At 75.1% G+C, this 55217-nt stretch carries 56 protein-coding genes, 1 tRNA gene and 1 pseudogene (1 of these 58 cut by a window edge); 38 read left to right on the top strand and 20 right to left on the bottom strand.

What is annotated here, in order from left to right; all coding sequences use genetic code 11:
* Positions 1–1082, top strand: partial view of an FAD-dependent oxidoreductase gene (locus tag ACFPBZ_RS17335; protein ID WP_378037330.1) — the 3' portion only. 427 nt of this gene lie to the left of the window's left edge; 1082 of the gene's 1509 nt are visible here — the last part of the coding sequence; the start codon falls outside the window, past its left edge; the stop codon is at positions 1080–1082.
* A gap of 54 nt (positions 1083–1136) precedes the next feature.
* Positions 1137–1448 carry a hypothetical protein gene (locus tag ACFPBZ_RS17330; RefSeq protein ID WP_378037329.1) on the top strand — a complete coding sequence of 104 codons (312 nt, stop codon included), beginning with the start codon at positions 1137–1139 and terminating at the stop codon, positions 1446–1448.
* Between the two features lie 11 nt (positions 1449–1459).
* Here the strand turns inward: ACFPBZ_RS17330 and ACFPBZ_RS17325 are convergent, their stop codons facing one another.
* Positions 1460–2119, bottom strand: a complete 660-nt coding sequence (locus tag ACFPBZ_RS17325; protein ID WP_378037328.1) for a TVP38/TMEM64 family protein — start codon at positions 2117–2119, stop codon at positions 1460–1462.
* 49 nt (positions 2120–2168) lie between these two features.
* Complete coding sequence (locus tag ACFPBZ_RS17320) at positions 2169–2780, bottom strand: putative glycolipid-binding domain-containing protein (protein WP_378037327.1); 612 nt, start codon at positions 2778–2780, stop codon at positions 2169–2171.
* 57 nt (positions 2781–2837) lie between these two features.
* On the opposite strand from ACFPBZ_RS17320, the gene ACFPBZ_RS17315 reads away from it, so the two are divergent.
* The 5 genes from ACFPBZ_RS17315 to ACFPBZ_RS17295 are packed head-to-tail and all read left to right on the top strand — an operon-like array spanning position 2838 to position 7995.
* Positions 2838–3977, top strand: a complete 1140-nt coding sequence (locus ACFPBZ_RS17315; RefSeq protein WP_378037326.1) for a hypothetical protein — start codon at positions 2838–2840, stop codon at positions 3975–3977.
* On the top strand, positions 3977–4612 hold the full coding sequence (locus ACFPBZ_RS17310) for a DUF4129 domain-containing protein (RefSeq protein WP_378037325.1): 636 nt from the start codon (positions 3977–3979) through the stop codon (positions 4610–4612). The genes ACFPBZ_RS17315 and ACFPBZ_RS17310 overlap by 1 nt, the downstream gene beginning before the upstream one ends.
* A complete protein-coding gene (locus ACFPBZ_RS17305; RefSeq protein WP_378037324.1) occupies positions 4609–5712 on the top strand; it encodes a DUF4350 domain-containing protein in 1104 nt (367 codons plus the stop codon). Before ACFPBZ_RS17310 ends, ACFPBZ_RS17305 begins: the two co-directional genes overlap by 4 nt.
* Positions 5709–6695: an AAA family ATPase gene (locus tag ACFPBZ_RS17300; protein WP_378037323.1), complete on the top strand. Its 987-nt coding sequence runs from the start codon at positions 5709–5711 to the stop codon at positions 6693–6695. The genes ACFPBZ_RS17305 and ACFPBZ_RS17300 overlap by 4 nt, the downstream gene beginning before the upstream one ends.
* A 7-nt stretch (positions 6696–6702) precedes the next feature.
* Positions 6703–7995: a DUF58 domain-containing protein gene (locus ACFPBZ_RS17295; RefSeq protein ID WP_378037322.1), complete on the top strand. Its 1293-nt coding sequence runs from the start codon at positions 6703–6705 to the stop codon at positions 7993–7995.
* A 543-nt stretch (positions 7996–8538) separates the two neighbouring features.
* Here the strand turns inward: ACFPBZ_RS17295 and ACFPBZ_RS17290 are convergent.
* A complete protein-coding gene (locus ACFPBZ_RS17290) occupies positions 8539–9510 on the bottom strand; it encodes a stage II sporulation protein M (RefSeq protein WP_378037321.1) in 972 nt (323 codons plus the stop codon).
* Between the two features lie 35 nt (positions 9511–9545).
* Here ACFPBZ_RS17290 and ACFPBZ_RS17285 point away from each other — a divergent pair, with 35 nt between their 5' ends.
* On the top strand, positions 9546–10298 hold the full coding sequence (locus ACFPBZ_RS17285) for an RDD family protein (RefSeq protein ID WP_378037320.1): 753 nt from the start codon (positions 9546–9548) through the stop codon (positions 10296–10298).
* 4 nt (positions 10299–10302) lie between these two features.
* Here ACFPBZ_RS17285 and ACFPBZ_RS17280 read toward each other — a convergent pair whose 3' ends face one another.
* Positions 10303–12516, bottom strand: a complete 2214-nt coding sequence (locus tag ACFPBZ_RS17280) for a heavy metal translocating P-type ATPase (RefSeq protein ID WP_378037319.1) — start codon at positions 12514–12516, stop codon at positions 10303–10305.
* A gap of 58 nt (positions 12517–12574) precedes the next feature.
* On the opposite strand from ACFPBZ_RS17280, the gene ACFPBZ_RS17275 reads away from it, so the two are divergent.
* Genes ACFPBZ_RS17275 through ACFPBZ_RS17260 form a run of 4 tightly spaced genes read left to right on the top strand, consistent with a single transcriptional unit; the run spans position 12575 to position 17114 of the window.
* Positions 12575–13018, top strand: a complete 444-nt coding sequence (locus ACFPBZ_RS17275; RefSeq protein ID WP_378037318.1) for a hypothetical protein — start codon at positions 12575–12577, stop codon at positions 13016–13018.
* Positions 13015–14865, top strand: a complete 1851-nt coding sequence (locus ACFPBZ_RS17270) for a cytochrome c oxidase assembly protein (protein WP_378037317.1) — start codon at positions 13015–13017, stop codon at positions 14863–14865. Before ACFPBZ_RS17275 ends, ACFPBZ_RS17270 begins: the two co-directional genes overlap by 4 nt.
* Positions 14866–14913: 48 nt before the next feature.
* Entirely contained in the window at positions 14914–16146 is a 1233-nt protein-coding gene (locus ACFPBZ_RS17265) for an MFS transporter (protein WP_378037316.1), read from the top strand.
* Between the two features lie 44 nt (positions 16147–16190).
* Positions 16191–17114: a hypothetical protein gene (locus ACFPBZ_RS17260; protein WP_378037315.1), complete on the top strand. Its 924-nt coding sequence runs from the start codon at positions 16191–16193 to the stop codon at positions 17112–17114.
* 4 nt (positions 17115–17118) lie between these two features.
* Here the strand turns inward: ACFPBZ_RS17260 and ilvA are convergent, their stop codons facing one another.
* On the bottom strand, positions 17119–18387 hold the full coding sequence (gene ilvA, locus ACFPBZ_RS17255) for a threonine ammonia-lyase IlvA (protein ID WP_378037314.1): 1269 nt from the start codon (positions 18385–18387) through the stop codon (positions 17119–17121).
* A 113-nt stretch (positions 18388–18500) separates the two neighbouring features.
* Here ilvA and ACFPBZ_RS17250 point away from each other — a divergent pair, with 113 nt between their 5' ends.
* The 9 genes from ACFPBZ_RS17250 to ACFPBZ_RS17210 all read left to right on the top strand — a co-directional run bounded on the left by ACFPBZ_RS17250 (position 18501) and on the right by ACFPBZ_RS17210 (position 27310).
* The gene (locus ACFPBZ_RS17250) at positions 18501–18899 is read left to right on the top strand and encodes a DUF7715 family protein (protein WP_378037313.1); all 399 of its coding nucleotides are present in this window, start codon (positions 18501–18503) and stop codon (positions 18897–18899) included.
* Between the two features lie 81 nt (positions 18900–18980).
* Entirely contained in the window at positions 18981–20123 is a 1143-nt protein-coding gene (locus ACFPBZ_RS17245) for a sensor histidine kinase (RefSeq protein ID WP_378037312.1), read from the top strand.
* Positions 20120–20782, top strand: a complete 663-nt coding sequence (locus ACFPBZ_RS17240) for a response regulator (protein WP_378037311.1) — start codon at positions 20120–20122, stop codon at positions 20780–20782. The genes ACFPBZ_RS17245 and ACFPBZ_RS17240 overlap by 4 nt, the downstream gene beginning before the upstream one ends.
* Before the next feature lie 90 nt (positions 20783–20872).
* A complete protein-coding gene (locus ACFPBZ_RS17235) occupies positions 20873–22372 on the top strand; it encodes a multicopper oxidase family protein (RefSeq protein ID WP_378037310.1) in 1500 nt (499 codons plus the stop codon).
* Positions 22359–22751, top strand: a complete 393-nt coding sequence (locus ACFPBZ_RS17230; protein ID WP_378037309.1) for a hypothetical protein — start codon at positions 22359–22361, stop codon at positions 22749–22751. Before ACFPBZ_RS17235 ends, ACFPBZ_RS17230 begins: the two co-directional genes overlap by 14 nt.
* Before the next feature lie 78 nt (positions 22752–22829).
* Entirely contained in the window at positions 22830–24752 is a 1923-nt protein-coding gene (gene htpG, locus ACFPBZ_RS17225; RefSeq protein WP_378037308.1) for a molecular chaperone HtpG, read from the top strand.
* Positions 24753–24815: 63 nt separating this feature from the next.
* Positions 24816–25841, top strand: a complete 1026-nt coding sequence (locus ACFPBZ_RS17220) for an LLM class flavin-dependent oxidoreductase (RefSeq protein ID WP_378037307.1) — start codon at positions 24816–24818, stop codon at positions 25839–25841.
* A gap of 40 nt (positions 25842–25881) precedes the next feature.
* Positions 25882–26430 (top strand): Uma2 family endonuclease, encoded by a 549-nt coding sequence (locus tag ACFPBZ_RS17215; RefSeq protein WP_378037306.1) that lies wholly within the window; start codon positions 25882–25884, stop codon positions 26428–26430.
* Positions 26431–26458: 28 nt separating this feature from the next.
* Positions 26459–27310 (top strand): NUDIX hydrolase, encoded by an 852-nt coding sequence (locus ACFPBZ_RS17210; protein ID WP_378037305.1) that lies wholly within the window; start codon positions 26459–26461, stop codon positions 27308–27310.
* Between the two features lie 9 nt (positions 27311–27319).
* Here the strand turns inward: ACFPBZ_RS17210 and ACFPBZ_RS17205 are convergent, their stop codons facing one another.
* Entirely contained in the window at positions 27320–28534 is a 1215-nt protein-coding gene (locus ACFPBZ_RS17205; protein ID WP_378037304.1) for a cytochrome P450, read from the bottom strand.
* A 51-nt stretch (positions 28535–28585) separates the two neighbouring features.
* Positions 28586–29659 (bottom strand): M20 family metallopeptidase, encoded by a 1074-nt coding sequence (locus ACFPBZ_RS17200; RefSeq protein WP_378037303.1) that lies wholly within the window; start codon positions 29657–29659, stop codon positions 28586–28588.
* Positions 29660–29728: 69 nt separating this feature from the next.
* On the opposite strand from ACFPBZ_RS17200, the gene ACFPBZ_RS17195 reads away from it, so the two are divergent.
* Entirely contained in the window at positions 29729–29929 is a 201-nt protein-coding gene (locus tag ACFPBZ_RS17195) for a hypothetical protein (RefSeq protein WP_378037302.1), read from the top strand.
* Between the two features lie 4 nt (positions 29930–29933).
* Here ACFPBZ_RS17195 and ACFPBZ_RS17190 read toward each other — a convergent pair whose 3' ends face one another.
* Genes ACFPBZ_RS17190 through ACFPBZ_RS17175 form a run of 4 tightly spaced genes read right to left on the bottom strand, consistent with a single transcriptional unit; the run spans position 29934 to position 33239 of the window.
* Entirely contained in the window at positions 29934–30713 is a 780-nt protein-coding gene (locus ACFPBZ_RS17190) for an enoyl-CoA hydratase/isomerase family protein (RefSeq protein ID WP_378037301.1), read from the bottom strand.
* Positions 30710–31804, bottom strand: coding sequence for a cation diffusion facilitator family transporter (locus ACFPBZ_RS17185; RefSeq protein WP_378037300.1), 1095 nt, complete (start codon positions 31802–31804; stop codon positions 30710–30712). Before ACFPBZ_RS17185 ends, ACFPBZ_RS17190 begins: the two co-directional genes overlap by 4 nt.
* A gap of 38 nt (positions 31805–31842) precedes the next feature.
* Entirely contained in the window at positions 31843–32538 is a 696-nt protein-coding gene (locus ACFPBZ_RS17180; RefSeq protein WP_378037299.1) for a YwaF family protein, read from the bottom strand.
* Positions 32535–33239: a LysR substrate-binding domain-containing protein gene (locus ACFPBZ_RS17175; RefSeq protein ID WP_378037298.1), complete on the bottom strand. Its 705-nt coding sequence runs from the start codon at positions 33237–33239 to the stop codon at positions 32535–32537. The genes ACFPBZ_RS17180 and ACFPBZ_RS17175 overlap by 4 nt, the downstream gene beginning before the upstream one ends.
* Positions 33240–33309: 70 nt before the next feature.
* Between ACFPBZ_RS17175 and ACFPBZ_RS17170 the strand changes: the two genes are divergently transcribed.
* Positions 33310–33669 carry a DUF5997 family protein gene (locus ACFPBZ_RS17170; RefSeq protein ID WP_378037354.1) on the top strand — a complete coding sequence of 120 codons (360 nt, stop codon included), beginning with the start codon at positions 33310–33312 and terminating at the stop codon, positions 33667–33669.
* Here the strand turns inward: ACFPBZ_RS17170 and ACFPBZ_RS17165 are convergent.
* Positions 33560–34789, bottom strand: coding sequence for a hypothetical protein (locus tag ACFPBZ_RS17165; protein WP_378037297.1), 1230 nt, complete (start codon positions 34787–34789; stop codon positions 33560–33562). The two genes, ACFPBZ_RS17170 and ACFPBZ_RS17165, sit on opposite strands and share 110 nt — an antisense overlap.
* Here ACFPBZ_RS17165 and wsfD point away from each other — a divergent pair.
* Positions 34783–36153: pseudogene (gene wsfD, locus ACFPBZ_RS29620) on the top strand (glycan biosynthesis hexose transferase WsfD); the annotation flags it as partial. The gene ACFPBZ_RS17165 and the pseudogene wsfD sit on opposite strands and share 7 nt — an antisense overlap.
* 37 nt (positions 36154–36190) lie before the next feature.
* Here wsfD and ACFPBZ_RS17160 read toward each other — a convergent pair.
* Together ACFPBZ_RS17160 and ACFPBZ_RS17155 are read right to left on the bottom strand one after the other, a co-directional pair.
* Positions 36191–37150 (bottom strand): cold-shock protein, encoded by a 960-nt coding sequence (locus ACFPBZ_RS17160; RefSeq protein WP_378037296.1) that lies wholly within the window; start codon positions 37148–37150, stop codon positions 36191–36193.
* Between the two features lie 58 nt (positions 37151–37208).
* A tRNA-Leu gene (locus tag ACFPBZ_RS17155) sits at positions 37209–37292 on the bottom strand.
* 99 nt (positions 37293–37391) lie between these two features.
* Here ACFPBZ_RS17155 and ACFPBZ_RS17150 point away from each other — a divergent pair.
* The 3 genes from ACFPBZ_RS17150 to ACFPBZ_RS17140 are packed head-to-tail and all read left to right on the top strand — an operon-like array spanning position 37392 to position 40432.
* Positions 37392–38708 (top strand): M20/M25/M40 family metallo-hydrolase, encoded by a 1317-nt coding sequence (locus ACFPBZ_RS17150; RefSeq protein WP_378037295.1) that lies wholly within the window; start codon positions 37392–37394, stop codon positions 38706–38708.
* Entirely contained in the window at positions 38708–39481 is a 774-nt protein-coding gene (locus ACFPBZ_RS17145) for an SDR family oxidoreductase (RefSeq protein WP_378037294.1), read from the top strand. Before ACFPBZ_RS17150 ends, ACFPBZ_RS17145 begins: the two co-directional genes overlap by 1 nt.
* A complete protein-coding gene (locus ACFPBZ_RS17140; protein WP_378037293.1) occupies positions 39482–40432 on the top strand; it encodes an NADPH:quinone oxidoreductase family protein in 951 nt (316 codons plus the stop codon).
* A 23-nt stretch (positions 40433–40455) separates the two neighbouring features.
* Here the strand turns inward: ACFPBZ_RS17140 and ACFPBZ_RS17135 are convergent, their stop codons facing one another.
* From ACFPBZ_RS17135 to ACFPBZ_RS17125, 3 genes are all read right to left on the bottom strand, one after another.
* Complete coding sequence (locus tag ACFPBZ_RS17135) at positions 40456–40689, bottom strand: zinc ribbon domain-containing protein (protein WP_378037292.1); 234 nt, start codon at positions 40687–40689, stop codon at positions 40456–40458.
* Positions 40689–40904, bottom strand: coding sequence for a DUF5703 family protein (locus ACFPBZ_RS17130; RefSeq protein ID WP_378037353.1), 216 nt, complete (start codon positions 40902–40904; stop codon positions 40689–40691). Before ACFPBZ_RS17130 ends, ACFPBZ_RS17135 begins: the two co-directional genes overlap by 1 nt.
* Before the next feature lie 74 nt (positions 40905–40978).
* Complete coding sequence (locus tag ACFPBZ_RS17125) at positions 40979–41986, bottom strand: aldo/keto reductase (RefSeq protein WP_378037291.1); 1008 nt, start codon at positions 41984–41986, stop codon at positions 40979–40981.
* A gap of 106 nt (positions 41987–42092) precedes the next feature.
* On the opposite strand from ACFPBZ_RS17125, the gene ACFPBZ_RS17120 reads away from it, so the two are divergent.
* From ACFPBZ_RS17120 to ACFPBZ_RS17095, 6 genes are all read left to right on the top strand, one after another.
* Positions 42093–42926 carry an undecaprenyl-diphosphate phosphatase gene (locus ACFPBZ_RS17120; RefSeq protein WP_378037290.1) on the top strand — a complete coding sequence of 278 codons (834 nt, stop codon included), beginning with the start codon at positions 42093–42095 and terminating at the stop codon, positions 42924–42926.
* 25 nt (positions 42927–42951) lie between these two features.
* Positions 42952–43662 carry a histidine phosphatase family protein gene (locus ACFPBZ_RS17115; protein ID WP_378037289.1) on the top strand — a complete coding sequence of 237 codons (711 nt, stop codon included), beginning with the start codon at positions 42952–42954 and terminating at the stop codon, positions 43660–43662.
* Positions 43663–43744: 82 nt separating this feature from the next.
* Entirely contained in the window at positions 43745–44314 is a 570-nt protein-coding gene (locus ACFPBZ_RS17110) for a DUF3090 domain-containing protein (protein ID WP_378037288.1), read from the top strand.
* 85 nt (positions 44315–44399) lie between these two features.
* Positions 44400–45158 (top strand): SCO1664 family protein, encoded by a 759-nt coding sequence (locus ACFPBZ_RS17105; protein ID WP_378037352.1) that lies wholly within the window; start codon positions 44400–44402, stop codon positions 45156–45158.
* The gene (locus ACFPBZ_RS17100; protein ID WP_378037287.1) at positions 45143–46102 is read left to right on the top strand and encodes an MBL fold metallo-hydrolase; all 960 of its coding nucleotides are present in this window, start codon (positions 45143–45145) and stop codon (positions 46100–46102) included. Before ACFPBZ_RS17105 ends, ACFPBZ_RS17100 begins: the two co-directional genes overlap by 16 nt.
* Before the next feature lie 24 nt (positions 46103–46126).
* The gene (locus tag ACFPBZ_RS17095; RefSeq protein WP_378037286.1) at positions 46127–47386 is read left to right on the top strand and encodes an MFS transporter; all 1260 of its coding nucleotides are present in this window, start codon (positions 46127–46129) and stop codon (positions 47384–47386) included.
* A gap of 57 nt (positions 47387–47443) precedes the next feature.
* On the opposite strand, the gene ACFPBZ_RS17090 is transcribed toward ACFPBZ_RS17095, so the two are convergent.
* From ACFPBZ_RS17090 to ACFPBZ_RS17080, 3 genes are all read right to left on the bottom strand, one after another.
* A complete protein-coding gene (locus ACFPBZ_RS17090; protein WP_378037285.1) occupies positions 47444–47962 on the bottom strand; it encodes an excalibur calcium-binding domain-containing protein in 519 nt (172 codons plus the stop codon).
* 25 nt (positions 47963–47987) lie between these two features.
* A complete protein-coding gene (locus ACFPBZ_RS17085; protein WP_378037284.1) occupies positions 47988–48647 on the bottom strand; it encodes a class F sortase in 660 nt (219 codons plus the stop codon).
* A 65-nt stretch (positions 48648–48712) separates the two neighbouring features.
* On the bottom strand, positions 48713–49348 hold the full coding sequence (locus ACFPBZ_RS17080; RefSeq protein ID WP_378037283.1) for a hypothetical protein: 636 nt from the start codon (positions 49346–49348) through the stop codon (positions 48713–48715).
* A gap of 271 nt (positions 49349–49619) precedes the next feature.
* Between ACFPBZ_RS17080 and ACFPBZ_RS17075 the strand changes: the two genes are divergently transcribed.
* The 5 genes from ACFPBZ_RS17075 to ACFPBZ_RS17055 all read left to right on the top strand — a co-directional run.
* Positions 49620–51086 carry an ATP-binding protein gene (locus ACFPBZ_RS17075; RefSeq protein ID WP_378037282.1) on the top strand — a complete coding sequence of 489 codons (1467 nt, stop codon included), beginning with the start codon at positions 49620–49622 and terminating at the stop codon, positions 51084–51086.
* Positions 51076–53061, top strand: a complete 1986-nt coding sequence (locus ACFPBZ_RS17070) for a VWA domain-containing protein (protein ID WP_378037281.1) — start codon at positions 51076–51078, stop codon at positions 53059–53061. Before ACFPBZ_RS17075 ends, ACFPBZ_RS17070 begins: the two co-directional genes overlap by 11 nt.
* A gap of 291 nt (positions 53062–53352) precedes the next feature.
* Positions 53353–54600, top strand: coding sequence for a cysteine--1-D-myo-inosityl 2-amino-2-deoxy-alpha-D-glucopyranoside ligase (gene mshC, locus ACFPBZ_RS17065; protein WP_378037280.1), 1248 nt, complete (start codon positions 53353–53355; stop codon positions 54598–54600).
* A gap of 46 nt (positions 54601–54646) precedes the next feature.
* A complete protein-coding gene (locus ACFPBZ_RS17060) occupies positions 54647–55003 on the top strand; it encodes a DUF2237 family protein (protein WP_378037279.1) in 357 nt (118 codons plus the stop codon).
* Between the two features lie 12 nt (positions 55004–55015).
* A partial coding sequence (locus ACFPBZ_RS17055) for a type VII secretion protein EccB (RefSeq protein WP_378037278.1) occupies positions 55016–55217 on the top strand: 202 nt, incomplete at its 3' end.

The following is a 55217-nucleotide window of genomic DNA, read 5'->3' as shown; positions in this document are numbered from 1 at the left end:
GCTTCCGGCTGCGCGACCTGCGCAAGGTCGACGGCCGCGAGGCCCTCGCGATGCTGCGCTACGACCCGGTGCGCACCTTCGCCGAGCACGATCACCGCACCACCGCCGAGCTGCTCGACGCCTTCGGGTTCTCCGAGCGCGGCCGGGCGATGCTCTTCGAGGTGTTCGCGCACTCGTTCTTCAACACCGAGCAGCGCTACTCCGCCGCCGAGTTCCTGGCGATGTGCCACTTCTACTTCACCGGCAACCCCGAGGGCCTCGGGATGGACGTGCCGATCGACCAGTACGCGGCGACGATCTGGGAGCCCTTCACGCGGCTGCTGGAGAAGCACGGCGCCACCGTCACCACCGGCGCGAGAGCGAACGTGGTGGTCAGCGGGCAGGGCGGCTGGGCGGTGGGCGTCGAGGGCGGCCCCACCCGCACCGCCCGCCACCTCGTCGTCGCGACCGACGTCCCCGCGACGCGCGCGCTCTTCGCCCGCTCGCCCGGCTTCCCGACGATCGCCCCGCGGCTCGCCTCCGCGGTGGCGGACATGCCCGGCGGCGAGCCGTACGTGGTCGCGCGCCTGTGGTGCCGCGGCGACGTCGACCCGGCCCACGCGCCGTTCACCGGCGTCACCCGCGAGCGCATCCTCGACTCGGTCACCCTCTTCCACCGCATCGAGGCGGAGTCGGCGGCCTGGGCCCGGTCCGCCGGCGGCTCCGTGATCGAGCTGCACTCCTATGCCTGCCCGCACGACGCCTCGCGCGACGAGCTGGTGGCCGAGATGCGCCGCGAGCTCGAGGGCCTCTGGCCGGAGTTCGCCGACCTCGAGGTGCTCGACGTCGACGCCCACCTCTACGACAACGCGCCCGGCTTCGACCCGGGCAGCCACGCCCGGCGCCCCGGCGTGGTCACCGACGCCCGCGGGCTGCGCCTGGCGGGGGACTGGGTGGCCAGCGACATCCCCTCGGCGCTGATGGAGCGGGCCGCCGTGACCGGCGTGCTCGCCGCCAACGACGTCCTGCGCGAGGTGGGCGCCGCCCCCGAGCCGATCCGGTCGATCGCGCCGCGCGGCATCCTGGCCCGGTCGACGCGATGATCTTCGCGTAGTCTGCGCGCCGAGAAGTCCGAGCTCGCAGAGGAGAGGTACAGCGTGCGCCGACCGGTGACGTCCCTGCTGGTCCTGACGGCGGCCGCGGCCGTCCTGTCGGGCTGCGTCTACTCCTCCGAGCCCGCCCCCGGGTCGCCGACCGACCCGAACGTCTACACCACCGAGGGCTTCCCGCCGCCCGGGCCCGCGCCCGTGCCCGGGCAGATCACGCCCGGCCCGGTCGCGCCCCCGGCCCCGCCGGACGAGCCCCGCCCGGTCACCGGCCCGGAGGGCAACCGGCCCACGCCGTCGCCCGAGACCTCGGAGCCCGAGCCCCGCCCGACGGGCGCGCCGGCGCCCCCGCCCGGGTCCTAGGCCGGACCCTCTCAGGCCGCCGCGGCCTCGTCGTCGGGACCGTTCCGACGACGACGGCCGCGGGACGAGACCAGGATCCCGATCAGGCCGAGGGTGCCCGAGAGGGCGAACATCAGCAGCATCGACGTCGACGACCCGCCGGTGACCACGTCGCCGAGGAACACCACGGCCGCCGTCCCGGGCACGAGCCCGATGAGCGTGCCCACCAGGTAGGCCGGCCAGCGGACGCTGGTCACGCCGAGGGTGTAGTTGAGCGGCGCGAACGGGATCCCGACGAGCCGCGACGACGTCACCGTGAGCAGCTCGCGTTCACAGAGCCGTTCCTCGAGGGCCCGCACGCGCGCAGGGCCGAGCCGGGCGATCGCCCGGCCCCCGAGCCGGCGCGCGATGTAGAAGCCGAGCAGCGCCGACACCATCGAGGCCCCGACCGCGAGCGCGATACCCCACGCCGGGCCGAACATCAGCCCCGCGGCGAGCGTGAACGCGGTGCGGGGGATCGGCGTCGTCGTGACGATTGCGTGGGCGAGGAAGAAGACGAGCGGGGCGGTGGGGCCGACGGCGAGGGCCCACTCCCGCAGTTCGAGCGGCGTCGGGAGCGGGACGGCGATCGTGACGACCACCGCTGCGACGAGGACCAGCGCTACCAGCAGGCCCCGTGTCCGGTTGCGCACGCGCAGTGGACTCCTCGCACTCGAGAACTCTCGGCCCGCCCCAGCGTACTCAGCCCACGCGGGCGAACAGCCCCTGGTATTCGCGGACGACGCCGAGTGGATCGACGGTGAACGCGAAGGATCCGTAGGTCGGGTCCTCGTAGACCCACCGGTCCTCCGCCTCCCGGCGGTAGGTCTGGGCCACCCGGCGCACCGCGAGCGAGGGCACGTCGACCCAGGCGACGTCGAGGGTCCTCGCCTCGCCGACCGCCAGGCCGAGGCGCCGCACGACGAGCGTGTTCGTCAGCGGCGAGGCCGAGATGTCGACGTCGTGGCAGCCGGTGAGCTCGGGCCAGTCGCGGCCGTCGAGGGTCCAGTGGCCGAGCGCGTCGGCGTGCAGGGTGACCCGGTCGAGGCCGTCGCCGCCCAGCGCCTCGAGGAAGCACGAGCGCGTCTGCCACCGCGCGTCGACGACCACCGAGAACCGCGCCGACCACGGCCGCGGCGCCTTCTGGTCGCCGATCGGGCCCGTGTCGTCGGGGGAGTCCGCCCCGATGGCCGCGCCGTCGAGCAGGAACGCGCCGTCGGGGTGGTCGGGGTCGGGCTCGAGCTCCGAGATCGCGCCGTGGACCAGTCCGTGGGGCTCGTCGAGGCGGCGCCAGAGCGCGGAGGTCAGGACCACGGCGTCATCGTGGCACGATCGGAGGAGGACCAAGACGATCAGGTGGGGGAGGACAGGGTGGCCGAGCCGCACGACCGGAGGCCCGACGCGGACCCGGTGCTGCCCTGGGAGCCGGGCGGTCCCGACGACGGCCGCGCCCCGGCCCCGTCGTCGGGTGGGTGGCAGGCCCCGTCGTCGCCGTCCTCGTCCGGACCCTCGCAGGGGCCGGCGCCGACCCCGCCCCCGCACGACCCCTGGGGCTTCGGCGGGCGGCTCGCCGTGCCGCGGCCCGGTGTCGTGCCGCTGCGCCCGCTCGGGCTCGGGGAGCTCCTCGACGGGGCCTTCCAGTACATCCGGGCGCACCCGCGGGTGGTCCTCGGGGTGTCGGCGGTCGTCGCCGTGGTCAGCGTGCTGCTGCAGGCCCCGTTCCAGGCGTCGTTCGGGGCGTCGCTGCAGGCCTTCGTCGGCCCCACCGGAGCACCGCCCGACCTGGCGGCCCTCGGCGCCTTCGTCGGGGGAGCGGCCGGGCTGCTCGGGGTCGGCCTCGTGGTCGGGCTGCTCGCGAACACCGTGCTGACCGGGCTGCTCGTCGTGGTCCTGTCCCGGTCCGTGCTCGGCGCCCCCGTCGACGCCCGCGAGTGCTGGAACGCCGCCCGCCCCCGCCTGCCCGGGCTGCTCGGCGTCGTCGTGCTGGTCACCCTCGCCTCGATCGCCGCCTACGCCGTCTTCCTGCTGCCGGGCGCCCTGATCTACCTCGCGGGCGGCGGGACGGAGGCCGCGATCGGGGTCGGCGCACTCGGCTCGATCGTCGGCGCCGTCGCCGCCCTCGCCGTCTGGGTCCTGCTCGCCCTCGCCGCGCCCGCCTACGTGCTCGAGGGCATCGGGGTCGGCACCGCCCTGGGCCGGTCCCGGCGCCTCGTCACCGGGCGCTTCTGGCCGGTGCTCGGGATCCTCCTGCTCACCACGATCGTCGCCGGCATCGTCGCCGGGCTGATCGGGGTGCCGTTCAGCCTCGTCGCGACGGCCGTCGCGTCCGGGACCGGCGACCCGCTGAACGTGTACTCGCCGCTGCCGCTGCTGATCACCTCGATCGGGACGGTCCTCGCCACCACCCTCACCGCGCCCTTCCAGGCCGGGGTGACCGGGCTGCTCTACATCGACCAGCGGATGCGCCGCGAGGGCTTCGACATCGAGCTCCAGCGGGCCGCGCGGGGCTGATGCAGACCCCGCCCCCGCCGCCGGTCACCCCGCGACCGTTCCTCCCCACCGCCGACCAGGCGCGCGAGCTCGCCGCCCGCGAGCTCGCGAAGGCCGCCTACCGCGACCGGGAGCCCGGAGTGCTCGCGCAGGTCGGGCAGTGGCTGCTCGACCGGCTCGACGACCTCATCGCCCTCCTCACCGCGAACCGCGCCGGTGGGGCGGGCGGGGTGCTGGTGCTGCTGGCGCTCGTCGTGGTCGCGGTCGTCGTGGTGCGGTGGCGCCTGGGCCGGACCGCCCGCTCGGCCCGGATCGCGTCCGCCTCCCTCGACGACGCCGGGCTCACCGCCGCCGACCACCGCCGACGCGCCGACGGGCACGCCGACGCCGGCCGGTACGACGAGGCCGTGCGCGAGTGGATGCGCGCGCTCGTCCGGGGCCTCGAGGAGCGCGACCTGCTCGCCGCGCGGCCCGGGCGCACCGCGGGGGAGGTGGCCCGCGAGACCGCCGCCGCCCTGCCCGGGGCCGCCGACGCCGTGGCGGAGGCGGCCCGCCGCTTCGACGAGACGGTGTACGGCGGGCGCGAGGCCGACGCGGGGACCGTCGCCCGGATGCGCACCGCCGACGAGGCCGTGCGGGCGGTGCCGGTCGCGTGAGCACCGTCGTGGGTCCTTCCTGGAGCCGGCGTGTCCGGCGGGCCCGGGGCCCGCTGGTGATCGCGGGGCTCCTCCTCCTCGCCGCGGTCGTCCTGACGGTGCTCGGGGCCCGCGCCGACGCGGGGCTGCTGCAGCCCGACGCCCCCGACCCCCAGGGCAGCGGCGCCCTCGTCGCGGTGCTGCGCGAGCAGGGCGTGCGGGTCGACGTGGTCACCCGGCCCGAGGACGTGCTGGCCGCCGGGCGCGACACGACCGTGCTCGTCGCGTTCCCCGCCCGGCTCGGGACGGCCGGGCGGATCGCCGTGGCGCACGCCGGGTCCGACGTCGTGCTCGTCGCCCCCGACGGCCCGACCCTCGAGGGACTCGTCCCCGGCGTCCGGGCCACCGAGGCGCCGCCCGACCTGCTCACCACCGGCGTCGTCCCGGGGCCCGGGTGCGCGCTGCCGGCCGCGCTCGCCGCCGGCCCGGTCGACCTCGACGGCACGGTCTACGAGGTCACCCCGCCCGCGCTCGGCTGCTACGGGACGCCCGCGCCGCTCGCGGTGTCGGGGCGCACCGTCGTCGTCGGCGACCCCGGCCCGTTCACCAACGCCGCCCTCGACCGCGGCGGCAACGCGGCCCTGAGCATGGGTCTGCTCGGCGCCCACCCGCGGGTGCTCTGGTACCTCCCGGCCCCGTCGGCCGACGGCGAGGAGTCCGTGGCCGACCTCGTCCCGCCGGGCTGGCGGTGGGGCACGGTGCAGCTGCTCGTCGCGGGCCTGCTGGTGGTGCTGTGGCGGGGCCGCCGCCTCGGCGCCCCGGTCGCCGAGCGGCTGCCGGTGCGGGTGCCCGCCGCCGAGACCACCCGGGGGCGCGCGGCGCTCTACCGGCGCCTCGGGGCCCGGGGCCGCGCCGCCGAGGTGCTGCGCGCCGATGCCCGGCGCCGGCTCGCGGCCCGGCTCGGCGTGGCCGTCGACGAGACCGTCCTGACGACGGCCGTGGCCCGCGCGAGCTCGCGCGCCGACGCGGCGGATCTCCTCTACGGTCCCGACCCGACCGACGACGCGTCGCTGGTCGCGCTGGCCCGCGACCTGGACGACCTCACGACAGGAGTCCTGTGACCCCCGACCCTGGGACCCCCGCCCCCGGGACCCCCGACGAGGCCCGCGAGGCCCTGACCGCGCTGCGGGGCGAGGTGGCGAAGGCGGTCGTCGGGCACGACGTCGCCGTGACCGGCCTCGTCATCGCCCTGCTCACCCGCCGTCACGTGCTGCTCGAGGGCGTGCCGGGCGTGGCGAAGACCCTGCTCGTCCGCGCCGTGGCCGCCGCCTGCTCGCTGGAGAACCGGCGGGTGCAGTTCACGCCCGACCTCATGCCCGGCGACGTGACCGGCTCGCTCGTCTACGACGCCCGCTCGTCGGCCTTCGACTTCCGCGCCGGGCCGGTGTTCACCAACCTGCTGCTCGCCGACGAGATCAACCGGACGCCGCCCAAGACCCAGGCGTCGCTGCTCGAGGCGATGGAGGAGTTCCAGGTCACCGTCGACGGGCTGCCCCGCCCGCTGCCCGACCCGTTCGTCGTCGCCGCCACCCAGAACCCCGTCGAGTACGAGGGCACCTACCCGCTGCCCGAGGCCCAGCTCGACCGGTTCCTGTTCAAGCTCGTCCTGCCGCTGCCCGAGCGCGACGACGAGATCGCGGTCATCACCCGGCACGCGTCCGGCTTCGACCCGCGCGACCTCGGCGCGGCCGGGGTCAGCGCGGTGGCAGGCGCCGAGCACCTCGCCGCCGGGCGCGCGGCCGTCGCCCGGGTGGCGGCCCGCCCCGAGGTGATCGCCTACGTCGTCGACGTCTGCCGCGCGACGCGGACCTCCCCGTCGGTCGCCCTCGGCGCCTCGCCCCGCGGCGCGACCGCCCTGCTCCTCGCGGCCCGGGCCTGGGCGTGGCTCGCCGGGCGCGACTACGTGACCCCCGACGACGTCAAGGCCTGGGCCCTCCCCGTCCTGCGCCACCGGCTGGCCCTGCGCCCCGAGGCCGAGCTGGAGGGCGTGACCGCCGACGGCGTCGTCACGGGGGTCCTGGACTCGGTGCCGGTGCCCCGGTGAGGTCCTGATGGCCGTGTCGGGCCGGCTCGCGGCGGCCGCCGCCGTCGGGGCCCTGCTGGTCGGGCTGCTCGTCCCGTCGGTGGCCGGGGTGGTGGGGATCGTGGCCGCGCTCGCGGTGGCGGTGGTGCTCGACCTCGTCCGGGCCGGCTCGCCACGCGGCCTGCGCCTCGAGCGGGCCGACGAGCTGGTGTCGGTCCGGCGGGGGGAGTCGGTCCCGACGAGCGTCGTGGCGACCAACCCCTCGCGGCGTCGCGTGGCCGGGGTGGTGCGGGACGCGTGGCCGCCGTCGTGCCACGCGGCGCCGGCCTCGCAGTCGGTCGACGTCCCGCCCGGGGAGCGCCGACGGGTCACCACCACGCTGACGCCGGACCGGCGCGGCGAGCACGCGGCGGCCCGGCTGACGGTGCGCTCGTGGGGGCCGCTGGGCCTCGCCGCGCGACAGGCCTCCCACGCCGTCGGCGGGCGGGTGCGGGTGCTGCCGGAGTTCGCGTCGCGGCGCCACCTGCCCTCGCGGCTCGCCCGGCTGCGGGAGCTCGACGGTCGCCGCGCCATCCAGGTGCGCGGCGCCGGTACCGAGTTCGACTCGTTGCGCGAGTACGTCGGCGGCGACGACGTCCGCTCGATCGACTGGCGGGCCTCCGCGCGGTCCAGCGAGACGATGGTGCGGACCTGGCGGCCCGAACGCGACCGGCACGTCCTCGTCGTGCTCGACACCGGCCGGACGGCGGCGGCGCTGGTCGGTACCGCGCCCCGGCTCGACGCCGCCCTCGACGCGGCCCTGCTGCTCGCCGCCCTCGCGGGCCGCGGCGGCGACCGGGTCGACCTGCTGGCGGTCGACCGCACCGTGCGGGCCTCCGTGATCGGGGCCCGCGACCCGCTGCCCGCCATGACGACCGCGCTCTCCGGCGTCGAGCCCGCCCTGGTGGAGACCGACATGCGGCTGCTCGCGGCCACGGTGCTGCGCCGGGCATCGCGGCGGTCGCTGGTGGTGCTGTTCACCGGGCTCGACGACGCCGCGCTCGCCGAGGGGCTCGAGCCCGTCCTCGGCCCGCTGCTGCACCGGCACACGCTGCTGGTGGCGGGGGTGTCCGACCCCGACGTCACCGCCATGGCCGCCGCGCGTGGCGACGCGGAGGCCGTGTACGGGGCCGCGGCAGCGTCGGTGGCGCTGGCGGAGCGGCGGGACGTCGCGGCGAGGCTCACCCGTCGCGGGGTCGAGGTGGTCGACGCGGGCCCCGACGAGCTCGCCCCCGCCGTCGCCGACCGCTACCTGGCGCTCAAGGCCCGCGGGCGCCTCTGAGCCCTTCCCGCTCCCGGGTCAGCAATGGCACGGTGCTGATATTTGACGTGCGGACGGCGCCACTCGCGCATCGGTCCCACCTCGGTCGGCGCAGTACCTGCATTGCGGCTCGCACACAGCCGGGCCGGCTCGGTCGCCGGACGATCGGCGTTGCGTCCCGCACATGGGGCCGACCGACCATGACCACGACTTGGTGAGCGACACGCGCAAGATCTGATGCGACACGCTCACCAAGACGTGATCATGGTCGAGTGCGCGCCCCCGGCCCGACCGTTGTGGGCCCGCACCTCGATTCGCGGCCGTCCCGAGGGCCGTTGACCGTGTGCGTCCCGCTACGTCCGCGCGGACCTGCTCGACCACGGCCGACCGTGTGCGTCCCGCAACGTCCGCATCGACCTGCCCGACCACGGCCGACCGTGTGCGTCCCGCAACGTCCGCATCGGCCTGCTCGACCACGGCCGACCGTGTGCATCCCGCAACGTCTACACAGACCTGCCCGACCTCGACCGGCCGTGTGCGTCCCGCAACGTCCGCCACGAGAGGTCAGGAGCCGAGGGCATCGTCGGGAACACCGCCGCGGGCCCGGAGAACACGCGCCCCGCGCCACACGTAGGCGAGGAACGCGAGCTCGGCGAGGACGCCGATGCCGATGCGGGCCCAGGTGGGGAGGCCCGAGGGGGTCACGAACGCCTCGATCAGCCCCGAGACGAACAGGACCCCGACGAGCCCGAGGGCGATGCCCACCGTGATCCGGCCCTGCCGGGCCAGCGACCGGGTGCGGGTCTCGGCGCCGGGGTCGATCCACGACCAGCCCAGCTTCATCCCGGCGCCCGCCGCGACGAACACCGCGGTGAGTTCGAGGAGGCCGTGCGGGGTGATGAGGCCGAGGAAGAGGTCGAGCCGGCCGTTCGCGGCGAGGATGCCGCCGGAGATCCCGACGTTGACGACGTTCTGGAACAGGACCCAGAGCACGGGCACGATCGCGACCCCGGTGATCAGGCACGTCGCCGCGACCAGGGCGTTGTTCGTCCAGACCCGGGCCGCGAAGGAGGCCGCCGGGTTCGACGAGTAGTAGGACGCGAACTCCTCCTCGACGAGCCGGCGGGTCTCCTCGGGGGAGGCGACCGCGGCAGCGACGTCGGGGTTCGTCGCGACCCAGGAGCCGACGACGACCATGACGACCAGCGAGACGAGGGCGGTCGTCACCCACCAGCGCGCGGAGGCGGCGAGGGCGGCCGGGAACTCGTCGGTGACGAAGCGCAGGGCAGGTCGCCAGCTCAGCGGGGTGGTCCCGAGCACGGCGGCGCGGGCCCGGCCGACGAGGGAGGAGAGGCGGGAGACCAGGGCGGGGTCGGGCGAGGAGGACCGGACGACCGAGAGGTGCGTGGTGGTGCGGCGGTACAGCTCGAGCGCCTCGTCGGCCTGGTCGGCGTCCCAGCGGCGGCGGGTGCGCAGGAGGGCCTCGAGGCGGTCCCAGTCGGCGCGGTGGGCGTCGGTGTAGGCGTCGACGTCCATGCTCGGCGGTCCACCTCCTGGCAGCATGTCGTGGTGTGGAGCCACACCGCGGGACCGACTCCGTCGTCGTCACCGGTGAGGCCGTCGAGCTCGACCTCGTCCCCGCCAAGCTACCGACCCGGGCGCTCGCCCTCGCGCTCGATCTGGCGATCGTCGGGGCGCTGCTGGTCGCCGCGCTGATCGGGGTGGTGGTGGCCGGGGTGGAGGTCGACGACGCCCTGGCGATCACGATCGGGGTGTCGCTGTCGGTCCTCGCGTTCGTCGTGTGGCCGACGGCGTGGGAGACGCTCACCCGCGGGCGCTCGCCGGGCAAGGTCGCGTTCGGCCTGCGGGTGGTCTCCGACGACGGCGGGCCGATCCGCTTCCGCCAGGCGCTCGTCCGGGCCCTCGCCGGGCTGTTCCTCGACTTCGGGCTGGTCAGCGGCGTCGTCGCGATCGTCGTGTCGGCCTGCTCGCGCCGCGCGCAGCGGGTGGGGGACCTGCTGGCCGGGACGATCGTGCTGCGCGAGCGGGTGCCGCGGTCGACCCGCCACCCGGTGCTGCCGACGCCCGACCCCGCGCTCGCCGGCTGGGCCTCGACCCTGCAGCTCTCGGGCCTTCCCGACGACCTCGCGCTCGCGGCCCGGCAGTTCCTCGCGCGGGCACCCCAGCTCGAGCCGGGGGTGCGTCGGACGCTGGGGGAGCAGCTGGCCACCGACGTCGCGGCCCGGGTGGCGCCCGCCCCGCCGTCGGGGACCGGCGCGGAGCCCTACCTCACCGCGGTGCTGGCGGAGCGCCGGTCGCGCTGACCCGTCAGTTCCGCAGACGGACGCTCGACGACACGACCAGCACGCTCGAGAGCGCCATCGCGAGGCCGGCGATCAGGGGGCTGAGCAGCCCGAACGCGGCCAGGGGGATCGCGGCGACGTTGTAGCCGAAGGCCCAGACGAGGTTGCGGCGGATCGTCGTGGCGGTGCGCCGCGCCAGCTCGAGGGCGTCGGGGACGACGTTGAGGTCCTCGCGCACGAGGATCACGTCGGCCGCCTCGAGGGCGACGTCGGTGCCGGCGCCGACGGCGAGCCCGAGGTCGGCGGCCGCGAGGGCCGGGCCGTCGTTGACCCCGTCGCCGACCATCGCGACCCGGGCCCCGTCGCGCTGCAGCATCGCGAGGGCCTCGACCTTCTGGGCGGGCAGCACGTCGGCGATGACGTCGTCGACGCCCACCGCGGCGCCGACGGCCTGCGCGGCGCCCTCGCGGTCGCCGGAGAGCAGCACGGTGCGCAGCCCGGCGGACCGGAGCCGGGCGATCGCGGGGGCGGCGGAGGGCTTGATCTCGTCGGCCAGCTCCAGCACCGCGACCGGCTCGCCGGGGGAGCCGAGGGTCACGAGGACGAGGGTCGAGTCGGGTTCGGGGGCGGGCGCCCAGGTGGGGAGCGCCTTGGTCGGCTTGCCCAGCCGCACCTCGAGCCCGTGCACGACCCCGCGCGCCCCGAGCCCCGGCAGCGCCTCGAAGTCGGTGACGGGCGGCAGCTCGTCGACCTCGAGCCGGGCGCAGGCGACGACCGCGCGCGCCACGGCGTGCTCGGAGGCGTCCTCGACCGCGCCGGCCACCGCCAGCACGTCCCGCCGGGAGCGCGTGCCGTCGAGGTGGACCGCGCGCACCGACATGGCCCCGGTGGTGACGGTGCCGGTCTTGTCGAACACGACGGTGTCGACGACCCGGCTCGTCTCGAGGGCCTGGTGGCTCTTGAGGAAGATGCCCTCGCGGGCCCCGCGGCCCGACGCGACGAGCATCGCGGTGGGGGTCGCGAGCCCGAGGGCGCAGGGGCAGGCGATGACGAGCACGGCGAGCGCCGCCGCGAAGATCTGGCCCGCGGTACCACCGACGGCCCACCAGCCGAGGCCGGTGAGGACCGACAGCGCGATGACGATCGGGACGAACACCGACGAGATGCGGTCGACGAGCCGCTGCACCGACGCCTTCGACGCCTGCGCCGACTCGACGAGGCGGATCATCCCGGCCAGCTGGGTCGCCGACCCGACCGCGTTCGCGGTCACCACGAGCCGACCCGAGGTGGCGACGGTCCCGCCGGTCACGGGGTCGCCGGCGGTGACCTCGACCGGGACGGTCTCGCCGGTCAGCATCGAGCGGTCGACCGCGGACGCACCCTCGGTGACGACGCCGTCGGTCGCGACCTTCTCGCCGGGCCGCACGACGAAGCGGGTGCCGACGGCGAGCGACGAGGCCGGGATCCGGGTCTCGGTGCCGTCGGGCAGCAGGACCGACACGTCGCGGGCCGCCAGGGACGCGAGGGCGGCGAGCGCGTCGCCCGCGCTGCGCTTGGCCCGGGCCTCCACGTAGCGCCCGGCGAGCACGAAGGTCGTCACCGCGGCGGCGACCTCGAGGTAGAGCGGGCCCACCGGGTCGAGGAAGACGCTCAGCGCGCCGGAGCCGGGTGCGGGGAGGTTGCCGGTGAGGATCGAGCCGAGCGACCACACCGTCGCCGCGACGATGCCCAGCGAGATCAGGGTGTCCATCGACGAGGCGCCGTGGCGGGCGTTGACGAAGGCCGCCCGGTGCAGCGGCCACGCCGACCACAGGACCACCGGCGCGGCGAGCGCGGCGACGACCCACTCCCACCCGGGGAACCGGGCCTCGGGCAGCACCGCGAGGACGAGCGGGAGGTCGACCATCGGGACGAAGAGCACGGCCGCGACGACGAGGCGGCGCCAGAGGTCGGCCACGCGGTCGTCGCGCACGGCCTCGACCGCACCCCGCTCCTCGTCGGGGTCGACGGAGAGCGGCGTGGCGCCGTAGCCGAGCTTCGCGACGACCGCCACGACGTCGGAGCGGTCGACCTCGGGGGCGAGGGTGACGGTGGCGCGCTCGGTGGCGTAGTTGACCGAGGCGGTCACGCCCTCGACCTTGTTCAGCCGGCGCTCGATGCGCGAGGCGCACGCCGCGCAGGTCATCCCGGTGAGCAGGAAGTCCTGCGGGAGGTCCTCCCGCGTCTCGACGAGCGTCATGCTCCGATGGTGCGCCCCGCGCGCGGGTGCGTGCTCATCGGGTGTCACCATCGGGCGCGTGACCAGCACCGGCGAGACCTCCACCGAGGCCCCCGACGGCGACACCCACGACGACGGGTCCGGTGCCACCGGGGCGGCGACCTTCGCCCTCGTGGTCGCGGCGATGGCGCTGGTCAGCGCCTGGACCGGGTGGGGCGGGATGGCCCTCGGGCTCGTCGCGCTGGTGGCCGCGGTGGTGGCCCTGATGCGGGTCCGCGCGGGCCGGGCCGTCGGGCGGGCGAAGCCGCTGGCGGCACTGGGTGTGGCGATGATCGCGCTGGTCGTCGGCACGGCGATCGAGTGGCCGACCATCGAGAGCGCCGTGACCTACCTGCACGCCTCGCAGGCCCGCACCCTCGACGAGTGCATGCGCCAGGCGATCAACGAGAAGGAACAGCACGTCTGCAAGTCCCAGCACCTCGACGAGTACCGGGCCCGCTACCCCGATCGTCTGGACCCGTGACCCGCCGTCTGGCCCCCGCGGCCGCCGCGGGCCTCGTGACGGTGCTCCTCGCCGCGCTGCTGCTCGGCCGCTCCGCCTACCCCGTCCTGGGGCTCGCCGACCCCGGCGAGGTCGTCCAGCTCGGCCTGCCGCTGCTGCGGGTGCTCGCCGCCGGCGCGGCCGCGGTGACGCTCGGGGCCCTCGTGCACGGCCTGCTCCTCACCCCGGGCGCCGCCGGTCCGACGACGACGGTGCGGGCGGTGGCCTCGACGGCCGCCTGGACGTGGGCGGCGCTGTCCGTCGGCACCGCGCTCGTCACGGTCGCCGACGTCTCCGGCGGGTTCGTCGCACCGGGACCCGACCTCGTCGTCGGGATGGTGGTGCGGGCGGCGCCCGTCGGCTGGCTGGCCTGCGCGGTCGGCGCCGCGGTGGTGGCGGTGTGGGTGCGCGAGGCCCGGACGTGGTCCTCGGCCCTCGGCGCGGCCGTGCTCGCCGGGGTGGCGCTCCTGGGACCGGTGGTCACCGGGCACGCGATCGACGGGGTCGGCAAGGACGTCGGCACCCCGTCGGTGGCCCTGCACGTCATCGCGTCGACGGTGTGGCTCGGGACGCTCGGGGCGGTGCTCGTCCGGCCCGACGGCCGGTCCCGCGCGGGGGGCGTGCTGACGGCCTGCGCGGTGGTGACCGTCGTCAGCGGGGTGCTGGCCGCGGCGGTGCTGGTGCCGTCGGTGGCCGAGCTCGCGACCTCCTACGGGGTGCTCGTCCTCGTGGCGGCGGCGCTCACCGTGGTCGCTCTCGGGGTGCTGGTGCGGCGCCGGACCGCCGACGCCGGGCGCTGGACGCTCGCGGCGACCGAGCTGGTGCTGCTCGCCGTGGTCACCGGGCTCTCGGTGGCCATGACCCGCGCGGTACCGCCGGTGCAGGCGCCGTTCCACACCACGCCGACCCAGGCGGTGCTCGGGTTCGGCATCCCCGACCCGCCCTCGGTCGGCCTGCTGGTCGGGGCCTGGCGGCTCGACGTCACGTTCGCGGCGCTCGTGGTGGTCCTGGTGCTCGGCTATGCGCGGGGGCTCCGTCGCGTGCCCGGGTGGCCGGTCGGGCGCTCGGTGTCGTGGTTCGCCGGGTGCGCCGTGCTGCTGGTGGCGACGAACTCCGGGGTCGGGCGGTACGCGGACGCCCTGTTCAGCGTGCACGTCGCCGAGCACATGCTGATGAGCATCGTCGTGCCGGTGCTGCTCGTGCTCGGTGGCCCGGTGACGTTGGCCCGGCGGGCCCTGCCGGAGGACGGCGATGCGCGCGACCGGCTCGAGGCGGTGCTCGAGGCGCCCACGCTGCGCTTCCTGACCCACCCGGCCGTGGCCGCCGTCGTGCTGATCGGCTCGCCGTTCGCGTTCTACCTGACGCCGTTGTTCTCGCTGCTCCAGCCGCTGGGCTGGCTGATGCCGGCGATCTCGCTGTGGTTCCTCGTGGTCGGCTACCTGTTCTTCTGGGTGATCGTGGGGGTCGACCCGGCCCCCGGCCAGCGGCTGCCGCACGTCGCCCGGCTCGCCGTGCTGATCGCCTCGATGCCGTTCCACGCACTGTTCGGCGTGATCCTGCTGGCCGCCGACACCCCGGTGGCCCAGACACCGTCGACGCTGGCGGCCGACGGCGGTGGCGGGCAGGTGTTCGTCACCGACTTCTACTCGCGGCTGCGCCTGCCCTGGGCGCCCGACCTGCTCGCCGACCAGCACGTCGCCGCCCTGCTCTCGTGGGGGATGGGCGACCTGCCGCTGGTGGGCGTGCTCGTGGTCCTGCTCGTGCAGTGGAACCGGGCGGGCGCCGCCGAGGACCGGGCGGCGCGGGAGTTGCTGACCTCACGTCGCTGACGTCCCAATATGTGGGACACCGTCTCGTCAGGTGAACGGTCGTGAGGCATGCTGACGACCGTGACGACATCTGCCGAGGCGAGGCCGCGCCGACGTTGGGCGATCCTCGTCGTCGGGGTGGTGGCCCAGACCGCGGCGTCGTCGTTCGTCTACGGGGTCCCGTTCCTCGTCCCGGCGCTGCGCGACGAGCGGGGCCTCTCGCTCGCCGCGGTCGGCGTCCTGGTCGCCGCCCCGACGACCGGTCTGCTGCTCGCCCTGGTGGCGTGGGGCGTCGTCGTGGACCGGGTGGGGGAGCGGATCCCGATGGCGACGGGGCTCGGCGTCGCCGGGCTCGTCGTGGGCGGGATCGCGCTCGACCCGCCGTCCTCCCTGGTGACGACCGCGCTGCTGCTCGGCGTCGGCGGGCTCGGGGCGGCGTCGGTGAACGCCGCGAGCGGCCGGCTGATCATGGGGTGGTTCGCGGTCGACGAGCGCGGCATCGCCATGGGCATCCGCCAGACCGCCCAGCCCCTGGGCGTCGCGGCCGCCGCGCTCGTCCTGCCGGTGCTCGCCACCACCCAGGGGCCGTTCGTCGCCCTGGGCTGGACCGGCCTCGCGTGCCTCGTCGCCGCCGTCCTCGTCGTGGCGGTGGCCCAGGACGCCCCGCGGCGCGCCCCCGCACCGCACGAGCCTACCGGCAACCCCTACCGGGTCCCGACCCTCTACCGCCTGCACGCCGCCTCGGCCCTGCTCGTGCTGCCGCAGTTCGCGGTCTCGGCGTTCTCGCTCGAGTACCTCGTGCGCGAGCAGGGCTGGTCCCCGGGCGTGGCCGGGGTGTTCGTCGCGGTCGCGCAGATCCTCGGTGCCGCGGGCCGCATCGCCACCGGCTGGTGGTCCGACCGCGTGGGCTCGCGGCTGCGCCCGATGCGCCAGCTGGCCGTGGGGTCGGCCCTGGTGATGCTCGGGTTCGCCGCCGGGTCGGTGTGGGTCCCGGTGATCGCGGTCGCCGCCATCGCGGTCGGGGCGATCGTCACCGTCGCCGACAACGGCCTCGCGTTCGTCTCGACCGCGGAGATGGCGGGCCAGGCGTGGTCGGGACGAGCCCTGGGCGTGCAGAACACGACCCAGAACATCGTCGCCTCCGTGGCGCCCCCGGTGCTCGGGGCGCTGATCGGCGCGACGAGCTACGGGGTCGGGTTCGCCGCGGCCGCCCTCGCCCCGCTGGCCGCGATCGCGGTGACCCCGGTGGCCGCGGAGCGCGCCGCCGTCGAGGAGACGCCGGCCCGGTCGCCCGGAGGCTGAGCTGGGTGCGACCGCAGCACCCCGCCCGCCCGGAGGACCGACTCGTGGCCCTGCTCGACCGCACGTCCGAAGTCCGGAGGACCCCGTCCCGACCCCGGCGGCTGGTCCTCGTCAGCGCGCTGGTCGGCCTGCTGATCGCCGTGTCGTGGTCGGCGGAGCTCGTCGACAGCGTGATCGGCGACGCCATCGCCGTCCCGCTGCTCGGCGGCGACCCCGCGACCGTCCCCGTGACCGGCTCCACCGCCGCAGTCCTGCTCGCCTTCGTCACCGGGCTCGCCGGCACCTTCACCGCGTGCAACGTCGCGGTGGTGAGCGCCCTGGTGCCCACGGCCGGCTCGAGCGGCGGGGTCCGCGCCCTCCTGCGGCCGCTCGGCATCCTCGTCGGCTGCGCGGTCGCGGTGTCCGCCGTCTACGGCGCCGTCGTCGTCCTCACCGGCGACTTGTCCTTGCAGGTCACGAACAGCCGCGTGGGCGAGCTCCCCGGGCGGCTCGTGCAGGCGGGCGTCGTGTTCACCGTCATCGGCGCGATCCTCGTCTGGCGGGGCCTCGCCGCCGTCGGGATCGCCCGCGACCGGGTGTCCGAGCTGCTCGCGCGCCGCCCCGACCTCGACATCGCCCTGCTCGGGGTCCTGGTCGGCGCGTTCGTGATCGGGCGCCCGTTCCCGCCGTTCCGGCACATGCTCACCTGGGCGGTGGAGAACGGCGACCCGCTGCTCGGCGCCGGACTGCTCGCGCTCCAGACCCTGGGCAACCTGGCGCTGCTCGTCCTGGTGGTCGTCCTGGTCGCCGCCCTGACCCGTGGGCGCGCACTGCGGTGGCTCACCGCGTCCCCGCAGCGCGCGGCCCGCATCTCAGCGGCGGTCCTGGTCGCGGCCGGGACGTTCTTCCTCGTCTACTGGGGCGTCGCGACCTTCGCCCGCGCCGGGGTCATCTGGTGGCCGTACATGCCCTGGACCTGGCGGGGATGACCGCTCACACGAGGAAACGGAACGCGGGGGACCCCGGCTCGAGCGCCTCGATCTGCAGCGGCGACCGGGCCATCCGCTCCAGCAACGGCTCGTAGTCGGCGCGCCGCCCGATCTCGATCCCGACGAGGGCCGGGCCCGACTCCCGGTTGTCGCGCTTGACGTACTCGAAGCGGGCGACGTCGTCGTCGGGACCGAGGACCTCGTCCAGGAACCGGCGCAGGGCCCCGGGCTCCTGCGGGAACTCGACGAGGAAGTAGTGCTTGAGGCCCTGGAAGCGCAGCGAGCGCTCGATGACCTCGGCGTAGCGCGAGACGTCGTTGTTGCCGCCGGAGAGGATCACGACGACCGTCTCGCCGGCCACGAGGTCGAGCTCGGGGCCGTCGGAGCGCACCGCGGCGCCGGCGAGCGCGCCCGCGGGCTCGGCGATGATCCCCTCGGTCTGGTAGAGCGCGAGCATCTCGGTGCAGACGAGGCCCTCGTCGACGGCGAGGAGCTGGGCGCCCGAGCGGCGGATCAGCGGGAACGTCACCGCGCCCGCCTTGCGCACCGCGGCCCCGTCGACGAAGCGGTCGAAGCCGTCCTCGTCGAGCACCACCGGGGTGCCCGCATGCAGCGCTGCGGCGACGTTGCGCGCCCCGGCCGGCTCGACGCCGATCACGCGGGTGCGCGGGTAGGTCGCGGCGAGCCAGGTGGCGGTGCCGGCGAGCAGACCGCCGCCGCCGACCGGCACCACGACGACGTCCGGGGCGTACCCGAGCTGCTCGACCACCTCGGCGATGACCGTCGCCTGGCCCGCCACCGTGCGGGAGTCGTCGAAGGCCGGGACCAGCGTCGCGCCGGTCTCGGCGGCGAAGGCCGTGGCGGCGGCGGAGGCCTCGTCGTAGGAGTCGCCCTGGACGACGAGCTCGACCATGTCCCCGCCGAGGGCGGCGATCCGCTCGCGCTTCTGCCGCGGCGTGGTCGACGGGATGACGACCCGGCCCCGCACGCGGTGGGTCTGGCAGGCGAACGCGAAGCCCTGCGCGTGGTTGCCGGCGGAGGCGCAGACCACGCCGGCCGCGCGGGCCTCGTCGTCGAGCTGGGAGATGAGGTTGTAGGCGCCGCGGAGCTTGTACGAGCGCCCGACCTGCAGGTCCTCGCGCTTGAACCAGACACTGGTCCCGGAGTCGGCCGAGAGGCGCGGGTTGTACTGCAGCGGGGTGCGCTCGGCAATGCCGATCAGACGCTCCGCGGCCTCGAGTACCTGCTTCTCGAACGCGGTCCCGCCCGTCATCGCCCTGCTCCCTGCCGTCGTTGATCCGAACGGCTCATGGTAGGGCGCCGGCGGGGCGAGGCTGTCGGTGGGTCCTGCTATTCCTCGATCATCAGTTCGAACGAGGAGGGGCCATGAAGGTACTGGTCGCCACGGCGCGGAGCCAGGGCACACGCGGCAACGACTACCACCACGCCGTCGAGGGCGAGCTCGTGCGGGTCGATCCGCCGTGCCGGAAGGACCGCGACGATCCCGACGGGCGGTGCGGGTGCGGGCGCGGGTTCGCCGGGATGAACTCGCAGCGCGCGACGACGACGGCGCGGGTCGCCGAGGTGCCGCTGACGAGGGCGGAGTACGCGGAGGCGCTGCGCTCGTCGCTGGAGCAGGCGGGGTACGACTCGTGCCCGTGCCGGTCGGGCGACGAGGCCGACGCGCTGGCCGGGCTCGCGGCGGGCTGGCCGGTCGGCGCGGTGGTGGAGCGCCGCCTCGACCGGTTCGCCCGCCGGTCCTCCTCCGACGAGGTGCCGGCGTGAGGGGTCACCCCGAGGAAGTAGGGGGTCACGTACGCCCTGGGGCGGACGACGCGGGCCCGTCGGCCCCCTAGCGTCTCCGGGGTGACCCCGCCCCCCGACCCGCCGCGCGGCGGAGCCGGGCCGTCGGCGCGGTACTCGCCCCACCCGGCCGACGCGGCCCTGGCCGCGGTCGTCGGCGTGACGTGCCTCGTGGGCGCCGCGCTGGTCGCCACCCCCGACGACGCCCCGCTGTGGCCGGGCGGCGCCGCCCTCGTCGTCGCCGGCGCGACGGCGCTCGCGTGGCGTCGGCGCGCCCCCGTCACGGTGCTCGCCCTGACCCTCGCCGCGGTGGCGCCCTACTACTGGAACGGCTACCCCGACGGACCGACGTCGCTGATGGTCGCGGTCGGCATGTACACGGTCGCCAGCCGCCTGAGCTGGCCGCGCTCGGTGGGGGTCGGCCTCGTCCTCTTCGGCGCGTGGGTCGGCCTGGAGCGGATCGCCGCCGCCCGCGCGGGCGAGCTCCCGCCCGGGGACCGGGACCGGCTGCTGTGGATCGTCGTCACGGTCGCCGTCGGCGTGGCCGTGGGCGGGCTGCGGCGCGCGCAGACCGAGGCCGCCGAGCGGGCCGAGGAGCAGGCGCACCTCCGCGTCGAGCAGGAGCGGCTGCGGCTCGCCCGCGAGGTCCACGACGTCGTCTCGCACAGCCTGGCGATGATCGCGGTCCGGGCCGGGGTGGGCGTGCACGTCGCCGACCGCCGTCCCGACGAGGCCGTCGCCGCCCTGGTCGAGATCAAGGAGGCCAGCCGGGCCGCGCTGGCCGAGCTGCGCACGACGCTCGCGGTGCTGCGCGAGTCGGAGTCGCCCGACGTCCCGGGGCTGCACCGGCTCGACGAGGTCGCCCGGGTCGCGGGGCTCGCGGGCGTCGGCGTCGAGGTGCGGGGGAGCGCGGGCGAGCTGGCGCCCCCGGTCGACGGCGCCGCCTTCCGCATCGTCCGCGAGGCCGTGACCAACACCGTCCGCCACGCCCGCAGCGCCCGGCGGGTCGTCGTCGACCTCGAGCGCGGCGCCCGTGAGCTGCGCCTACGGGTCGTCGACGACGGCGGGCCGACCGACCCGGTGCCCCCGGGCCACGGCCTGCGCGGCCTCGCCGAGCACGCCGCGACCCTCGGCGGCCGGTCGTCGGCCGCGCCCGGGCCCGACGGCTTCGTCGTGGAGGCGGTCCTGCCGCTGGCGGCGGGATGATCCGCGTCGCCCTGGCCGACGACCAGCAGCTCATCCGCGCCGGGCTGCGGGTGCTGCTCGAGACCGAGGGCGGGTTCGCCGTGGTCGGGGAGGCCGCGGACGGCGCCCAGGCGGTGGAGCTGGTCCGCGCGACGCACCCGGACGTCGTCGTCATGGACGTGCGCATGCCCGGGGTCGACGGGCTGGCCGCGCTGGAGACGATCGTCGCGGACCCGGGGCTGGCCGGGACCGCCGTGCTGGTGCTCACCACCTTCGACCTCGACGAGTACGTCTACCGCGCCCTGCGCGGGGGAGCGGCCGGGTTCGTCCTCAAGGACGCCGAGCCCGCCGACCTCGTCCGCGCCGTCACGCTGGTCGCGCACGGGGAGGCCCTGCTCGCGCCGGCCGTGACGCGGCGCCTGATCGCCGAGTTCGCGGGCCGCCCGGAGCCGCGGGTGCCGACGGCGCGCCTCGACGTGCTCACCCCGCGCGAGCGGGAGGTCCTCGCGCTGGTCGGCGGGGGCCTCGCGAACGACGAGATCGCCACCCGCCTCGTGATCAGCCCCGCCACGGCCCGGACGCACGTGGGCCGCCTGCTGACCAAGCTCGACGCCCGGGACCGGGCGCAGCTCGTGGTCATCGCCTACGAGACCGGGTTGATCACCCCGCGGGTCCGGTGAGTCCCGGGGTCGCTACGCCCCCCGACGTACGCCGCGGACACGCTCCGGCGCCGACGACCGCGACCCCGTCCCGCGGCGACCCTCGTCGGCGTGTCCCCGCTCTCCCGGCGCCGCTTCCTCGGCGCCACCCTCACCGTCGTCGGCGTCGCCGCGACCGCCTCCGTCGCGGGCTGCGCCGCCGACCGCCCGACCCCCCGGGTCCCGGCCGCGTCCCGCCCGCTCGCGATCCCGCCGCTCGCCCCCTCGACCCGCGACGCCGCGGGCCGGCGCGTCGTCGAGCTGGTCGCCGCCCCCGGCACCAGCCGCTTCCTGCCCGGCCTCACCACCCCTACCTGGGGCTACGGCGGCCTGCCCTTCGGCGGTCCCACCGTCCGGGCCCGCCGGGGCGAGGAGGTCGTCCTGCGGGTCACCAACCGGCTGCCCGAGACCACCACCACGCACTGGCACGGCGCCTCGCTGCCCGCCCGCGCCGACGGCGGCCCGCACCAGCCGATCGCCCCCGGGGCGACCTGGGAGTCGGCGTGGCGGGTCGACCAGCCGGCGGCGACGCTCTGGTACCACCCGCACCCGCACGGGGCGACCGAGCGCCACGTGCACCGCGGCCTCGCCGGGATGTTCCTCGTCGACGACGACGTCCGGGTCGACCTGCCGGGCCGCTACGGCGTCGACGACGTGCCCCTCGTCCTGACCGACCGCGCCTTCGCCCCGGACGGCTCGTTCGACGAGGCCCACCGCAACGCCGTCGGGCTGCTGGGCGACACGGTGCTGGTCAACGGGACGGTCGCCCCCTACCTCGAGGTCACCACCACCCGCGTCCGCCTGCGCGTGCTCAACGCCTCGCCCGCCCGGAGCTACCGCGTGGCCCTCGACGACGAGGCGCCGCTGACGCTCGTCGGCACCGACGGGGGCCTGCTGGCGGCGCCGCGGACGGTCGACGGCGTCGTGCTCACCCCGGGGGAGCGGGCCGAGATCGTCGTCGAGCTCGCGCCCGGTCGCCGGCGGCGACTGCGCTCGGTGTCGCACGACCTGGGCACGGTCAACGGCATCTCCGCGGCCGCCGGCGCGGACGACACCGTCGACCTGCTCGAGCTGCGCCCCGCCGACCGCCTCGAGCCCTCGCCGCCCGTGCCCGCCCGGCTCTCCCGCGAGGCCCCGCTCGACGAGGCCGCCGCCGGCCGCACCCGGACGTTCGCGCTGGCGGCCGACCGGATCAACGGGCGCGACATGGACCCGACCCGCGTCGACGAGGTCGTCCCGGCGTCGGCCACCGAGGTCTGGGAGTTCACCAACCGCCACACGCTGCCGCACAACATCCACGTCCACGACGCGCGGATGCAGGTGCTCGAGCCCGGTCTCGCCGCGGCCGATCGCCCCTGGAAGGACACGGTGCCCGTCCCGCCCGGGACGACCGTCCGTGCCCTGGTCCGCGTGGGTCCGCACACCGACCCGGAGGTGCCCTACATGCTCCACTGCCACCTGCTGCGCCACGAGGACGACGGGATGATGCTCCAGTTCCTCGTCGTCGGACCCGGGCAGCGGCCCGCGACCCGGCTCGCGGTCCCGTCGGGGGCACCCCATGACCACGGCTGAGCGCGCCGGGGCCGCCGTCGGGGTGTTCCGCGGGGTGACTGTGCTGCACGCGGCGATGACCGTGGTGCAGCCGATCGCCGCCGGCGCCCTGCTGCAGGCGTCGACGGTCGGGCTGGTGGTGCACCGGGCCGTCGGGGGGACACTGCTGCTGATCGCGGCGGTCCAGGTGCTCGCGGCGCTGCTCGCCTGGCGCCCCGGGGGGCTCCCGGCCTGGCCGATCGCGGTGACGGCCGGGCTCGTCGTCGTCGAGACCGCGCAGGTCGCGCTCGGCGCCACCGGGGTGCTGGCCGTCCACGTCCCGCTCGGCGTGGTCGTCGTCGGGGCCGCCGTGGGCCTGGCCGTCTGGACGCTGCGGGCCCGGCGGACGGCCGACCCCTGACCGCAGAGGGCTGTCGGGGGTGCCTCGTAGCATGGTGATCGACCCGGACGGCACGTGGTGGAAGGACGCACGACAGCGATGAGCGAGACGATCGAGTTCCAGGCCGAGGCCCGTCAGCTGCTGCAGCTGATGATCCACTCGATCTACTCCGACAAGGACGTGTTCCTGCGGGAGCTGATCTCCAACGCCTCCGACGCGCTCGACAAGCTGCGGATGGAGTCCTACCGGGACAAGGATCTCGGGGTCGACGTCTCCGACCTGCACGTCGAGCTGCGCACCGATGCGGAGAACCGCACGCTGACGATCACCGACAACGGCATCGGGATGTCGCGCGACGACGTCGTGTCGCTGATCGGGACGATCGCGAAGTCGGGCACGGCGGAGACCCTGTCGAAGCTGCGCGAGGCCCAGGCGTCGGGCAGCGAGGAGGCCACGGCCGAGCTGATCGGTCAGTTCGGCATCGGCTTCTACTCGAGCTTCATGGTGGCCGACCGGGTGGAGATGACCACCCGCCGCGCGGGCACCGACGGCGGGGTGCACTGGGAGTCGGCGGGGGAGGGCACCTACGAGATCTCCGAGGTCCCCGACGCTCCGCAGGGCACCAGCATCACCGTGCACCTCAAGGCGGAGGACGCCGAGGACAACCTGCACGACTACGCGGACCCGTCCGTCGTCCGGCGCATCGTCAAGCGCTACTCCGACTTCATCACCTGGCCGATCCTGCTGAACCCCACCGGCGGGACCACCGTCGAGGGCGCGGAGGCCGACGAGGACGGCGAGGCGCCCGAGGCCGGCGACGAGCCGATCAACTCCCGCAAGGCCCTGTGGGCGCGGCCGCGCTCCGAGGTCTCCGACGAGGAGTACGCCGAGTTCTACCGCCACGTCTCGCACGACTGGCAGGAGCCGCTCGAGACGATGCGGTTCACCGGCGAGGGCACCTTCGAGTACCAGGCGCTGCTGTTCCTGCCGAGCCACGCGCCGATGGACCTCTACTACCGCGACGCCAAGCGCGGGGTGCAGCTCTACGTCAAGCGCGTCTTCGTCATGGAGGACTGCGAGGCGCTCGTCCCCGAGTACCTGCGGTTCGTCAAGGGCGTCGTCGACGCGCAGGACCTCTCGCTCAACGTCTCCCGCGAGATCCTCCAGCAGGACCGCCAGATCCAGCTGATCCGCAAGCGCCTGGTCAAGCGGGTGCTGCAGACGATCACGGCAATGCGCGGCGAGAACCCGGAGAAGTACGACACCTTCTGGACCGAGTGCGGCCGGGCCTTCAAGGAGGGCCTGCTCTCCGACCAGGACAACACCCAGGCGATCCTCGAGGCGTCGAGCTTCGCCTCGACGCACGACCCGGAGAAGCTCACCACGCTGGCCGACTACGTCGCGCGGATGCCGGAGGGCCAGGAGTCGATCTACTACGTCACCGGCGACTCGCGGGCGTCGGTCGAGAACTCCCCGCACATCGAGGCGTTCCGCGCGAAGGGCTACGAGGTCCTGCTGCTGACCGACCAGGTCGACGACGTGTGGGTCGGGATGGTCGGGTCCTACGGCTCCGGCGAGGACGCGAAGTCGTTCGCCTCGATCGCCCAGGGCGACGTCGACCTCGCCGACGACGCCGAGAAGCCCGAGGGCTTCGACGACCTGCTCTCGTGGATGACCACGGAGCTGGCCGACGACGTCTCCGAGGTCCGGCTCTCCACCCGCCTCACCACCTCGCCCGCGTGCCTGGTCGGCGAGGTCGGCGCCATCCCGCCGCAGCTCGAGCAGATGATGCGCTCGATGGGCCAGGAGATCCCCGTGCAGAAGCGGGCCCTCGAGCTCAACCCGAAGCACCCGCTCGTCGAGAACCTCAAGGCGGCGCACGAGGCGAGGCCCGATGACGCCGGCGTCGCCGAGACCGCGTCGCTGCTGCACGACATGGCCCTGCTCGCCGAGGGCGGGGAGCTCAAGGAGCCCTCGACCTTCGTGACCAGGCTCGCGGGCCGTCTCGCCGCCACGCTGTGACGGAATAGGGCGTCCACCCCCCGGGTTGGTCGTTGAACATGCAACGACTTTGGAGGTAGTGCCGTGCACGTCGGCGTGGACAGCTTCGTCGCGAAGGTCACCGACCCCGACACCGAGCAGGTCGTCGGGCCGGTCGAGCGCTTCGCGCACCTGATGGAGGAGATCGAGACGGCCGACCGGGCCGGGCTCTACTCCTACGGCATCGGCGAGCACCACCGCGCCGAGTACTACGACGCGGCGCCGGCGGTCATCCTGGCCGCCGCCGCGTCGAGGACCCGGGACATCCGGCTCCGCTCGGCCGTCACCGTGCTCTCGGCGGCCGACCCGGTGCGGGTGTTCCAGGAGTACGCGACGGTCGACCTCATCTCCGGCGGGCGGGTCGAGCTCGTCGTCGGGCGCGGCTCCTTCACCGAGGCGTTCCCGCTGTTCGGGCTCTCGTTCAACGACTACGAGTCGCTGTTCGAGGAGAAGCTCGACCTGCTCGTCGCGTTGACGCGCAGCGAGCGCGTCACGTGGTCGGGCCGGCACCGCCCCGCGCTGAACGACCAGCCGGTGTTCCCGCGCCCCGCGCAGGACCCGCTGCCGGTGTGGGTGGGCGTCGGCGGCTCCCCGGAGTCGTTCGTCCGGGCCGGGCTGCTCGGGCTCCCGCTGATGGTCGCGATCATCGGGGGCGAGCCGCGGCAGTTCGCCCCGCTGATCGACCTCTACCGCCGGGCGGGCGCCCAGGCCGGGCACGACCCCGAGCAGCTCAAGGTCGGGCTGCACTGCTTCGGGTTCCTCGGCGACGACGTCGCGAAGGCCACCAACGCCTTCTACCCGGGCTGGGAGGCGATGTTCACGACGATCGCCCGCGAGCGCGGCGGGATGCCGCCCACCCGGCGGCAGTTCGACGCGACCCGGGGGCCCGACGGCGCCTACGTCGTCGGCGACCCCGACCAGGTGGCCGAGAAGCTGACGCGGATCTCCGAGCAGCTCGGCGGCGTCGACCGGATCAACCTGCAGATGACGAACCCGCGGCTGCGCCACGCCGACCTGCTGCACTCCATCGAGCTGCTGGGCGAGGTCGTCCCGAAGGTCGCCGACGTCTGAGTGGAACCGTGGGAGGATCGGGCCCGTCGAAAGGGGTGTGATGACCATCCAGCCGATGTGGCCCGATCACCTCCTCAGCCTCGACGAGTGGAGCGCGCTCCCGGAGGACCCGAGCCGGCGGTTCGAGCTCGCCGAAGGAGTCCTCGTCGTGGCCCCTCGACCGGTCGCCCGCCACCAGAAACTGATCATGCGGCTCGGGGCCCAGCTCGACGCGGCGCGCGACGGCCGCTACGAGGTCCTGCCGGAGTACGAGCTCGTCGTGGACGACGGCGCGGCGGCCACCGTCCGCGTCCCCGACCTCGTTCTCGCCCCGGCGGGCCTGCCCGACAGCACGCCCCGGGTGCACGCCGCCGACGCGATCGCGGTCGTCGAGATCCTCTCGCCGGGCTCCCGGCGGCTCGACCGAGTGCTGAAGTACACCGAGTACGCCGAGCGGGGCGTGCCGTTCTACCTCCTCGTCGAGCCCGGGCCGCCCGTCGTGGTCGCCGAGTTCCGCTCGACCGGCGGCGGCTACGAGCTGGTCGCCGAGCACCGGGGAAGCGCTCCGCTGCAGCTCGGCGTCACGCTCGACCTCGACGCGCTCGGCTGACCGTCCGGGCGTGTGATCGGATGTCGGCATGGACCCGACGGCGCTCCCACCCGGCTTCGCTGAGCAGCTCGCCGACTACACCGCCCGGGCGGCCGCACCCGCCGAGCCGAGGTCGGCGGCCTCGACGGTCCTGCTGCGCGAGGGGGCGCGCGGGATCGAGGTGTTCCTGATGCGCCGCCGCACGCAGATGGCGTTCGCGGGCGGGATGGTCGTCTTCCCGGGCGGCGGGGTGGACCCGCGCGACGCGACCGACGAGGTCGGCTGGGTCGGTCCGAGTCCGGCCGAGTGGGCGCAGCGGCTGAGGCTCGACGACGAGGGCGCGGCCCGCGCGGTGGTCTGCGCGGCGGTGCGCGAGACCTTCGAGGAGTCGGGGGTCCTGCTGGCGGGCCCCGACGGGTCCTCGGTCGTCGACGACACGAGCGGCCCGGAGTGGGCGGAGGCCCGGCGCGCGCTGGAGGCCCGCGAGACCGCCTTCACCGACGTGCTCCGCGAGCGCGGCCTCGTCCTGCGCACCGACCTGCTGCGGGCCTGGACCTGCTGGATCACCCCGGAGTTCGAGCCGCGCCGCTACCGCACGTACTTCTTCGTCACCGCGAGCCCGGAGGGCCAGCACGCCGCCGGGGTGTCGACCGAGTCCGACGCCGCGGCCTGGATGGGCGTCGGGGAGGCGCTGGCCGCCGCGGGCGGGACCGTGATGATGCTGCCGCCGCAGTACTGCACGTTCCTCGAGCTCGCCCAGTACGGGTCGATCGCGGAGATCCTGGCCGCGGCCGACCGGCCGATCCCCGAACCGGTCATGCCCGGGCTCGACCCCGAGGGGCCGAGCCTGGTCCTGCCGGCGCACTACGCCGAGCTGAACGCCTCGACCGCACCCCGGTAGGCCCGCCGGTCACCAGGTGACCGGCAGCGCCTCGAGGCCGTGGATGAGGTGCTCGTGCCGGAACTCGGGCTCGCCCGCGAGGGCGAGGCCCGGGAACCGCCGGAGCAGCGCGGAGAACGCGATCCGCAGCTCGACGCGGGCGAGCGGGGCGCCCAGGCAGTGGTGGATGCCGTAGCCGAACGCGACGTGGGGTCCGGGCTCGCGGGTCACGTCGAGGCTCTCGAGGTCCTCGCCGAGGACGGGGTCGCGGTTCGCCGCGCACAGCGAGGCGGTCACCACCGTCCCGGCCGGGATCTCGTGGTCCCCGACGACGACGTCCCGCGACGCCGCGCGCGGGAAGCCGGCGGACACGGGGGAGACGTAGCGGAGGAACTCCTCGACGGCCCGGTTCAGCGCCGCGGGGTCGTCGAGCGAGGCGCGCAGGGCGGCCGTCTGGGTGGGCTCGCGCAGCAGCTCGAGGGTCCCGAGCGCGATGACGTTGGACGTGGTCTCGTGCCCGGCCACGAGCAGGAGGTTCGCGAGCCCGGCCAGCTCGTCGTCGTCGATCCCGCCCTCGGCGGGCGGGAGGTCGCCGTGCTCGCGGACGAGCATGCCCAGCAGGTCGTCGCCGGGCTCGCGGCGGGCGCGGGCGACCAGCGAGGCCATGTACTGCGACGACGCCGCGAACAGGTCGCGGCGCTCGTCGGGCGTGAGGTCGGAGCGCAGCGTGCGCTCGGCCCGGGCGGTGAACTCGTCGCGGTCGTCGTAGGGCACCCCGAGGAGCTCGCAGATCACCAGCGAGGGCACCGGCAGGGCGAACGCGGTGACGAGGTCGGCGGGCGCGCCGGCGGACCCCATCGCGTCGAGGGCCTGCTCGACGATCGCGTCGATCCGCGGCTCGAGCGCCTTCATCGCCCGCACCGTGAAGCTCCCGGTGAGCATGCGGCGCAGCCGGGTGTGGTGGGGCGGGTCGAGCGCGAGCAGCATCCCGGTCCGGCGCTGGGCCAGCTCGGCGGGGCCCACGCCGGGCGGGAGGGGCAGGCCCTCGAACCCGAAGGCCGGGTCGCCGTGCACGGTCCGGGCCTCGGCGTGCCCGGCGACGAGGGTGGCGCGGTGCCCGACGAGGGTGGTGACCGGGCAGGTCCCGCCGGCGTCGCGCATCGCCGTCACCGCCGGGTCGGGGGCGAGCCCGTCCCGGCGCAGGCCGAGGCGCGGCGGCTGGTCCGTGGCCTGATCGGTGCTCATGCTCACGACCTTGCCTCACCGGCGGTCGTCGCGGGAAGTGGGGGAGTGCCCTCACCCCGCGAGCAGGCGGCCGTAGGCGCCCACGGCCTCGTCGATCAGGGCGACCGAGCAGGTCTCGTCGGTGACGTGGGCCTGGTCGGGGTCGCCGGGCCCGCAGACGATCGTGGCGGCACCGCCGAGGGCGCCCGCGAGCACCGCCGCGTCGGTGAAGTAGGTGGCGTAGCCGGGCTCGGAGCCGGGGGCGAGCAGCCGGCACGCCCGGGCGACCGTGGTCGGGTCGGTGTCGACCACCGGGAGGTCGACGAGCCGCTCGATCCCGATGTCGTCCCCGACCAGGCCCGCCACCGTGGCGAGGGCGCTCTCGGCATCGGTTCCGGGGACCAGCCGCAGGTCGAGGCCCATCTCCGCGTGGTCGGGCACCACGTTGGGCTGCTCGCCCGCGTGGAAGGTGCCGACGTTGGCGGTCATCGGGCCGTGGGTGTTGCTGGTCGGCCAGCCGTCGTGGGCGTGCACGGCGAGGGCGGCGCGGGCGAGGTCGACCAGCGCGTTGTGGCCGAGCTCGGGGCGCGAGCCGTGCGCAGCGACGCCCCGCGCCACCAGCCGCAGCCACAGCGCGCCCTTGTGCCCGAGCAGGATCCGGGTGCCGGTCATCTCGCCCACCACGAGCAGCGGTGACGGGGCGAGCAGCGCCGGGTCGAGGGCCTGCGCACCGACGCAGCCGGTCTCCTCGCCGAAGGTGAACACCACCTGGAGTCCGCCGACCCCGACGTGGGTGACGGCCGCGTCGACCATCGCCGCCACGCCGGCCTTCATGTCGCTCGACCCGCGTCCCCGCAGGCGCCCGTCGACGACGTCGCCGGCGAGCGGGTCGAAGGACCATCCCGCCTCGGCCGCGGGGACGGTGTCGAGGTGTCCGCTGAGGGTCACCGCCACCGGCCGGTCGGTGCCGGCGACGTCGGGGGTGCGGGCGACGACGTTCGCGCGGCCGGCCTGCGGTTCGTCGAGCACCACGGACAGGCCGGCGTCGGCGAGCCGGTCGGCGACCAGGTCGGCCGCGGCCCGCTCGCCGCCCCCGCGGGTGTCGAGGCGGACGAGGGCACGGGCGAGGTCGAGGGCACTGCTCACGGCGGTCCTCCCGGGGTCGGGGCGGGCATCGTCGGGAACCGGAGCGGTCCGCCGGACGTCCTACCGAGGATGTCCCAGACCCGACGAACGCTGCTGGCCGTGATCCTCGTGTGCGCCGGGATCGTGTGGTTGAGGATCAACGAGAAGATCGAGGGCCGCGTCCTGCTCACGCTGGCCCGCGACCACGGCCTCACCACCGCCGACCTGATCTCGCTGGCCGCCTTCGCGGCCGCGGTGGTGCTCGCCTGGCCGGAGCGGCGGCGCGACTGAGCGCTCAGCGCCCGCGGAACTCCGGGGTGCGCTTCTCCAGGAAGGCGGCCCGGCCCTCGGCGAAGTCGTCGGTCTCGAACAGCGCCACCTGCTCGGTCTCCTCGGCGTGCAGGGCCGCGGCGAGCGACTCCGGCGGGTCGGCGAGGAGCCGCTTCGTCGCCGCGAGGGCCAGTGGGGCGGCCCGGGTGAGCTCCTGGGCGCGCTCGAGCGCCACCGACAGCGCGGAGCCGTCGTCGACGAGCTCGTCGACCAGGCCGATCCGGTGGGCCTCCTCGGCGCCGACGATCTCGCCGCGCAGCATGAGCCGCCGCGCCGCCCCCGGGCCGACCTTCCGCGGCAGGGTCCACGACAGGCCGGAGTCGGCGACGAGGCCGATCCGGCCGAAGATCGACCCGTAGCGCGCCCCGCGGGCGGAGACGATCAGGTCGCAGGCCACCGCGAGCGAGGTCCCGGCGCCCACCGCCGCGCCCTCCACGGCGGCGACGACCGGCAGCGGGCCCTCGATCAGCAGCGAGATCACGTCGGCGACGAGGTGGAGGCGGTCGCGGGCGTCGGCGCGGTCGTTCTGCGGCATCGAGGAGATGTCGCCGCCGGAGCTGAAGTGCTTCCCCGAGCCCGTCACGACGAGCGCGCGGCAGCCGTCGTCGGCGTGCGCGGTCTCGAGGGCGGCCCGCAGCGCGCGCCGCAGCGGCACGGTGAGCGCGTTGCGGCGCTCCGGCACGTTCAGGGTGAGCACCCGGACCGCGCCGTGGTCGGAGACGAGCAGCGGGGCGTCGTCGGTCATCGTCGGTCCTCCGGGGTCGGGGGGGCCTGCTCCGCGCGCCACTCGGCGAGCGAGGTGCCGAAGCGGTCGAGCACGGCCTGCCGCACGTCGGGATCCTCCCGCGGGACCGGCTCGAGGAACACCTGGTCGAGGTCGGAGAAGCTCTCCCGCAGCTCGTCGTCGAGCCGCACGCACGCCCGCTCGAGGTCGCCCGCCGACAGCTCGTCGTGGAAGTCGATCCGCGCGCAGAGCAGCACGCTGTCGGTGCCGGTGAGCATCGACTGCAGGTCGACCACGGCGGTGACCTCGGGGGCGGCCATCAGCTGGTCGTAGATCGCCCGCGTCACCCGGGGCTCGGCGGCCCGGCCGATCAGCAGGTTCTTGTTGGTCCGCCCGAGGAGGAAGGCGACGACGGCCAGCAGCAGACCGATCATGATCGAGGCGATGCCGTCCCACACCGACGACCCGGTCTCCTGGTGCAGGACCACACCGACGGCGGCGAAGAGCAGCCCGACCAGCGCCGCGGTGTCCTCGAACAGCACGCTCTTGACCGTCGGGTCGTCGGACAGGCGCAGGTAGCGGCTCAGGGAGAGCCGCAGTTCCTTCTTCTCGCGCAGCACCTGGCGCAGCGCCTGCTGCCACGAGATGCCCTCGATGACCGCCGAGAGCCCGAGCACGGAGTAGGCCACCCAGGCGTACTGCTCCTCGGCCGGGTCGGGGGCGTTCTCGATGATCGTGGCGATGCCCTCGTAGACCGAGTACGTCGCGCCGACGACGAACACCGAGACCGAGGCGATCATCGCCCAGAAGAAGCGCTCCTTGCCGTAGCCGAAGGGGTGCACGCGGTCGGCGCGCTTGCCCGAGCGCCGCAGGGCGGTGAAGAGCAGGACCTCGGTGACGCAGTCGGCCGCGGAGTGCGCGGCCTCGGCGAGCATGGCCGAGGAGCCGGTGAGCAGTCCGGCGACCAGCTTCAGCACGCCGACGGCGGCGTTCGCGCCGAACGCGAGCACCACCGAGAGCGTGCTCTGGCCCGACGACGACTCCTGGTCGTCCCGACCCTCGTCGGTCGGGTCGTGGGGGGAGGCCGTGGTGGCCGGGTCCGTGGCGGTCATCGTCGGGGAAGTCCTTCCTTAGCCGAACGACACGCCCATTACCCCGCCGACACCGCGTTCACCCGTCGCGCCGGCGTCCACGGCCACGTGATCAGCGCCCAGACGACCAGCACCACCGCGGCCTCGACGAGCAGGTAGACCGGGTAGGGGCCGAACAGGTCGAGGATCGACGCCGCGTCGGGCTTGCGGTCCAGGTAGCCGTAGTTCGCGCCGCTCAGCAGGTTCACCGGCTGGGCGACCGCCGCCCAGAGCAGGGTCGCGCCGACGGTCCGCCCGTAGTCGGCCCACCCGGGGCGGCGCCCGAGCCCCCAGGTCAGGAGCACGGCGGCCCAGATCGGCAGGACGTGCGCGGCGAAGAAGGCGAGGAACGAGGGCGCCGGGAAGTCGGGCCCGCCCAGCGCGGGCGTGGCGATCGCCTGCACCGTGAGGGTCAGCGCCCAGTAGTAGGTCATGCCGTAGGCCCACTGGCTCCCTCGCCAGAGCGCCCACGCCGCGACGTAGGGCACGAGGTCGGAGAGCCACAGCGGCAGGGTCTGGCCCGCCCGGCCGGGCTCGAAGGCGTAGAGCTGGTAGGCGAGCGTGGTCACCACGAGGACGACGGCCAGCGTCCGGCGCAGGGTCCCGACGACCGCCGCGGGCGCCCGCCGTCCGAGCGGCCCCAGGGCGATCGCCCCGACGACGGTGAGCACCACGACGACGACGTGCGACGTCCCCCACGGGACGAAGGTGCTCACCGGCGGCGCGCGCCGCGGCGGGGGGTCCCGCGCCGGGCGGGTCCCGTCGGGGAGGAGCGGGGCCGGCGCGGCGCCGGGGTCTCCTCCCGGCGGGGAGTCCGGGAGCTGTTCGCCGTGCGCCCGCGGACGATCCCGATGAACTCCTCCATGTCCTCGCTGTTCTCCGCGTCGGGCCAGGTGAGCACCACCGTCGACTGCGGGGCATCGGTCAGCGGCCGGTGGACGAGGTCGCGGCGGTGGTGCAGGCGGGCGAGCGAGAGGGGGAGGACCAGCAGGCCGACGCCCGCGGCGACGAGCTCGATCGCGTCCGCCGTCGTGGCGGGGTCGCTGATCGCCGCCCGCCCCGGGCGGTCGTCGGGCCAGGGGAGGGTGTCGTCCTGCGGCCGCAGGACGATCTCGTCGGCCAGGTCGTCGAGGCCGGCCTCGTCGGCCGCGGTGACCACGTGGTCCCGGGGCACGACGACCACGGTGGTCTCGGTGTAGAGCGGGATCGCGTGCAGCCCGTCCCGGTCGATCGGCAGCCGGACCAGGCCGGCGGCGAGCGCCCCGGACCGGACCCGCGCCACCACCTCGTCCGTCGGGGCGAGGTCGAGCTCCAGGTCGACCTCCGGGCGGCGCTCCCGCCACATCCGCGCCCACTTGTCCGGCGTGACGCCCGAGACGTGGCCGAGGCGGAAGGGTGCGCGTCCGGGCCCGGTCACCGGGTCAGGCTAGCGGCCGGCCCCGTCCCGATATCGTGGGAGCGTGAGCCGCGCCAAGACCACGCAGACGATGAAGCCCGCCACGGCGGCCAGGAAGCTCGGCGTGCTCCTCGACGCGACGCCAACCGAGTTCCGGGAGGGCGTGGTCTCCCGCGAGGAGCTCGACGCCCTGCAGGCCGATCCCCCCGAGTGGCTGCGCGACCTGCGGCGCGACGGCCCGCACCCCCGCCCCGTCGTGGCCGACCGGCTCGGCGTGTCGATCTCGGGCCTGGCCCGGGCCGAGATCACCGAGCCGCTGACCACCGCCGAGATCGCCGCGCTCAAGGAGGAGCAGCCGGAATGGCTGCACCGCGAGCGTGGTCTCCGTGCGGAGGTCCAGCGCGAGGAGGAGCGACTGAAGGCCGAGCGGGCGGCCCGTCCGGCGCGGTAGCGACCTCCCGCGCCGCCACCGCCCAGAGGGCGAAGGGGACCCCCGCCGACCCGAGGGTCAGGTCGAGCTCGCCCCACGCGCCCGCGACGAGCGCGTGGGCGAACGAGAGCACCGACGGCGCGAACAGCACGGCCGCGCCGAGCCAGCCCACCGCCACCGCCGACGACGCCCGCAGCCACCAGGCCGCCCCGACCACCACGGCCAGCGCCACCACCGCGACCACGACGATGCCCGGGGTGATCGCCCGGTCCCCGGTGACCTTGGCGGCCACGTGGACCGGGGAGAACCGGGCGAGGCCGCCGGTGAGGAACGGCGCGATGAGCACGGCCCACACCGCCGCGGCGAGCCCGCCGACCAGCAGGGCGCGCCGGAGCCCCGCGAGCACCCCGACCGCCACGGCGGCGGCGACGAGGACGAGCACCAGGTGGGGACGGGTGCAGGTCGTGAGTCCCACCAGCAGGGCCGCGACGACGAGGCGCGGCGTCGGCCCGTGGGCGCAGCGCAGCAGCCAGGCCACCGCGAGCGCCGCCGGGACCGCGCTCCACACGAGGTCGTCGCCCACGACGAACTCGCGCAGCACCTCCAGCCCGCCCACCACGACGAGCGCCCAGAGCACCGTCGGGACCGGGCGCAGGCGCGGCCCGCCGTTGACCAGGCCCAGGAGCAGGACCAGCCAGAGGACGTTCTGCCAACTCGCGTCGCCGGTCGCCCACCAGAACGGGGCCGCCAGCACGAACGAGCCGGGCAGCGGGGAGATCGGGTTCCCGACGTACGTGGACGCCGCGTACGGGTAGAGGCCCTCCGAGAGCCGGGTCAGCACCACGTCGAGGGCGTCGGCCCGGTCGCTCCCGGCCCCGAAGGCGGCGCGGTACCCGTCCGGGACCCCGAGGACGAAGGCCGTCACGAGCGCGGTCAGCACCAGCACGACGAGGGCCCACAGCGCCCACGACGGCGTCCGCCGCAGCGCCGGGGCCGCCGCGGGCACCAGGACGGCGAGTACCACGACCGCACCGACGGTGTAGGCGGCGGTGCCGCCCTGCGCGCCGAGCGAGAACGTGGTGAACGACGACACCACCGCCAGCATCAGCGCCAGCACGAGCAGGCCGCTCAGGCGTGCCACCGCCACCTCCTCTGCTCCCGGCGCGCCGACAGCCTCCCATCCCCCACACGGGGGACGATCCGCCGGTGAGCTCCCGGATCGCGACGGCGCTCGGCGCGGGCCTCGCCGCCGGGGCGCTGGTCGTCGCGACCGGGCACGCCGGGGTGGAGGACAACGGCGACGGTTTCCGGCTCTACTGCGGGCTCGGCCTCGTCCCGGACACCGCCGACCGGCTCGCCGCCTGGAAGGGCGGCGTCGTCACGGCGTTCCGGGTGGCGGACGAACCGACCTGCACGGTGTCGGCCTGGTCGTCGGCCGGGCCGGTCCTGCGGGCGGCCGCGAGCGGCGGCAGCCTCGACCTCGCCGCCGTGGGGTGGATCTACGGGGCGCTGGTCGGGCTGGTCGTCGGCGTCGCGGCGTGGGCGGCCTCGGCGGCCGGCCCGTGGCGGGCCGCGGTCCTCGCCGTCCCGGTGGCGCCCCTGGCCCTGCCGTGGTTCTCCCGGTTCACCGTCTCGACCTACGCCGAGCCGGCCGGCCTGCTCGGCACCCTCGCGGTCGCCTGCGGGGTCGCGACGCTCCTGGTCACCCGCCGCCGCGACCGCACCGCGCTCGTCCTGACGACGGCCGGGGGCATGGTCGCGGTGACCGCGAAGGTCGCCTACCTCCCGGTGTTCCTGGTCGCGCTCGCGGTCGTCGTGGTGGCGCTCGGCCGACGCGGGCTCCTCGTCGCCCTCGGCGCGGTCGTGGTCGTGGCCGGACCGCTCGCCGGGGCCCTGCGGTTCCAGGAGATCGCCTACGAGAACGCGAACGTCCACGACATCGTGTTCACCCTCGTGCTGCCCGAGCTCGGCCCCGGGGCCCTGCCCGCCCTCGGGCTGCCCGCGGAGGCGGTGGCCCTCACCGGCACCGGCTTCTTCAACGGGCCGCCGCTGCCGACCGCCGCCTGGTGGCAGGAGGCGGTCCTGACGACGCCGGGGGAGACCCGGTCCCGCGCGTACGGCGAGCTGGTGCGCAGCCCCGGCACGCTCCTGCGCGCCGTCGGGGTGGGGCTGCAGGCCACCACGCGCCCCGACCTGCCCTACCTGGCCTCGGTCCCGGCCGACCCGGCGACGCCGTCCGCACGGTCGGGCGACCCGGCGTGGGCGGGCGCGGACGGCCCGGCGCTGCGGAGCCTGCTCTCCGGGACCCCCGGACCGGCGTGGGCGCCGACCGCGCTCGTCCTGGTCGCCCTGACGAGTGCCGTGGTGCGGCGGCGGTCCCGGTGGTGCCGGGCCGCCGGCCTGGGCGCGCTCACCGCGCTGGGCCTCGTGACGGCCGCCGTGCTGGGGGACGGCTACTTCGAGGTGTTCAAGCACGTCTGGCTCGCGGCCTACGTGCTGATCCTCACCGCGGCGTGCCTGTCCGCCGCGCTGGTGACCGCACTCAGCTCGTGGGGCCGGGACCTCGGAGGCGCTCGACGCGGTCGGCCTGCGGACCCCGGTCGCTCTGCCGCACCTTGTAGCGAACCCGGTCGCCCTTCTCCAGCGGCTCCGACCCCACGATCACGGACACGTGGACGAAGAGGTCGTCGCCGCCCGCGTCGGGGGTGATGAAACCGAACCCGCGCTCGCCGTCGTAGCGCGCGACGACGCCCTCGCCGCCTCGGGCGGGCACGTCCCGCGACGCCGGCCCCGCGGCCGCGGCGTAAGCCGGCCGCTGCGGCGCAGCAGGGGGCTCGGCGCCCCGGACCAGGCCCACGTCGCGGGCCTGCGGGCCCCTGTCCCCCTCGACCACGGCGTAGACGACGCGGTCGCCCTCCGCGAGCCACGTCAGCCCCTCGGCCAGGGCCCGGGAGTGCACGAAGACGTCCCCGGCGCCGGAGTCGGGGGTGATGAAGCCGAAGCCCTTGTCCTCGTCGTACCAGGCCACCGTGCCGTCGGCACCGTCCGCGGTGCCGGTCGCGGCGGGTGGGCCGACCTCCGCTCCCAGCGGGATCACGTGGCCGGCCTGCGGGCCGCGCTCGCCCTCGACCACCACGAAGGCCACCCGCTGCCCCTCGGCGACCACGCCGCCGGTCACGATCGCGGAGCTGTGCACGAACACGTCGGGACCGCCGCCGTCCGGCGACGCGAAGCCGTACCCCTTGCTCGGCTCGTACCACTTGACGGTGCCGAGCAGCCCCAGGGCGTCCGCGTCCGCGTCGGCGGTGACGCGGACGCGGAGCGCCTGGGGCCCGCGGTCGTTCTCGCCGACCTCGAACTCGACGGCCTGGCCCTCGCGCAGCACCGTCGCGTCCCCGACGATCTCGGAGGCGTGCACGAACACGTCCGGCGAGCCGCCCTCCGGGGCGAGGAAGCCGAATCCCCGCTCCACGTCGAACCAGCGGACGGTTCCCTGCGGCATCGAAGGCTCCGGTTCGAAGAATGACAAAAGGGCCGTCGGATCGACGGCCCTTCGTGTGTGTCCGAGGGGGGACTTGAACCCCCACCCCCTACTCGGGGACTAGCACCTCAAGCTAGCGCGTCTGCCATTCCGCCACTCGGACCTGCAGGTCGAAAGCTTACGCGACCCCTCTGCTGACGATCACAGAGGGGTAGGTCGAGCTGCGCTTCGCTCCGTCTCCCCGGGTGGCAGGATGCCTCGCATGGGTCGCGCCGAGGACGAGGTCGTACAGCTCACCAGCGAGCTCATCCAGATCGACAGCTGCAACACCGGCGAGCTGGAGACGACGACGGGGGAGGCCGAGGCCGCCGCGTACGTCGACGCGAAGCTGCGCGAGGTCGGCTACGAGACCGAGGTGGTCGAGTCGGGCGCGCCCGGCCGGCACAACGTGTTCTGCCGGCTCGAGGGCGCCGACCGCAGCCGCCCCGCGCTGCTCGTGCACGGCCACCTCGACGTCGTGCCCTTCACCGCGGAGGACTGGTCGGTCCACCCGCTCTCCGGGGCGGTCCAGGACGGCTACGTCTGGGGTCGCGGCGCGGTCGACATGAAGGACATGGACGCGATGATCCTGGCGCTCGCGCGCCAGTTCAAGGCCGAGGGCGTGGTCCCGCCGCGCGACCTCGTGTTCGCCTTCCTCGCCGACGAGGAGGCCGGCGGCGCCTACGGGTCGCACTGGCTCGCCGAGCACCGGCCCGACCTGTTCGAGGGGTGCGACGAGGCCCTGGGCGAGGTCGGCGGGTTCTCCCTGACCCTCGGCGAGGACGTCCGCGTCTACCCGGTGATGACCGCCGAGAAGTCGATCGCCTGGATGAAGCTGCGGGTCCGCTCCCGGCCCGGCCACGGCTCGATGGTCCACGACGAGAACGCCGTGACGATCCTCGCCGAGGCGGTCGCGCGGCTGGGCCGCCACCGCTTCCCGCTCGTGCTCACCGAGTCGGTGCAGGGGTTCTTCGACGAGATCACCGCGCTCACCGGCATCGAGTTCCCCACCGACTCGGCCGCCGCCCTCGACGGCGCCGTGGCGAAGCTCGGTGGCGTCGCCCGGGTCGTCGGGGCGACCACCCGCGACACCGCCAACCCGACGATGCTGCAGGCCGGCTACAAGGCCAACGTCATCCCGGCGATCGCGGAGGCCACCGTCGACTGCCGGGTGCTGCCCGGGCGCCAGGAGGCGTTCGAGCGCGAGCTCGACGACATCCTCGGCCCCGACGTCGAGCGCGAGTGGATCCGGAACCTCCCGGCCGTCGAGACCGGGTTCTCCGGCGATCTCGTCGACTGCATGACCGCCGCCGTGCAGGCCGAGGACCCGGGCTCGCACACGCTGCCCTACATGATGTCCGGCGGCACCGACGCCAAGGCGTTCGAGAAGCTCGGCATGCGCTGCTTCGGGTTCGCCCCGCTGCGGCTGCCCGCCGACCTCGACTTCACCGCGCTGTTCCACGGCACCGACGAGCGCGTGCCGGTCGACGCGCTGACCTTCGGCGTCCGCGTGCTCGACCGCATCCTGAGGACCTGCTGATGAGCACCCCGCAGAACACCCCCGTCGCCCTCGTGACCGGCGGCGCGTCCGGCATCGGCGAGGCCGTCTCCCGGCGCCTCGCGTCCCGCGGCGTCCGGGTCGGCGTGGTCGACCGCGACGCGGTGGCCGCCTCCCGGCTGGCCTCCGAGATCGACGGCCTCGCCGTCTCCTGCGACGTCACCTCCCAGTCGGCGCTGAACAGCGCGTTCGGCGAGGTGGAGACCTGGGGCGGGCGCCTCGACGTCGTCCACCTCAACGCCGGCTCGGTCGGCGGCCAGTCGGGGATCACCGACCTCGACGTCGAGGCCTACCGCCGCGTCGTCGGCGTCAACGTCGACCACGTCGTCTTCGGGCTGACCGCGGCCGTCCCCGCGCTGCGCCGGGCCGGGGGCGGCACGATCGTCGCGACCGCCTCGCTGGCCGGGCTCGTCCCGCTGCCCGGCGACGCGATCTACACGCTGACGAAGCACGCCGTCGTCGGGTACGTGCGCTCGGCGGCCGCGACCCTCGGGCCCGAGGGCATCCGGGCGATGGCGCTCTGCCCCGGCTTCGCCGACACCGCGCTGATCGCCCACGTGAAGGAGCAGTTCGGCGACTTCCCGCTGCTGACCCCGAACGACGTGGCCGACGCCGTCGACGACATGCTCGAGCGCGGCGAGCCGGGGGAGTGCTGGTACGTCCAGCCGGGTCGCGAGCCCGGGCCCTACGGGTTCCGCGGCGTGCCCGGCCCGCGGACGGGCGCGGCACCGCCGTCGCTCAGCTGGGACTCCTGAGTGCGCGGCTGGACCGTCACCGCGTTCGGCGAGCCGCGGGAGGTGCTCGCGCTCACCGACGACCTGCCCCGCCCGTCCGGACGACGCGTCGTGCGGGTCGAGGCCGCGTCGGTCAACTTCGCCGACATCCTCTACTGCCGGGGCACCTACCAGCAGAAGCCGCCGCTGCCGTTCACCCCGGGCCTCGAGGTGGCCGGGGTCGACGTGGAGACGGGCGAGCGGGTCTTCGGCCCGGCGGAGATGCCGCACGGCGGCTACGCCGAGTACGCCGCGCTGTCGTCGTCGTGGCCCTGGCCCGAGGGCATGAGCGCGGGCCAGGCGTCCGGCTTCTGGGTCGCCTACCAGACCGGCTGGTGCGCGCTGCACCACCGGACGACCCTCGGCGAGGGCGACACCCTGCTGGTCCACGCGGCCGCGGGCGGGGTGGGGGCGGCGGCGGTGCAGCTCGGGGTCGCGGCCGGCGCCCGGGTGATCGCCACCGTCGGGTCCCCCGACAAGGCCGACGTGGCCCGCCGGCTCGGGGCGCACGAGGTGATCGTGCTGGAGGGCGCCGCCGACGCGCTCATCCCCGCGGTGAAGGAGCTGACCGACGGCCGCGGCGCCGACGTGGTCTACGACCCGGTGGGCGGCGACGTGTTCGACGCCTCCCGGCGGGTGACCGCGTGGGAGGGCCGCATCCTCGTCATCGGGTTCGCCGGCGGCCGGATCGCCGACGCGCCCACCAACCACGCGCTCGTCAAGAACTACGACGTCGTCGGCGTGCACTGGGCGGCCTACCAGCAGCGGGCGCCCGAGCTGGTGGCGACGTGGCAGCGCGAGCTCGAGGCGCTGTGGGCCCGCCGGGCGATCGACCCGCTGGTGGGGGCCGAGTACGCGCTCGCCGACCTGCCGGACGCCCTCGACTCGATCGCGGCGCGCACGACGACCGGACGCGTGGTCGTCGTCCCCTGACGCGGCTCGGCCCGCCCGCAGGCTCAGCCCGCCCGCAGACTTCGGGCCTCGCGGGCGGACAGCCGGCGGACCGTGCCGCACGCCGGGCACCGGGCCTCCCACCGGCTGCCGAGCGGCAGGACCGGGACGAAGAACACCGTGAACCGGGTGCGGCGCCGCACGAGCTGCTGCGGGCCCGGGTGCCCGCACACGGCGCAGAGCAGGGCCACGAGCCCCGCCGGACGCTCCTTGCGGGACAGCCCGAAGATCACCAGCATCAGACGGACACGGCCTCGCGCATCCGGGAGAGCTTCCGGCGGAGCCACACCTTCCGGGTGCCGTCGGCGAAGAGCAGCGTCCGGGCGAGCTCCCACCCGCCGAACTGCGAGCGGAGGCCGAGTTCGGCCGTGGCGTTGAGCCGCGAGACGTCCCGCGGGAGACGGACCGGCTGGTACTCCCAGTCCCCGTCGACCACCCCCGGTTCGAGGGTCATACCGGCGGGGACGGCCCGCTGCGAGTGGTCACTCACTGGCAACCTCCTGGTCGCTGACGCGCATCCACCGTACGTCACGTCCAGGGGGCCGGGGGATCGTCGAGGGCCACGCCGTCCGGTCCCGGGGCGCCCGACCCCACCGGCACGAGGTGGGCCGAGGACACGTCGTCGAGGGCCCCGCGGATCGCGGGCGGCAGGGTCAGCTCCTCGGCGGCGAGGGAGCCCAGCAGCTGGGCGCCGTCGCGCGCGCCGACCACCGGGGCCACCACGCCGGGCCGGTCGCGCACCCACGCCAGCGCCACGGCCAGCGGCGACGTCCCGAGCCCGTGGGCGGCCGTGACGACCGCCTGGACGATGCGGGCGGCCCGCTCGGTGCGGTGCCGGCCGACGTAGGAGCCGAGGTGCGCGGAGGCGCCCCGGGAGTCGGCGGGGGTGCCGTCGCGGTACTTGCCGGTGAGCACCCCGCGCCCGAGCGGCCCCCAGGGCAGCAGCCCGAGCCCGTGGTAGTCGGCGGCCGGGAGCACCTCCTGCTCCACGGTGCGGTCGAGCAGCGAGTACTCGGACTGGACGCTGACCAGCGGCAGCCCCGCCGAGCGGGCGGCCGCCGCGACCTGCCAGCCGGCGTAGTTGGCGACCCCGGCGTAGCGGACCCGCCCGGAGGACACGGCGAGGTCGACCGCGGAGAGGGTCTCGTCGAGCGGCACCTCGGGGTCCCAGGCGTGCAGCTGCCACAGGTCGACGTAGTCGGTGCCCATGCGCTCGAGCGAGGCGTCGAGCGAGGCCAGCAGCGCCGACCGGGAGGCCCCGCCGCCGAAGGGCCCGTCCTCGCGGCGGGCCCCGGCCTTCGTCGACAGGACGACCTCGGTGCGCGGGATCACGTCGGCGAACAGGCCGCCGAGGATCGCCTCGGCCTCGCCGTCGGCGTAGACGTCCGCGGTGTCGACGAGCGTCCCGCCCGCGTCGAGGAAGGCCAGCAGGGAGGCGCCGGCCTCGTCGGCGTCGGTGTCGCGGCCCCAGGTCATGGTGCCCAGGGCGAGCCGCGAGACCCGCAGCCCGCTGGCGCCGAGCCGTCGCTGTTCCACGGCGGGTCAGGTTAGGGGAGCGCCCGTCCACCCCGTGGAGGGACACACACCCACCCGGGCGGGCCGGGGGCGCCGGTCGATCCGTTACGGTCCGGAACCCGTGCAGATGAGCTGGCTGGAATCCGTCGTCCTGGGACTCGTCCAGGGGTTGACCGAGTTCCTGCCCGTCTCGTCGTCGGCCCACCTGCGGATCACCTCCGCCTTCTTCTTCGGCCACGACGCGGGGTCGGCCTTCACCGCGGTGTCGCAGCTGGGCACGGAGCTCGCGGTGCTCATCTACTTCTGGCCCGACATCAGGCGGCTCGTCCTGGCGTGGGTGCGGGGGCTGCGCGACAAGCGCGCGCGGGGCTACGACTACCGGCTCGCCTGGTACGTCGGCCTCGGCTCGCTGCCCATCGGCGTCGCCGGGCTGCTGTTCCAGGACCTGATCGACGGACCGGCCCGCAACCTCGCGCTCAACGCCTCGGTGCTCATCCTGTTCGGCCTCGTCCTCGCGGCCGCCGAGCGCTTCGGGCGCCAGCGCCGCGGCGCCGACCAGCTCACCCTGCGCGACGGCGTGCTCATGGGCCTCGGCCAGATGCTCGCGCTCATCCCCGGTGTCTCCCGCTCGGGGGCCACGACGAGCGCCGGCCTGTTCCTCGGGCTGGAGCGGGCCGTCGCGGTGCGGTTCTCGTTCCTGCTCGCGCTGCCCGCCGTGTTCGCCTCCGGGCTCTACAAGCTCAAGGACATCGGCGAGCCCGCCCTGCCGGGGCAGGTCTCGTCGAGCTGGGGGCAGATCCTCGTCGCGACGGTCATCGCCTTCGGGGTGGGCTACGCGTCGATCGCGTGGCTGCTGCGCTACGTCGAGAACCACACGATCTACGTGTTCGTCTGGTACCGGATCGTCCTCGGTCTGGTGGTGCTCCTGGCGGTGCTGGGAGGCCTCGTCCCCGCCACCTGATCGCCCGCCATTAGGGTGGGCGGACGTGACCACGGTGATCCTGCTCCGCCACGGACGCTCGACGGCGAACGTGTCGGGGGTGCTGGCCGGCCGCTCGCCCGGCGTGGGCCTCGACGACCACGGGCGCACGCAGGCGACGGGCCTGGTCGACCGGCTGGCGCAGCTCCCGATCGCCGCGGTGGTCCGGTCCCCGCTGCAGCGCTGCGAGGAGACCGTCGCGCCCCTGCTGGAGGCGCGCGGGCTCACCGCCGTCGTCGAGGACGACCTCTCGGAGGTCGACTACGGCGACTGGACCGGCAAGACCCTCGGCGAGCTCGGCAAGGAGGACCTGTGGAAGGTCGTCCAGGCCCACCCGTCCGCGGCCGTGTTCCCCGGCGGCGAGGGGCTCGCCGCGATGCAGCACCGCAGCGTCGCGGCGGTGCGCCGGCACAACGAGCGCATCGCCGCCGAGCACGGCCCGAAGGCGCTGTGGGTGGTGTGCAGCCACGGCGACGTCATCAAGTCGGTGGTGGCCGACGCGCTCGGTCTGCACCTCGACTCGTTCCAGCGCATCACGGTCGATCCCAGCTCGATCAGTGTGATCAGCTACACCCCGACCCGCCCCTTCGTCGTGCGGGTCAACGAGACCGGCGGCGACCTCGCGTCGCTGGTCCCGAAGCCGGACGAGGAGTCCGGGGGCGACGACGCCGAGGCGGGCTCCGAGGCGACGGTCGGGGGCTCCACCGGCGTAAACTGACCACCGAGTTCGCGGCGCGCATGCCGAGGCGTCCCGCCGGGAAGTACTCCCGGCCAGAGCAGCACGACCAGATCGAGGGGCCATGCCCAGGGTGATCCACGTCTTCCGCCAGCCCGACCGGTTCGTCGCCGGCACGGTCGGGGAGCCCGGCGACCGCTCCTTCTACCTGCAGGCGACCGAGTCCGCGCGACGCGTGTCGGTCCTGCTGGAGAAGCAGCAGGTCACCGTGCTCTCGGAGCGGATCGGCACCCTGCTCGAGGAGGTCTCGCGGCGCTTCGGCGCCGACGTCCCGCCCACCACGCCGGAGGACGACGTCGACACCTCGCCGCTGGAGGTGCCGGTGGAGGAGGAGTTCCGCGTCGGCACGATGGGCCTGGGCTGGGACGCCGAGTCGAAGAGCGTCGTCGTCGAACTCCTCGCCGTCACCGAGGAGGAGGTCGACGAGTCCGTCGTGCTCGACGACACCGACGAGGGTCCCGACGCGCTGCGCGTCTTCCTCACCCCGGAACGCGCCCGCGCCTTCGCCACCCGCGCCGAGCGCGTCGTCGGCGCCGGCCGCCGCCTGTGCCCGCTCTGCACCCAGCCGCTCGACGCCGCCGGGCACGTCTGCCCCCGGCAGAACGGCTTCCGTCGGGTCGCCGCGGAGTCCTGACCACAGAGTGAGACAGCCCGAGAGCTCCGACGGCCTGGACCCGGTCGACGTCGACCGCATCGAGGACCTGCTGCGCCGCGGCACCATGGAGGTGCGCGGCCGGCTCACCGACGCCTCGAACACGACCCTGCTCTGCGGGATCACCCTCGACGGCGTCGAGGACCAGTGCGTCTACAAGCCGGTGCGCGGCGAGCGCCCCCTGTGGGACTTCCCCGACGGGACGCTCGCCGGGCGCGAGGTCGCGACCTACCTCGTCAACAAGGCGGCGGGCTTCGACGTCGTCCCGCCCACGGTGCTGCGCGACGGGCCGTTCGGCCCGGGCATGGTGCAGCGCTGGATCGAGACCGACGACGAGCGCGAGCTCGTCGACATCCTCGAGCCCAAGGACGTCGGGCCGAGCTGGCGGACGGTGCTCCGCGCCCGCGGCGCCGACGGCGAGCCCGCCCTGCTCGTCCACGCCGACGAGCCCGCGCTGCGCCGCATGGCCGCCCTGGACGTCGTCGTGAACAACGCCGACCGCAAGGGCGGGCACGTGCTCGCCGGCGCCGACGGCCGCACCTACGGCATCGACCACGGCATCTGCCTGCACCAGGAGACCAAGCTGCGCACGGTGCTGTGGGGCTGGGCGGGGGAGCCGCTGGCCGAGGACGTCCGCGAGGGGCTGCAGCGGCTGCGGGCGGCGCTCTCGCCCGGCAACGCCGCCGACCTCGCCGAGGTCCTCAACGACCACATCACGATCCGCGAGGTGAAGGCGCTGCGCTCGCGCACCGACCGGCTGCTGCACGAGGACGAGCTCCCCGGGCCCTCCGGCGGCTGGCCGCCGATCCCGTGGCCGGCGTTCTGACGCCCGCGATGCCGCCGACCGACTTCCACCACCGCCTCGACTCCCGGATGCTCGGCCCGCTCGGGGCCGCGCGCCTGTGGTGGTCCTTCCCCTCCGACGAGGAGGCCCGCCGCGACGCCGCCCGCGTGCCGGTGACGCCCGACGCGCCGCTGCCCGACCCCGCCGCGGGCATGCTCGGCGTGACCTGGCTCGGGCACGCCTCGGCGCTGCTGTGGGTCGACGGCGTCACCGTGCTCGTCGACCCCGTGCTCTCCCCGGGCATCCCCGGCGCCGCGAGGCGGCTCACCCCGCCAGGGCGCACCGTCGAGGGCCTCCCGCCCATCGACGCGGTGCTGATCAGCCACGACCACTACGACCACCTCGACGTCCGCACCCTCGCGGCCCTGCCCCGCACGACGAGGATCCTGGCCGGACTGAACAGCGGCACGTTCTTCCGTGCGCGGGGCTTCCGCGACGTCGTCGAGCTCGACTGGTGGGACTCGGCCGGGTTCGCCGGGCTCTCCGGGGAGGTCCGGGTCGAGTTCGTCCCGGCCCGGCACTGGTCGCGGCGCACGGCCACCGACCGCTGCCACCGGCTCTGGGGCGGCTGGACCGTGACCGCCCCCGACGGCCGCTCCGTCTACCACGCGGGTGACACCGCCACCGGCCCGTTCCTCGAGCGCATCGCCGCCCGGCACCGCCGCATCGAGATCGCAGCGCTCCCGGTCGGCGCCTACGCCCCGCGCGACCTGCTCCGCGAGGTGCACATGGACCCGGCCGAGGCGGTGCGGGCGGCCGAGGTGCTGCGCGCCCCGCGGATGGTCCCGATCCACTGGGGCACCTTCGTGCTCTCCGGCGAGCCCGTGCTCGAGCCGCTCGAGGCCACCCGCCGGGCGTGGGCACGCACCCGGCGGCCGCGCGAGGACCTGTGGGACCTCCCGATCGGGGGTTCGCGGACCCTGTGAGACGGACCCTGTGAGACCCACGCTGTGAGGCTCCTGGTCTGGGGCACCGCGATCGTCGCCTACGTCTGCGCGGTCGTCGGGCGCTCCGCCCTCGCCTCGACCGGCCCGATCGCCGCGGCCCGCTTCGACGTCTCCGCCGGGACGCTCTCGCTGCTCGCGGTGCTCTCGCTCGCCGTCTACGCGGCGCTGCAGATCCCGGCCGGGGTGCTCGTCGACCGGCTGGGGCCGCGCCGGCTGATCGCCGGGGGCGCCGTGCTCGTCGCGGTCGGGCAGGCCGTGCTGGCGCTCGCCCCGACCTTCGCCCTCGCCGTGGGTGGCCGCGTGCTCGCGGGCGCGGGCGACGCGGTGATGTTCGTCAGCGTCCTGCGCCTCGTGCCCACGTGGTTCCCCCCGCGGCGCGTACCCCTGGTCAACCAGCTCTCCGGCATCCTCGGCCAGCTCGGCCAGGCCGTGTCGGCGATCCCGCTCGCGGGCCTCGTCGTCTCCAGCGGCTGGACCGCGGCCTACCTCGGCGCCGCCGGCGTGACCGGGCTGGTGGCGGTGGTCGCCGCCCTGGTGCTGCGCCCCGGTCCGCTCGGCGAGCCCGCGGCCGCCGGGGCGCCGGGCGGGCTGATGGAGGTGGTCCGCACCCCCGGGGCGCAGCTCGGCTTCTGGTGCCACTTCGCCTCGCCGTTCTCGGCCAACGCGTTCGGGCTGCTGTGGGGCTTCCCGTTCCTCGTCGCGGGGGAGCGGGTGGCCGAGTCGACCGCGCGCCTGCTCGTCAGCGGGGTCGTGGTGTGCACCGTGGCCTTCGGCCCGCTGTTCGGGACGCTCTCCGGGCGCTTCCCGCAGCACCGGGTCGCCCTGGTGGCCGGGTCGGTGGTGGCGCAGGCGCTGGCGTGGTCGGCCGTGCTCGCCTGGCCCGGGGTGGTGCCGCTCCCGGCGCTCGTCGTCCTCGTGGTGGTGGTCGCCAGCGGCGGCTCGGCCTCGCTCGTGGCCTTCGACGTGGCGCGCTCGGCGGTGTCCCCGGCGCGGATCGGCCGGGCCTCGGGGATGACGAACGTCGGCGGGTTCGTCTCGTCGCTGCTGGTGGTGGCGCTGGTCGGGGTGCTGCTCGACGTGCAGGGCGCCGGGTCGCCGGCCGCGTGGTCGACCGAGGTGTTCCGCGTGGCGATGGCGGTGCACGTCCCGGTGCTGCTGGTCGGGCTCGCCGGGATGTGGTGGTCCGTGCGCCGCGTGCGCCGTCCCGACGACGGGGCCCGGGCGCGTCCCGGGGTCGCCCTGACCCGGGGCTCGCGGGGCTGATCGCGGGAAGTGCGGCAGAGTGCTCGCTGAGCGAGCACTCTGCCGCCAGGAAATGGATCAACCTCCCGCCGAGACCGTTCCAGCCCGATGACGGCGGGCGGTCAACAGCCCGGCCAGGCCCGCGACGAGTCCACCGCCGAACCACCAGCTCGTGTAGTCGGCCGTACTGCCGTCGCCGGTCTCGGCACCGCCCGTCGGGACGACCTCGACCTGGTCGCCCGTCGAGTCATCGGAATCCTCGGAATCCTGAGAGCCCTCGTCCGACGAGATTTGCGATGAGTCGGACGAGGTCGACTCGCCCGCGCTGCTGTTGTTCGAGCCGGAGCCGGAGCCGGAGCCGGAGCCGGAGTTCGAGCTGGAGCCGGAACCCTCCTCCCGCTCGCACGCAACGCCGTCTCCGTCGCGATCGAGTCCCTTGCGATACCCGGGCTCACCGATTCGGATGTCCGACTGTCCGGCGGCGAAGGCCGCTGCACAGCTCGAGTAGTAGGGCGCGGCCGACGCGATGCCGGCGACACCGACGGGGGCGAGCACGAGGATCGCGCTGACGGTCATGGTTGATGCGATGCGCTTCATGTATCTCCAGACGGGTGAGGAACGGTCAGGCGGCGGTGGTGGTGGACCAGCCGTCGTAGGAGGCGAAGACGATGACGTTGTCGTCGTAGCGATGGGCGCTACGGTCGAGGGCGCCGCCGCAGGTGATGAGCCGGAGCTGTGCGTCGCGGGTGTTGCCGTAGACGGCCGTCGTCGGGAACGCGTCCTTGTCGGCCTGCACGACGCTCGTGACCGTGAAGAAGGCGGTGCGCCCGTCGCGGCGCGCGACAGCGATCCGGTCGCCGCGCTCGACGTCGTCGAGGTCGGCGAAGACGCCCTCCCGACCGTCGCCGTTGACGTGCCCGACGACGACCGCCGGGCCGATCGATCCCGGTGCCGGCCCGAGGCGGTACCACCCGGCCTGCTCGGGGGTGTGCACCGACGGAACCTCGATCTTGCGTTCTGCGTCGACGCCCACGGGCTGGAGCGACGAGCAGGCGTCGATGGACCCCACGGTCAACGACACCGGCTCGGATTGGGGGAGCGGTGACCGGTCGGAGTGCTCGGCCGTAACCGGGAGCACCCCGCACCGGGCGGCGGCGGACGGCATCGAGAGAAAGGCCGCGAGCCCGAGGAGCACGGCAGCGACCACCGCGAGAGCGATCGTCGCCCGGGGCGGTGGGGTTGTGAGCACGTCGTCGAGCAGACGCGGCCTGATGGTGAACATGGGAGCTCCCGGAGGGTCGGCGAGGCGTCGCCGGTGGAGACGGCGACGCCCCGCCACGACATGGATCAGGCGCGGGCCAGGGCCCGACGGACCCAGAGTCCGAAGCCGGCGAACAGCGCCAGGACCGCGGCGCCAGCCGCCGTCATCCCGACGGCGCCCCCGGTGCTGCCGTCGCCGGTCTCGGCGCCCCCGTCGGGGACGACGCTCACCTGCGACGCGGTCTCGACCTCGTCGACCTGGCCGTCGCGGTCGTCGTCGGCCTGGTCCTTGACCTCGGGCTCCCCGTCCCCGTCCTCGTCGGAGTAGCTGGATCCGGGCTCGAGCGCCCCGGAGCAGTCGTCCGCCGCCTGCTGTCGTGGTGCAGCCGCCCCGAGTCGTCCAGCCGCGAACTTGCTCGGGCTCGTCGACGCAGAACCCGAGGGCGATGGCGACGTCGTGGTCGTGGTCGTGGCGGTCTGGGTCGGCGACGTCGTCGTGCTCGGCGTCGCCCCTGGCTTGGTCGTCGTCTCCGGCTTGGACGGAGTACCTGTACCGGAACCAGCGCCGTTCTCGACGGGCTTCGACCCGCCGTCGCCGTCGGTCGCACAGTTCGTCTGCATGACAAGGTTCGCCGGCACCGTGACCGCCTCCGCCGCCGATGCCATCCCCGGCACCACGACGAGCGCCACCACGGTCCCCGCGACCGCCAGCGTCTTCTTCAATTCCCACACCCCCGGGAGTCCAACAATCACCAGACCGGCCGGTCTGACGAGGAGCGGGAGTTAACTCCTGTGGGTGTCGAGGGAAGCCGATGGAGGATCTCGACCCGCCGGACACGATCGGGCACGACGTCCGATTCGCACCTCAGTCGGGCTGATCACCGGGTGCCTCGTGCTGTCCGCGGCCCCGCCCGACCGCACCGGGCACCCGCTCGGACCCGCCCCCTGCCCGATCGGGCGGCACGACAGCGCCTGTCGTCGTAGCGTGGAGAAGGTGAGTACACCGCGTCCGCCCCAGGCAGCCGCAGCCGGCACGCCCTCGTCCTCGAACCGGGCTCAGCCGGCCGACCTCCCCACGACCCTCGGTCAGCTCCGCGCGAGCGACCACCCCGCCAAGACCGTGCGCGGCGTCCGTGACGAGCTGCGCGACAACCTGCTGGCCACCCTGCGGGCCGGCGAGAACCCCTGGCCCGGCATCGTCGGGTTCGAGCGCACCGTGCTCCCGCAGTTCGAGCGCGCGATCCTCGCCGGGCACGACGTCGTGCTCCTCGGCGAGCGCGGGCAGGGCAAGACGCGCCTGCTGCGCAGCCTCGTCGCGCTGCTCGACGAGTGGACCCCGATCATCGCCGGCTCCGAGCTCGGCGAGCACCCCGAACAGCCGATCATCCCGGCGAGCATCCGGCGCGTCACGCTCGAGGGCGACGACCTGCCCGTGGCGTGGCGGCACCGCTCCGAGCGGTACGCCGAGAAGCTGGCCACGCCCGACACGAGCGTCGCCGACCTCATCGGCGACGTCGACCCGGTCAAGGTCGCCGAGGGCCGGTCCCTGGGCGACCCGGAGACCATCCACTACGGCCTCGTCCCGCGGGCCCACCGCGGCATCGTGACGATCAACGAGCTGCCCGACCTCGCCGAGCGCATCCAGGTCGCGCTGCTCAACGTCATGGAGGAGCGCGACATCCAGGTCCGCGGCTACACGCTGCGCCTGCCGCTCGACATCCTCCTGGTGGCCAGCGCCAACCCCGAGGACTACACCAACCGCGGGCGCATCATCACGCCGCTGAAGGACCGCTTCGGCGCCGAGGTCCGCACGCACTACCCGCTCGAGATCGCCGGCGAGATCGCGCTGATCCGCCAGGAGGCGCACACCGTCGCCGAGGTGCCCGACCACCTCGTCGAGGTCATCGCCCGCTTCACCCGCAACCTGCGCGGCTCCTCCGCGATCGACCAGCGCTCGGGGGTGTCGGCACGGTTCTCCGTGGCGGCCGCCGAGACGGTGGCCGCCGCGGCGCTGCGCCGGGCCGCCGTCACCGGGGAGGACGCCGCCGTCGCGCGGCCGGTCGACCTCGAGGCGGTGCCGCCGGTGCTGCGCGGCAAGCTCGAGTTCGAGTCGGGCGAGGAGGGCCGCGAGGCCGAGCTCCTCACCCACCTGCTGCGTCGCGCGGTCGCCGAGACCGCCCGCAAGCGCCTGGCCGGGGTCGACCTCGGCCCGCTCGCCGACGCGGTCTCCGAGGGCCGCCGCGTGGTGACGGGGGAGCGCGTCCCGGCCCGCGAGGTCGTCGCGACCCTGCCGTCGGTGCCGGTGGTCCGCGCGGTCGCCGAGCGCCTCGGCGCCGGGGACACCGAGGCGCCGGGCCCGCTGGCCAGTGCCGTCGAGCTGGCGCTCGAGCACCTCTATCTGACTCGCAAGCTCGCCAAGGACGACGACGCGGAGGACGGCACGGTGGCCTATGGCGGCTGAGAACGCCCTGCCCGACGACGAGGGCTCCCGGCCCCGTTCGGGCCGCTACACCTACGGCCGGTTCTTCGACGGCCCCGACCCGCTCGCGCCGCCGTTCGACCTGCGCGAGGCCATGGACGCCCTCGGGCGGGACGTCATGGAGGGCACCAGCCCGCGGCAGGCGATGCGCGAGCTGATGCGCCGGGGGATGCGTGACCAGCAGGGGCTCGACGACCTGCAGCGCCGGCTCAACGAGCAGCGCCGGCGTCTGCAGCGCGAGAACCGGATCGACGGCACGCTGCAGGAGATACGCGAGCTGCTGAACCAGGCGCTCGAGGCCGAGCGGAACTCGCTGCAGGCCGAGGACTCCGACGACGCCCGCTTCCGCGAGATGTCGCTCGACGCCCTGCCCGACTCCACGGCGGGCGCCGTGTCGGAGCTGCAGAACTACGACTGGCGCAACGCCGAGGCCCGGCAGGCCTACGAGCAGATCCAGGACCTCATGGGCCGGGAGGCGCTCGACCAGCGCTTCCAGGGCATGAAGCAGGCGATGGAGAACGCGACCCCGGAGGACGTCGAGGCGGTCCGGGAGATGCTCTCGGACCTCAACGACCTGCTCGACGCGCACGGGCGCGGCGAGGACACCACCGAGCAGTTCTCGGAGTTCATGGGCAAGCACGGGGAGCACTTCCCCGAGAACCCCAGCAACACCGAGGAGCTGATCGACGCGCTGGCGCAACGGTCGGCGGCCGCGCAGCGGATGATGAACTCGCTCTCGGCCGAGCAGCGGGCCGAGCTCGAGGGCCTCATGCAGTCGGCCTTCGGCGACCCGCGCCTGGCCGAGCAGCTCGCCCGCCTCGACTCGCAGCTGCAGGCCATGCGGCCGGGGGAGGACTGGGACGGGCAGGGCCGGTTCAAGGGCGACAACCCGATGGGCATGGGCGAGGCGACGCGGGCGATGGAGCAGCTCGCACAGCTCGACTCGCTCTCCGAGCAGCTCTCCCAGAGCTACCCGGGCGCCCGCATGGAGGACATCGACCTGGAGGCCCTGGAGGCCTCGCTCGGCCGCCAGGCCCGGGTCGACGCCCAGCGGCTCGCCGAGCTCGAGCGCGAGCTGGAGAACCAGGGCGTGTTCGAGCGCGGCGCGGACGGGTCGCTGACCCTCTCGCCCAAGGCGCTGCGCCAGCTGGGATCCTCGGCGCTGCGGGACGTCGTCGGGTCGCTGTCGACCCGCCGCGGCGAGCGGGAGACGCAGCGCTCCGGCGCCGCGGGGGAGGCCAGCGGGGCCACCCGGCCCTGGGCCTTCGGCGACACCGAGCGCTGGGACGTCTCGCGCACGCTGCTCAACGCCGAGATGCGCCACGCCGCGGGCGACGACCGCATCCTCGACGTGCAGGACGTGGAGATCGTCGAGACCGAGCAGCGGACCCGGGCGGCGGTGGCGCTGTGCGTCGACACCTCGTGGTCGATGGTCGCCGACGGCCGGTGGGTGCCGATGAAGCGCACCGCGCTGGCCCTGCACCACCTCGTCTCGACGCGGTTCCGCGGCGACGCGCTGCAGATCATCACCTTCGGTCGGCACGCGCGCACGGTCGACCTGGGGGAGCTGACCGGGCTGGAGGGGGCGTGGGAGCAGGGCACCAACCTGCACCACGCACTGCTGCTGGCCGGCCGGCACCTGCGGAAGAACTCCGACGCCGCGCCGGTGGTCCTCGTGGTCACCGACGGGGAGCCCACGGCCCACCTGGAGCCCGACGGGCACGCCGTCTTCGACTACCCGCCGACCCCGGAGACCCTGCGGGCGACGCTGAACGAGGTCGACGTGATCGCCCGGCTGAAGGCGGCGCTCACGGTGTTCATGCTCGGGGAGGACCCCCGGTTGGAGGCGTTCGTCGACATGGTCGCCCGGCGCAGCGGGGGGCGGGTGGTGGCCCCCGACCTCGACGGTCTCGGGGCCGCGGTGGTGAGCGACTACCTCCACAGCCGCCGTCGCTGAGTCGTGAGACATCCGATCTTCGAGTGGCTCAGCGTGAGGTGGCGCCCGATTCGTGGGAGGCGCCACCTGGGTGGACCACCCGATCGGACCTAGCGAGGGATTACGCTGGGAGGTGGCAGGAGTCGAACCCCCCCGCGACTCCCGCCACCCCCGGCCGGGGCCCGTCCTCAGGCAGGCTCGTCGTGCTCGCCCGCGACGTCCCTGCGACGGGACCCGGCCGGGACCCATCGGGGATGTGTCACGTCCCCGTCCGGGCCCGGTCGGACACCGTCGGGGCATAGGGTCGGGGCCATGCGTTCGTGGTCCTCCGTCGAGATCCCCCAGGTGCCCGGAACCCCGCCCCCGCTGCGGTTGTACGACACCTCGACCGGCGACCTCCACCCGACGGCGCCGGGACCCGGCGGGGCCCGCATGTACGTCTGCGGCATCACGCCCTACGACGCCACCCACCTCGGGCACGCCGCGACCTACCTCGCGTTCGACCTCGTGAACCGCATCTGGCGGGACGCGGGGCACGACGTGCACTACGTCCAGAACGTCACCGACATCGACGATCCGCTGCTCGAGCGGGCCGAGCGCGACTCCGACGACTGGGTCGTGCTCGGGATGCGCGAGACGGCGCTCTTCCGCGAGGACATGGAGTCGCTGCGCGTGCTCCCGCCGCGCGACTACATCGGGGCCGTCGAGGCGATGGACGAGATCACCGAGCTCGTCGGGAAGCTCCTGGCCTCCGGCGCGGCCTACCGGGCCGACGACCCGGAGCACCCGGACGTCTACTTCGACCACACCGCCACGGCCGACTTCGGCTACGTCTCCCGGTACTCCACCGCGGACATGGAGCGCACCTTCCCCGAGCGCGGCGGCGACCCCGACCGGCGCGGCAAGCGCCACCCCCTCGACGCGCTGCTGTGGCGCACCGCCCGCGAGGGCGAGCCGTCGTGGCCCTCCGACCTCGGCGACGGACGTCCCGGCTGGCACGTGGAGTGCACCGCGATCGCCCTGAACCGCCTCGGCGAGTCGTTCGACCTGCAGGGCGGCGGCTCCGACCTCGCCTTCCCCCACCACGAGTTCGGCTCCGCCCACGGCGAGGCGCTCACCGGCCTGCACCCCATGGCCCGGCACTACTGCCACGCCGGGATGATCGGGCTCGACGGCGAGAAAATGTCGAAGTCGAGGGGCAACCTCGTGTTCGTCTCCCGGCTGCGCGCCGACCGCGTCGACTCGATGGCGGTCCGCCTGGCGCTGCTCTCGGGGCACTGGCGCACCGACCGGTCCTGGACCGCCGAGCTCCTGACGACGGGGCAGGCGCGGTTGCACCGCTGGCGCGAGGCCGTGGCCCTGCGCGACACCCCCGACCCCACCGACCTCGTCGAGAAGGTCCGGCTCCACCTCGCCGACGACCTCGACAGCCCCGGCGCGCTCGCCGCCGTCGACGCCTGGGCCGACGAGGCCCTGCGCCGGCCGTCGGCCACGGTGCCCGACGGCGGGTCGCGCGCGGCCGACGCCGTCGACGCGCTGCTCGGTGTGGCCCTGCGCTGACCCGGGGAGCCCCGGGCAGCACACCCCACCGATCAGGAGGACAGGCATGGCACGCAACGTGCTCGGCGGCGAGCTCAGCGACTGCGGACACGACCCGGTCACCGGGTTCTACCGCGACGGCTGCTGCGAGACCGGTCCCGACGATGCCGGGGTCCACACCGTGTGCGCCCGCGTCACGGCGGAGTTCCTGGAGTTCTCCGCGGCCCGCGGCAACGACCTGACCCGATCCGACACGCAGTTTCCCGGCCTCACGCCCGGCGACCGCTGGTGCCTGTGCGCCAGCCGCTGGAAGGAGGCCCTCGACGGCGGCGTGGCGCCGCCGGTGGTCCTCGAGGCCTCGCACGCGCGCTCGCTGGAGTGGATCGACCTCGCCGACCTCCGCGCGCACGCGGTCGCCGAGTAGCGAGGGGGCCCGGTGCGTGCCGACGCGGTGGGCACCGGGCGCGGCGCGCCGCCGACGCCCGCGGAGGTCCACGCCCGCCGCACCGCGACCCGTCGCCTCGAGGGCTCGCTCGTGGGCCGCGACCCGCTCCCCGAGCGCGACCCCGAGCGGACCCGCCGCCGGGCCCTGGTGGCGGGCGCGGTCCTCGGCGGGCTGGCCGTCGGGGCCGCGGCCG

Source organism: Actinomycetospora atypica, from assembly GCF_042653685.1.
GTDB lineage: Bacteria > Actinomycetota > Actinomycetes > Mycobacteriales > Pseudonocardiaceae > Actinomycetospora > Actinomycetospora atypica.
Note: the sequence above shows the minus strand (reverse complement) of the source record. Positions and strands in the feature narration are given on the sequence as shown.

What these genes read in the sequence shown, in the direction of transcription:
- ACFPBZ_RS17280 (WP_378037319.1), bottom strand. Translation starts at nt 12,516, where the DNA reads ATGACGCTCGTCGAGACGCGGGAGGACCTCCCGCAGGACTTCCTGCTC.
- ACFPBZ_RS17205 (WP_378037304.1), bottom strand. Translation starts at nt 28,534, where the DNA reads ATGAGCACCGATCAGGCCACGGACCAGCCGCCGCGCCTCGGCCTGCGC.
- ACFPBZ_RS17090 (WP_378037285.1), bottom strand. Translation starts at nt 47,962, where the DNA reads ATGAAGCGCATCGCATCAACCATGACCGTCAGCGCGATCCTCGTGCTC.
- ACFPBZ_RS17295 (WP_378037322.1), top strand. Translation starts at nt 6,703, where the DNA reads ATGGCCGTGTCGGGCCGGCTCGCGGCGGCCGCCGCCGTCGGGGCCCTG.
- ACFPBZ_RS17150 (WP_378037295.1), top strand. Translation starts at nt 37,392, where the DNA reads ATGGGTCGCGCCGAGGACGAGGTCGTACAGCTCACCAGCGAGCTCATC.
- ACFPBZ_RS17070 (WP_378037281.1), top strand. Translation starts at nt 51,076, where the DNA reads ATGGCGGCTGAGAACGCCCTGCCCGACGACGAGGGCTCCCGGCCCCGT.
- ACFPBZ_RS17310 (WP_378037325.1), top strand. Translation starts at nt 3,977, where the DNA reads ATGCAGACCCCGCCCCCGCCGCCGGTCACCCCGCGACCGTTCCTCCCC.
- ACFPBZ_RS17290 (WP_378037321.1), bottom strand. Translation starts at nt 9,510, where the DNA reads ATGGACGTCGACGCCTACACCGACGCCCACCGCGCCGACTGGGACCGC.
- ACFPBZ_RS17195 (WP_378037302.1), top strand. Translation starts at nt 29,729, where the DNA reads ATGTCCCAGACCCGACGAACGCTGCTGGCCGTGATCCTCGTGTGCGCC.
- ACFPBZ_RS17160 (WP_378037296.1), bottom strand. Translation starts at nt 37,150, where the DNA reads ATGCCGCAGGGAACCGTCCGCTGGTTCGACGTGGAGCGGGGATTCGGC.
- ACFPBZ_RS17230 (WP_378037309.1), top strand. Translation starts at nt 22,359, where the DNA reads ATGACCACGGCTGAGCGCGCCGGGGCCGCCGTCGGGGTGTTCCGCGGG.
- ACFPBZ_RS17210 (WP_378037305.1), top strand. Translation starts at nt 26,459, where the DNA reads ATGGACCCGACGGCGCTCCCACCCGGCTTCGCTGAGCAGCTCGCCGAC.
- ACFPBZ_RS17135 (WP_378037292.1), bottom strand. Translation starts at nt 40,689, where the DNA reads ATGCTGGTGATCTTCGGGCTGTCCCGCAAGGAGCGTCCGGCGGGGCTC.
- ilvA (WP_378037314.1), bottom strand. Translation starts at nt 18,387, where the DNA reads ATGACGGGCGGGACCGCGTTCGAGAAGCAGGTACTCGAGGCCGCGGAG.
- ACFPBZ_RS17215 (WP_378037306.1), top strand. Translation starts at nt 25,882, where the DNA reads ATGACCATCCAGCCGATGTGGCCCGATCACCTCCTCAGCCTCGACGAG.
- mshC (WP_378037280.1), top strand. Translation starts at nt 53,353, where the DNA reads ATGCGTTCGTGGTCCTCCGTCGAGATCCCCCAGGTGCCCGGAACCCCG.
- ACFPBZ_RS17105 (WP_378037352.1), top strand. Translation starts at nt 44,400, where the DNA reads ATGGAGGTGCGCGGCCGGCTCACCGACGCCTCGAACACGACCCTGCTC.
- ACFPBZ_RS17250 (WP_378037313.1), top strand. Translation starts at nt 18,501, where the DNA reads ATGAAGGTACTGGTCGCCACGGCGCGGAGCCAGGGCACACGCGGCAAC.
- ACFPBZ_RS17145 (WP_378037294.1), top strand. Translation starts at nt 38,708, where the DNA reads ATGAGCACCCCGCAGAACACCCCCGTCGCCCTCGTGACCGGCGGCGCG.
- ACFPBZ_RS17085 (WP_378037284.1), bottom strand. Translation starts at nt 48,647, where the DNA reads ATGTTCACCATCAGGCCGCGTCTGCTCGACGACGTGCTCACAACCCCA.
- ACFPBZ_RS17110 (WP_378037288.1), top strand. Translation starts at nt 43,745, where the DNA reads ATGCCCAGGGTGATCCACGTCTTCCGCCAGCCCGACCGGTTCGTCGCC.
- ACFPBZ_RS17185 (WP_378037300.1), bottom strand. Translation starts at nt 31,804, where the DNA reads ATGACCGCCACGGACCCGGCCACCACGGCCTCCCCCCACGACCCGACC.
- htpG (WP_378037308.1), top strand. Translation starts at nt 22,830, where the DNA reads ATGAGCGAGACGATCGAGTTCCAGGCCGAGGCCCGTCAGCTGCTGCAG.
- ACFPBZ_RS17120 (WP_378037290.1), top strand. Translation starts at nt 42,093, where the DNA reads ATGAGCTGGCTGGAATCCGTCGTCCTGGGACTCGTCCAGGGGTTGACC.
- ACFPBZ_RS17265 (WP_378037316.1), top strand. Translation starts at nt 14,914, where the DNA reads ATGCTGACGACCGTGACGACATCTGCCGAGGCGAGGCCGCGCCGACGT.
- ACFPBZ_RS17240 (WP_378037311.1), top strand. Translation starts at nt 20,120, where the DNA reads ATGATCCGCGTCGCCCTGGCCGACGACCAGCAGCTCATCCGCGCCGGG.
- ACFPBZ_RS17190 (WP_378037301.1), bottom strand. Translation starts at nt 30,713, where the DNA reads ATGACCGACGACGCCCCGCTGCTCGTCTCCGACCACGGCGCGGTCCGG.
- ACFPBZ_RS17130 (WP_378037353.1), bottom strand. Translation starts at nt 40,904, where the DNA reads ATGACCCTCGAACCGGGGGTGGTCGACGGGGACTGGGAGTACCAGCCG.
- ACFPBZ_RS17170 (WP_378037354.1), top strand. Translation starts at nt 33,310, where the DNA reads ATGAAGCCCGCCACGGCGGCCAGGAAGCTCGGCGTGCTCCTCGACGCG.
- ACFPBZ_RS17060 (WP_378037279.1), top strand. Translation starts at nt 54,647, where the DNA reads ATGGCACGCAACGTGCTCGGCGGCGAGCTCAGCGACTGCGGACACGAC.